The organism is Sneathiella sp. (assembly GCF_036844445.1).
Classification (GTDB): Bacteria; Pseudomonadota; Alphaproteobacteria; order Sneathiellales; family Sneathiellaceae; genus Sneathiella.
Genome location: NZ_DAIUFV010000006.1, coordinates 1 through 57,671, shown reverse-complemented (window position 1 = coordinate 57,671; position 57,671 = coordinate 1). Strand labels below are relative to the sequence as shown.

The 57,671-nt window shown below is 58.9% G+C and carries 47 protein-coding genes (1 of these 47 running past the window's edge); 19 read left to right on the top strand and 28 right to left on the bottom strand.

Features of this window, described 5'->3' with window-relative positions; translation table 11 throughout:
• From V7Z56_RS12520 to V7Z56_RS12505, 4 genes are all read right to left on the bottom strand, one after another.
• Nucleotides 1–1,750 carry the 5' portion of an N-acetylglutaminylglutamine amidotransferase gene (locus tag V7Z56_RS12520; protein WP_334129840.1) on the bottom strand. It extends 29 nt beyond the left edge of the window, so 1,750 of the gene's 1,779 nt are visible here — the first part of the coding sequence; the start codon lies at nt 1,748–1,750; the stop codon falls past the left edge of the window.
• Nucleotides 1,751–1,876: 126 nt separating this feature from the next.
• Nucleotides 1,877–2,365, bottom strand: a complete 489-nt coding sequence (locus V7Z56_RS12515; RefSeq protein WP_334129839.1) for a hypothetical protein — start codon at nt 2,363–2,365, stop codon at nt 1,877–1,879.
• A gap of 39 nt (nt 2,366–2,404) precedes the next feature.
• Nucleotides 2,405–2,689 (bottom strand): hypothetical protein, encoded by a 285-nt coding sequence (locus V7Z56_RS12510; protein WP_334129838.1) that lies wholly within the window; start codon nt 2,687–2,689, stop codon nt 2,405–2,407.
• 260 nt (nt 2,690–2,949) lie between these two features.
• Nucleotides 2,950–3,726: a Crp/Fnr family transcriptional regulator gene (locus V7Z56_RS12505; protein WP_334129837.1), complete on the bottom strand. Its 777-nt coding sequence runs from the start codon at nt 3,724–3,726 to the stop codon at nt 2,950–2,952.
• A gap of 467 nt (nt 3,727–4,193) precedes the next feature.
• On the opposite strand from V7Z56_RS12505, the gene V7Z56_RS15715 reads away from it, so the two are divergent.
• From V7Z56_RS15715 to V7Z56_RS12485, 4 genes are all read left to right on the top strand, one after another.
• A complete protein-coding gene (locus tag V7Z56_RS15715; protein WP_443023809.1) occupies nt 4,194–4,424 on the top strand; it encodes a dodecin in 231 nt (76 codons plus the stop codon).
• A 224-nt stretch (nt 4,425–4,648) separates the two neighbouring features.
• The gene (locus V7Z56_RS12495; protein ID WP_334129835.1) at nt 4,649–7,303 is read left to right on the top strand and encodes a non-ribosomal peptide synthetase; all 2,655 of its coding nucleotides are present in this window, start codon (nt 4,649–4,651) and stop codon (nt 7,301–7,303) included.
• A 151-nt stretch (nt 7,304–7,454) separates the two neighbouring features.
• Nucleotides 7,455–8,333, top strand: a complete 879-nt coding sequence (gene yghU / locus V7Z56_RS12490; protein ID WP_334129834.1) for a glutathione-dependent disulfide-bond oxidoreductase — start codon at nt 7,455–7,457, stop codon at nt 8,331–8,333.
• 66 nt (nt 8,334–8,399) lie between these two features.
• Nucleotides 8,400–8,879: an L-2-amino-thiazoline-4-carboxylic acid hydrolase gene (locus tag V7Z56_RS12485; protein ID WP_334129833.1), complete on the top strand. Its 480-nt coding sequence runs from the start codon at nt 8,400–8,402 to the stop codon at nt 8,877–8,879.
• A gap of 26 nt (nt 8,880–8,905) precedes the next feature.
• Here the strand turns inward: V7Z56_RS12485 and V7Z56_RS12480 are convergent, their stop codons facing one another.
• The 4 genes from V7Z56_RS12480 to V7Z56_RS12465 form a co-directional block, all read right to left on the bottom strand.
• A complete protein-coding gene (locus V7Z56_RS12480) occupies nt 8,906–9,277 on the bottom strand; it encodes a YdbL family protein (RefSeq protein WP_334129832.1) in 372 nt (123 codons plus the stop codon).
• 1 nt (nt 9,278) lies between these two features.
• On the bottom strand, nt 9,279–9,443 hold the full coding sequence (locus V7Z56_RS12475) for a YnbE family lipoprotein (RefSeq protein ID WP_334129831.1): 165 nt from the start codon (nt 9,441–9,443) through the stop codon (nt 9,279–9,281).
• A 55-nt stretch (nt 9,444–9,498) separates the two neighbouring features.
• Nucleotides 9,499–12,309, bottom strand: coding sequence for an intermembrane phospholipid transport protein YdbH family protein (locus tag V7Z56_RS12470; RefSeq protein WP_334129982.1), 2,811 nt, complete (start codon nt 12,307–12,309; stop codon nt 9,499–9,501).
• A gap of 124 nt (nt 12,310–12,433) precedes the next feature.
• On the bottom strand, nt 12,434–13,300 hold the full coding sequence (locus tag V7Z56_RS12465; RefSeq protein WP_334129830.1) for a TauD/TfdA dioxygenase family protein: 867 nt from the start codon (nt 13,298–13,300) through the stop codon (nt 12,434–12,436).
• A gap of 256 nt (nt 13,301–13,556) precedes the next feature.
• Between V7Z56_RS12465 and V7Z56_RS12460 the strand changes: the two genes are divergently transcribed.
• The 3 genes from V7Z56_RS12460 (at nt 13,557) to V7Z56_RS12450 (ending at nt 17,022) form a co-directional block, all read left to right on the top strand.
• Entirely contained in the window at nt 13,557–14,453 is an 897-nt protein-coding gene (locus V7Z56_RS12460; RefSeq protein ID WP_334129829.1) for an alpha/beta fold hydrolase, read from the top strand.
• Between the two features lie 160 nt (nt 14,454–14,613).
• On the top strand, nt 14,614–15,786 hold the full coding sequence (locus tag V7Z56_RS12455; protein ID WP_334129828.1) for an NAD(P)/FAD-dependent oxidoreductase: 1,173 nt from the start codon (nt 14,614–14,616) through the stop codon (nt 15,784–15,786).
• 111 nt (nt 15,787–15,897) lie between these two features.
• Nucleotides 15,898–17,022 (top strand): acyl-CoA dehydrogenase family protein, encoded by a 1,125-nt coding sequence (locus V7Z56_RS12450; RefSeq protein ID WP_334129827.1) that lies wholly within the window; start codon nt 15,898–15,900, stop codon nt 17,020–17,022.
• 5 nt (nt 17,023–17,027) lie between these two features.
• Here V7Z56_RS12450 and V7Z56_RS12445 read toward each other — a convergent pair whose 3' ends face one another.
• From V7Z56_RS12445 to V7Z56_RS12425, 5 genes are all read right to left on the bottom strand, one after another.
• On the bottom strand, nt 17,028–17,900 hold the full coding sequence (locus V7Z56_RS12445) for an urea carboxylase-associated family protein (RefSeq protein ID WP_334129826.1): 873 nt from the start codon (nt 17,898–17,900) through the stop codon (nt 17,028–17,030).
• Between the two features lie 63 nt (nt 17,901–17,963).
• The gene (locus tag V7Z56_RS12440; protein WP_334129825.1) at nt 17,964–19,904 is read right to left on the bottom strand and encodes a DUF2207 domain-containing protein; all 1,941 of its coding nucleotides are present in this window, start codon (nt 19,902–19,904) and stop codon (nt 17,964–17,966) included.
• 16 nt (nt 19,905–19,920) lie between these two features.
• A complete protein-coding gene (locus V7Z56_RS12435) occupies nt 19,921–20,490 on the bottom strand; it encodes a LemA family protein (RefSeq protein ID WP_334129824.1) in 570 nt (189 codons plus the stop codon).
• 140 nt (nt 20,491–20,630) lie between these two features.
• Nucleotides 20,631–21,527: an HpcH/HpaI aldolase/citrate lyase family protein gene (locus V7Z56_RS12430; protein WP_334129823.1), complete on the bottom strand. Its 897-nt coding sequence runs from the start codon at nt 21,525–21,527 to the stop codon at nt 20,631–20,633.
• On the bottom strand, nt 21,524–22,084 hold the full coding sequence (locus tag V7Z56_RS12425; RefSeq protein ID WP_334129822.1) for a MaoC family dehydratase: 561 nt from the start codon (nt 22,082–22,084) through the stop codon (nt 21,524–21,526). Before V7Z56_RS12425 ends, V7Z56_RS12430 begins: the two co-directional genes overlap by 4 nt.
• Nucleotides 22,085–22,210: 126 nt before the next feature.
• Between V7Z56_RS12425 and V7Z56_RS12420 the strand changes: the two genes are divergently transcribed.
• Entirely contained in the window at nt 22,211–24,667 is a 2,457-nt protein-coding gene (locus V7Z56_RS12420; RefSeq protein ID WP_334129821.1) for a patatin-like protein, read from the top strand.
• Nucleotides 24,664–25,587, top strand: coding sequence for a D-amino acid aminotransferase (locus V7Z56_RS12415; RefSeq protein WP_334129820.1), 924 nt, complete (start codon nt 24,664–24,666; stop codon nt 25,585–25,587). Before V7Z56_RS12420 ends, V7Z56_RS12415 begins: the two co-directional genes overlap by 4 nt.
• 83 nt (nt 25,588–25,670) lie before the next feature.
• Here V7Z56_RS12415 and V7Z56_RS12410 read toward each other — a convergent pair whose 3' ends face one another.
• The 8 genes from V7Z56_RS12410 to V7Z56_RS12375 all read right to left on the bottom strand — a co-directional run bounded on the left by V7Z56_RS12410 (nt 25,671) and on the right by V7Z56_RS12375 (nt 34,662).
• Complete coding sequence (locus tag V7Z56_RS12410) at nt 25,671–26,864, bottom strand: ABC transporter substrate-binding protein (RefSeq protein ID WP_334129819.1); 1,194 nt, start codon at nt 26,862–26,864, stop codon at nt 25,671–25,673.
• Between the two features lie 67 nt (nt 26,865–26,931).
• The gene (locus V7Z56_RS12405; RefSeq protein ID WP_334129818.1) at nt 26,932–28,764 is read right to left on the bottom strand and encodes an AMP-dependent synthetase/ligase; all 1,833 of its coding nucleotides are present in this window, start codon (nt 28,762–28,764) and stop codon (nt 26,932–26,934) included.
• A gap of 24 nt (nt 28,765–28,788) precedes the next feature.
• Nucleotides 28,789–29,562 carry an ABC transporter ATP-binding protein gene (locus V7Z56_RS12400; protein WP_334129817.1) on the bottom strand — a complete coding sequence of 258 codons (774 nt, stop codon included), beginning with the start codon at nt 29,560–29,562 and terminating at the stop codon, nt 28,789–28,791.
• Between the two features lie 2 nt (nt 29,563–29,564).
• Nucleotides 29,565–30,323, bottom strand: coding sequence for an ABC transporter ATP-binding protein (locus V7Z56_RS12395; RefSeq protein ID WP_334129816.1), 759 nt, complete (start codon nt 30,321–30,323; stop codon nt 29,565–29,567).
• Nucleotides 30,320–31,429, bottom strand: a complete 1,110-nt coding sequence (locus V7Z56_RS12390) for a branched-chain amino acid ABC transporter permease (protein WP_334129815.1) — start codon at nt 31,427–31,429, stop codon at nt 30,320–30,322. Before V7Z56_RS12390 ends, V7Z56_RS12395 begins: the two co-directional genes overlap by 4 nt.
• A gap of 3 nt (nt 31,430–31,432) precedes the next feature.
• On the bottom strand, nt 31,433–32,326 hold the full coding sequence (locus V7Z56_RS12385; RefSeq protein ID WP_443023808.1) for a branched-chain amino acid ABC transporter permease: 894 nt from the start codon (nt 32,324–32,326) through the stop codon (nt 31,433–31,435).
• Between the two features lie 488 nt (nt 32,327–32,814).
• Nucleotides 32,815–33,189 carry an SMR family transporter gene (locus tag V7Z56_RS12380; protein ID WP_334129813.1) on the bottom strand — a complete coding sequence of 125 codons (375 nt, stop codon included), beginning with the start codon at nt 33,187–33,189 and terminating at the stop codon, nt 32,815–32,817.
• A gap of 48 nt (nt 33,190–33,237) precedes the next feature.
• Nucleotides 33,238–34,662, bottom strand: coding sequence for a UbiA family prenyltransferase (locus V7Z56_RS12375; RefSeq protein ID WP_334129981.1), 1,425 nt, complete (start codon nt 34,660–34,662; stop codon nt 33,238–33,240).
• A gap of 234 nt (nt 34,663–34,896) precedes the next feature.
• On the opposite strand from V7Z56_RS12375, the gene V7Z56_RS12370 reads away from it, so the two are divergent.
• Nucleotides 34,897–36,498, top strand: a complete 1,602-nt coding sequence (locus V7Z56_RS12370) for a glycosyltransferase family 39 protein (protein ID WP_334129812.1) — start codon at nt 34,897–34,899, stop codon at nt 36,496–36,498.
• A 310-nt stretch (nt 36,499–36,808) separates the two neighbouring features.
• A complete protein-coding gene (locus V7Z56_RS12365) occupies nt 36,809–38,557 on the top strand; it encodes a hypothetical protein (RefSeq protein WP_334129811.1) in 1,749 nt (582 codons plus the stop codon).
• Between the two features lie 34 nt (nt 38,558–38,591).
• Here the strand turns inward: V7Z56_RS12365 and V7Z56_RS12360 are convergent, their stop codons facing one another.
• On the bottom strand, nt 38,592–39,788 hold the full coding sequence (locus V7Z56_RS12360) for a glycosyltransferase family 87 protein (RefSeq protein ID WP_334129810.1): 1,197 nt from the start codon (nt 39,786–39,788) through the stop codon (nt 38,592–38,594).
• A 377-nt stretch (nt 39,789–40,165) separates the two neighbouring features.
• Nucleotides 40,166–41,563 carry a glycosyltransferase 87 family protein gene (locus tag V7Z56_RS12355; RefSeq protein WP_334129809.1) on the bottom strand — a complete coding sequence of 466 codons (1,398 nt, stop codon included), beginning with the start codon at nt 41,561–41,563 and terminating at the stop codon, nt 40,166–40,168.
• Between the two features lie 236 nt (nt 41,564–41,799).
• Here V7Z56_RS12355 and V7Z56_RS12350 point away from each other — a divergent pair, with 236 nt between their 5' ends.
• The 3 genes from V7Z56_RS12350 to V7Z56_RS12340 all read left to right on the top strand — a co-directional run bounded on the left by V7Z56_RS12350 (nt 41,800) and on the right by V7Z56_RS12340 (nt 44,323).
• Nucleotides 41,800–43,545 (top strand): hypothetical protein, encoded by a 1,746-nt coding sequence (locus tag V7Z56_RS12350; protein ID WP_334129808.1) that lies wholly within the window; start codon nt 41,800–41,802, stop codon nt 43,543–43,545.
• A gap of 53 nt (nt 43,546–43,598) precedes the next feature.
• A complete protein-coding gene (locus tag V7Z56_RS12345; protein WP_334129807.1) occupies nt 43,599–43,904 on the top strand; it encodes a hypothetical protein in 306 nt (101 codons plus the stop codon).
• Between the two features lie 119 nt (nt 43,905–44,023).
• Nucleotides 44,024–44,323, top strand: a complete 300-nt coding sequence (locus V7Z56_RS12340) for a hypothetical protein (protein ID WP_334129806.1) — start codon at nt 44,024–44,026, stop codon at nt 44,321–44,323.
• A gap of 5 nt (nt 44,324–44,328) precedes the next feature.
• Here the strand turns inward: V7Z56_RS12340 and V7Z56_RS12335 are convergent, their stop codons facing one another.
• From V7Z56_RS12335 to V7Z56_RS12325, 3 genes are all read right to left on the bottom strand, one after another.
• Nucleotides 44,329–45,561 carry an META domain-containing protein gene (locus V7Z56_RS12335; protein WP_334129805.1) on the bottom strand — a complete coding sequence of 411 codons (1,233 nt, stop codon included), beginning with the start codon at nt 45,559–45,561 and terminating at the stop codon, nt 44,329–44,331.
• A gap of 67 nt (nt 45,562–45,628) precedes the next feature.
• Nucleotides 45,629–47,095 carry a phospholipase D-like domain-containing protein gene (locus tag V7Z56_RS12330; protein WP_334129804.1) on the bottom strand — a complete coding sequence of 489 codons (1,467 nt, stop codon included), beginning with the start codon at nt 47,093–47,095 and terminating at the stop codon, nt 45,629–45,631.
• A 184-nt stretch (nt 47,096–47,279) separates the two neighbouring features.
• Complete coding sequence (locus V7Z56_RS12325) at nt 47,280–47,684, bottom strand: carboxymuconolactone decarboxylase family protein (RefSeq protein ID WP_334129803.1); 405 nt, start codon at nt 47,682–47,684, stop codon at nt 47,280–47,282.
• Between the two features lie 420 nt (nt 47,685–48,104).
• Between V7Z56_RS12325 and V7Z56_RS12320 the strand changes: the two genes are divergently transcribed.
• From V7Z56_RS12320 to V7Z56_RS12305, 4 genes are all read left to right on the top strand, one after another.
• Nucleotides 48,105–49,289: a quaternary amine ABC transporter ATP-binding protein gene (locus tag V7Z56_RS12320; protein ID WP_334129802.1), complete on the top strand. Its 1,185-nt coding sequence runs from the start codon at nt 48,105–48,107 to the stop codon at nt 49,287–49,289.
• 3 nt (nt 49,290–49,292) lie between these two features.
• Nucleotides 49,293–50,222 carry an ABC transporter permease gene (locus V7Z56_RS12315; RefSeq protein ID WP_334129801.1) on the top strand — a complete coding sequence of 310 codons (930 nt, stop codon included), beginning with the start codon at nt 49,293–49,295 and terminating at the stop codon, nt 50,220–50,222.
• Nucleotides 50,223–50,306: 84 nt separating this feature from the next.
• Nucleotides 50,307–51,344: a glycine betaine/L-proline ABC transporter substrate-binding protein ProX gene (proX, locus tag V7Z56_RS12310; RefSeq protein WP_334129800.1), complete on the top strand. Its 1,038-nt coding sequence runs from the start codon at nt 50,307–50,309 to the stop codon at nt 51,342–51,344.
• A 150-nt stretch (nt 51,345–51,494) separates the two neighbouring features.
• Entirely contained in the window at nt 51,495–52,445 is a 951-nt protein-coding gene (locus V7Z56_RS12305) for an aldo/keto reductase (protein ID WP_443023807.1), read from the top strand.
• An 81-nt stretch (nt 52,446–52,526) separates the two neighbouring features.
• Here the strand turns inward: V7Z56_RS12305 and V7Z56_RS12300 are convergent, their stop codons facing one another.
• Both V7Z56_RS12300 and V7Z56_RS12295 read right to left on the bottom strand, forming a co-directional pair.
• Complete coding sequence (locus V7Z56_RS12300; RefSeq protein ID WP_334129798.1) at nt 52,527–53,099, bottom strand: NADPH-dependent FMN reductase; 573 nt, start codon at nt 53,097–53,099, stop codon at nt 52,527–52,529.
• An 81-nt stretch (nt 53,100–53,180) separates the two neighbouring features.
• Nucleotides 53,181–54,641, bottom strand: coding sequence for a catalase (locus V7Z56_RS12295; RefSeq protein ID WP_443023806.1), 1,461 nt, complete (start codon nt 54,639–54,641; stop codon nt 53,181–53,183).
• A 440-nt stretch (nt 54,642–55,081) separates the two neighbouring features.
• Here V7Z56_RS12295 and V7Z56_RS12290 point away from each other — a divergent pair, with 440 nt between their 5' ends.
• A complete protein-coding gene (locus V7Z56_RS12290) occupies nt 55,082–57,451 on the top strand; it encodes an ankyrin repeat domain-containing protein (RefSeq protein ID WP_334129796.1) in 2,370 nt (789 codons plus the stop codon).
• Nucleotides 57,452–57,671: the final 220 nt, after the last annotated feature.

The following is a 57,671-nucleotide window of genomic DNA, read 5'->3' as shown; positions in this document are numbered from 1 at the left end:
CCAGCGTGGCGAGCTGCCAGAGCTTGGAGCCTTGCAACGGGGTGATATGCGCGGTCGGGTCGGCGAGAAGCGTCTCGACATAGTCGCCGCGGAACAGGCCGCGCTCGCGCGCCGTTCGCGATTGCAGCGTGTCGCGGACGAGGGTGAGATAGTCGCCGTCCACATATTTCAGGGCCGGGACCGGGAAATAGCCCTTTGGCCGGTCGATGACCGCTTCGGGAATGATCTCGCGCGCGACGTCCTTCAGGATGCCCTTGCCACCGCCGGCAAGCTTGTGACGGGAAGGGATTTTCGCCGCAAGCTCGACAAGCTCATGATCGAGGAACGGCACCCGCGCTTCGAGCCCCCAGGCCATGGTCATATTATCGACCCGCTTCACCGGATCATCGACCAGCATGACGTTGGTATCGAGATCGAGCGCCTTCTCCACCGGAGAGGTGCTTTTATTCGCTGCGAAATAGGCTTTCACGAACTCGTGGCTGTAATTCTCGCCGATATAGTCGGGCGTGATCGCCTCGGCATAGCCCGCATGGTCGCGATCGAAAAAGACCTCTGCATAGCTCGCGAGGGGATCATTCGTTTTCTCAAGCGGCGGATACCAGTGATAGCCGGCGAATATCTCGTCCGCCCCCTGCCCGCTCTGGACCACGCGAACATGTTTGGAGACCTCTTCGGAGAGGAGATAGAACCCGACATTGTCATAGCTCACCATCGGCTCGGACATCGCCGCAATCGTTTTGGGGAGCGCCGCAAGCAGCCGATCAGCGCCGACCATCGTCTTATAGTGATCGGTGCCGAAATGCCGCGCAATCAGATCGGAATATTGGAACTCATCGCCCCGTTCGCCATGCGCGGGCTCAAACCCGACCGAAAAACTTTTAAGGCCGGTCTGCCCCGCCTCCGCCAGCAGGCCGACGATCAGGCTGGAATCCACGCCGCCGGAAAGCAGCACACCCACCGGCACATCGGCAATCATCCGCCGGTCAACGGCACGGCGGAGCGTCGCCAGAAGCTCGCTGCGCCACTCCTCGACGGGGAGCTCTTCCTCTTCGGGCGTGCGGGCGAAATCAAGCTGCCAGTAGCGCCGGTCGGTTTCGCTGCCGTCGCGCTCCACGACACGGATTGTGGCGGGCGGAAGTTTGCGCACCCCCTTCAGGATCGTGTGGGGCGGCGGCACCACGGCGTGGAAGGTCATGTAATAATGCAGCGCTGCCGGATCGATGGTGGTATCGACCTCCCCCGCCGCAAGAAGCGCGGGCAGGCTCGATGCGAAGCGAAGGCGCTGGTTCTGGGCGCCCCGCGCGAGATAGAGTGGCTTGATGCCGAGCCGGTCGCGGGCGAGGATGAGACGGCCGCTGTCGCGCTCCTGGATCGCGAAGGCGAACATGCCCTGGAAGCGCGTGACGCAGTCGAGACCCCAATGCGCATATGCTTTGAGAACGACTTCGGTATCGCCCTCGGAATGGAACTTGTATCCCTTCCGCTCCAACTCCCGGCGCAGATCGCGAAAATTGTAGATGCAGCCGTTAAAAGCGATGGAAAGGCCGAGCTCGACATCGACCATCGGCTGATGCGATCGCTCGGAAAGATCGATGATCTTGAGCCGGCGATGGCCAAGCGCCGTATGCCCGAAAAGATAGGCACCGGCCGCATCGGGCCCGCGCGGCGACATTGTCTGCATCATCCGGTTGATTGCTGCAAGGGAGACGGGAGTGTCATCAAAAGTGATCTCGCCGCAAATTCCACACATAACCTTGTCCTGTATTGCGGGCGCGCCGAACAGTGGCCGCCCTCGTTACCTCTCACATAAAAAGTGACCGGCGACAGCTCTCATGTTGCCCCGGCCACCTTTAAGTTCAGATCATCGCGTCGATGATTATTCCATCTTGTCGGAGCCGACGGCGTTATCCCAGGCTTCCTTTACCGAGGCCCAGGCATCGGCAATTCCGGCTTTCATTTCATCCCAGGTGCTGTCGCTTCCCTCCTGCATGGCGCCGAAATGTTCACCCAGCGTGTTGCGCTGCGTTCTCAGTTCGCGAAGGTCGGCGGACATCTCCTTGCGCTCGTCTTCCGACATATTCGCCCAGTTATTTCGGGCGTCGGACTCGAGCTGGAAAATCTCCTCATCAAGCTGAGCGAGCGTATCCCTGATGCTGTCAACTGCCTCGTCGCGCTGATCGACGGAATAGTCGGAAATCGCATCAAAGGCTTTTGAGATCTTTTCCTGCACCTGTTCAACGGAAACATCGCGCTCCATCGTTGTCGTACCCGTCGTGGTCTGCGCGGCAACGGTAACGGCAAGCGGCGGCGCAAGTGCGAGCGTTGCTGCAACCGTGCCGACAGTCATTGCTTTTATGATCTTCATCTCTTTCTCCTTCGCTTGAAGCGGATTTCCGGGGGCGGATTACTTGAAATGGGTCGTCGCCCGATCGACAGCATCGCCAAGATCTCTCCAGGCGTTTTCCATGCCGATTTTCATCTCTTCCCAGGCGCTGTCACTGGCGTGGTTGAAATCATCGAGACGACGTTCCGCCCGGCGTTGCTGTTCGCGCAACTGCTCGATTTCTTCGTGATACCTGGCGCGCGTCTCCGCACTGGCGACATCCGCCTTGGCACGCAGCCGATTGATCTGGGCATCCCATTTGTCGAGCTGCATCCGTAAGTTGCCTTCAAACTCTCGCTTGTCCATTTTAATGCTCCTTTCCATAACCGTAGCCATTGGAGCCGAGGGATGGTGGCGGACAACACCCGGGCATCATTGCCCGAAATCGCGCCCCGCCGGACTTCGTCAAAAGCGGCCTTTTATCCGGCAGCCCTGACGCCCTTGCTTCAGTCCATCCCATTGTGCAGAGATGCCGGAGCGCCGCATTAACATGGTTTAATGTCCCGGATGATTTTTTACTTTTCGCCGTAAGCTCTTGTTACGAAATATATAACAGGCGTAACTTATTATATCGCGCGGCGCGCGGCGAGCCGCTCCCCGGGGGAGGGCAGCGATTGATCGAGAAAGGCGCGGTCATATCCGCTGCGCTCGCTGAGCGTCTCCTGATCGATGATTTTCAGATGCCGCGTCTTCGGGTCGAGCTCGATCATCCGGTCGCTCCGCAGTTTGCGAAGCGTGCGATTGACATGCACGATGCTGAGGCCGAGCGTATCGGCAAGCACCTCCTGCGTCAGCGGAAGGACATAGTCGCTGCGCCCCGCCTTGTCGACGAGCTGCAGCCGGTGCAGCAGTTCCAACAGCAGATGGCCGAGACGCTCATACGCGTTGCGGCGGCCGAGGCGGACAATCTGCTCCATCAGGATGGCCTGCTCGCGCGCCCGTGACCAGGTGAGCGCGTGGGAGAGGTTGCTTGACTGCTCGCATATCTCGGCGATCCGATCGGCGGGGGTGCGATGCACCCGGATCGGCGTCAGCGCCTGAACCGAATCATCGGAGAGGTCAAAAAGGCTTTCCTGAAAGCCGAAAATGTCACCGGGAAGAAGAAAGGAAATAATCTGCCGCCCGCCGTTCGGCACGATTTTATAGCGGATCGCCCAGCCCGATTGCAGCAGGTAGGCGCTGGAGTTTTTCTCGGCCTCGTGAATGACATCCTCATTCTCATCGAAGGTCATGCAGTCCCGCGTCAGCGCTTCGAGGGTTTGCATCTCCGCCGCAGACAGCGCCACGTGCGATGAGAATTTCGTAATGAATATGTCGGCATTACTGGTGTGTTTTTCACCCATTGTCGGCATGCGCCCCGGCTGTTTTTTAAATTCAAAAGTTCTGATGAATAATATCGGTGACGGAATTGTCAAAATTGTGATCAGGCATAACCTATGTAAATGCAGCGCGCTAGGATGTTGCGCACCATTCCCCTGCCATGAAGAAGATCGGGATTGTTGCTGTGGGCCATACAGGGGATGCCATCGCCGGGAAAGCCGCCTTGAGCATAGTCGAAAGTCTTGCTCTCGCCCTTCTTGATCGCGCCGTGCTTGATGAAGGCGCCATGCTGGAACTGCTTGAAGATGCATCGGATTCTCACCGCTACGCAGTTGGCGTATCGCCCACAGTCGGGGAAGAGAACGAAACCGCGCGGCGAATCGACCGTTTGCTGCAGTCGATCCTCAGCCTCCATCGCCAGCGCAGCAATCGATCGCGTTCATATCTTAAACTTTCACAATTCCGGTCCGCCGGGGAAGGAGAACACCGCATGACTGATAATGTCTATTCTGTGACCGAACTTGTCGGCAGCTCGACGACTTCCATCGAGGACGCCATCGCGCAGGCCGTCGCCCGCGCCGCCAAAACCATCCGCAACCTGGACTGGTTTGAGACGCGGGAGATACGCGGCCACATCAAAGATGGAAAGATCGTGCACTACCAGGTAGTCCTTAAAATTGGCTTCCGTTACGACGATGCGGAGGCGTCATCGCGCCAGTAAGCGATGTTGTTTAACGCTTTCTCCCCTCGCCCGCGCGCCGCTGCGGTGGCCTGATCCGGCCGCAGGTATGCCCGCGCGGGCGGGCGCGAAGGCCAGGTTTTCCCGGCCGTTCTTCACCGGAATCTGCTCGATTTCCGCACCGGTTCCGCTGGCTGCCGGAACTTGCCCTTGCGCAAAGGAGCCGTTTTCCTTAATAAAGCCTTAATACTGGGAAATAAAAGCGCATGACGATGTATTATACATTCGACAGGGTGCTCGGCCACTGGGCCACACAGTCTCCCGATGCGCCGGCTCTGGCGGCGCCCCGCCAGCGTGATCTCAGCTATCGCGAACTCTATGATATCGTCAGCGAAAGCCGCGGATTTCTCGCCCGCAACGGGCTCGGACGCAACGACCGGATCGCGCTTGTCCATTCGGGCGGAGCGGAGATGGCGGCGGCCGCCCTCTCGATCGGCTCGAGCGCGACAATCGTGCCCTTCAACCCCGCGATGTCGGCAGGCGAATTTTATCTCCATTTCTATGACAAGAAGATCAGCGCCGTCGCACTTGAGCGGGATCTTGAAACGAGCGCGACGGAAGCGGCGGAGCGGCTCAACCTTCCGATCCTCGATATCCTGACCGATGATCCCTTGAGCGCGGGCCGGATACGCCTTGCCGGCGAGACAGGCCGCGCGCCCGTCCCGCCCGAGCCGCCGGACGGGGAAGACCAGTTTGTCGTCTTTATGACCTCCGGCACCACGAGCTACGGCAAGACGGTGCCGCTCTCCCACCGATCGATGCTGCCGCGGATCCGCAACATGGCCCGCATGATGGGCCTTCGCGCGAGTGACCGCGTCCTCAATATCATGCCGTTGTTTCACACCGGCGGGTTTTCCGCCGGGATGGTCACGACGCTTTATAGCGGCGGCGTTTTTTCCGCCGTCAAGGATAATGATGTCGACGCGCTGTTCCGCTCCCTTGCCGCGTTTCAGCCGACGGTGATTGCGGGCGGTTACACGGTCTTTCATTCGATCGAGCGCAAAGCCTCGGCCTACCCGCATGAGATCAATGCCGCAAAGGGGCGCCTTCGCATGCTGCGCACGGGCACCGGCCATCTCGATCAGAAGATTGCCCGCCGTCTTGAGCGGATTTTCGAGACGCCGATGCTTGAAGCCTATGGATCGGCGGAAACGAGTTTCATGGCCTGCACCGGTCTCCCGCCCGAGCCGCGAAAGGAAGGGAGCGTCGGCCGGCCGGACCGGGAGCGCGTCTTTATCATCGACAAAAATGGTGATCCGCTGCCGCCCTTCGAGAAAGGCGAGATCGCCGTCACGAAGGAAACGGCGTTTGACGGCTATGAAAATAATCCCGACGCCAACCGGGCGGCGTTTTCCGATAAATGGTATCACACGGGCGATGAGGGCTATTTCGATGAGGAGGGCTTTCTCTTCATCACCGGGCGAATAAAGGAAATGATCAATCGCGGCGGGATCAAGATCATCCCGACGGAGGTGGATCAGGCGATGCTCCGCCATGTTGCGGTCCGCGAGGCGGTCGCCTTCCCGATGCCGCACCCGACGCTTGGCGAGGACCTCGCCCTCGCCGTCGTGCCGGAGGATCAGCAGACAATCACTGAGCAGGCGCTCAAAACCTATCTGAAGGCGCATCTCACGCCAAACAAGATCCCCTCGCGCATCCTGATCGTGCAGAGGATCCCGAAAAGCGCAACAGGCAAGGCGCAGCGGCGCAAACTCGCCGAGTCGTTCAATCTTCTGGCCCCTGCAGGGGATACCCGCGAGGGGCCAGCGACGCCGGCCGCGCTTCCCGGCAACACGGCGTTGATCCGCAGAATCTGGCAGCAGACGCTTGGTCTCAACGAGATCGGGCTTGACGATAATTTCTTCGCCCTTGGCGGCGACTCGCTACAGGCTGTCGATCTGTTCATGCGCCTTGAGAGGGAGCTTGGCTGCCGATTGCCGCGCGATGTTCTCTTTCAGGCAGGGAGCGTGCGGGAAATGGCGGAACTGATCGGCGCGGGCGGGCGCGCGAGCTGCGTTGTCCCCACCCAGCCGAAAGGCAGCCGGCCGCCGCTCTTTTTCGTGCATCCGATCGGCGGCGAAGTGCTCGGATACCGGAAACTCGCCCGCTATCTGCATCCCGACCAGCCCTTCTACGGAATCCAGCAGTACCGGCAGGAGGATGGAAAGTCGCGCTTCTCATCGCTTGAGGAAATGGCGGAATATTACCTGCAGGAGATCCAGAGGACGCAGCCGGAAGGCCCCTATTATCTCGGCGGCCATTCCTTTGGCGGGCTCGTCGCCTATCGCATCGCCTGCAAACTGGCAAGCCAAGGCGAGCAAACGGCCTTTCTTGCGCTTCTCGACACCTACCTGCCGACGCCGCCGCGCTATGTCTCCCCCGCCCGGTGGCTGGCTGGGCATTATGAGAAATGGAAGGCGCTCCCGAAAGCGGAGAAGCGCGATTATCTCCTTGCGCGCGGCCGGAACATCGCCCGGGGCGGCCTTCGCAAGCTGCGGCTGAAGCTCCTCTCGCGAAGGGGCGGCGAGGCGCGTGGCCCTCGCGAGGATGCCAAGGCGCCGCTTCGCAATCAGGATATCAATGCGCTGAATGTCGGGGGGTTCCGGGCGGAAACCTATCAGGGCGATGCCGTTCTTTTTCGCACGGAACTGCCCGTCTCGTTCAATCCGGCTGTCCATGACGGCTGGCGCGATCTGATCTGCGGGAAGTTCGAGATCTGCGATCTTCCCGGCGGCCATGTGGAGATGATGGATGAGCCGGTCGTGCAGACGCTTGGCTCTCTGCTCTCGAAGCGCCTCGATGACGCGCAGCGCCGCTACGCGGCTCCCACAGATGTGCGCCGGGCAGGCGCCGGATCCTAGCGCCTCACTCATCCGTCCTGCAGACTGTGATTAATTTCGCAAAATGGTGCGCAGGCCATAGCTTTTTCAGGCGAACTTCTCCAGTATAGCGGCCGGGCGCTGGGATCACTTACCATTGGTCATTTAACGATGAACAAACGGAGTTTTAAAAATGAATAACCATTCCCCCTACACGCCTCCGAAAGTCTGGCAATGGGACAAGGAAAGCGGCGGACGTTTCGCCAACATCAACCGTCCGATCGCCGGTCCTACCCATGAAAAGGAACTGCCGGTCGGCAAGCATCCGTTGCAGCTTTACTCCCTCGCCACGCCGAACGGCGTCAAGGTGACGGTGATGCTGGAAGAGCTGCTGGCGAAAGGCATTACGGGCGCGGAATATGATGCATGGTTCATCAACATCGGCGAGGGCGATCAGTTCAGCAGCGGCTTCGTCGCCGTCAATCCGAACTCCAAAATTCCGGCCCTGATGGACCGAAGCGGCAGCACGCCGATCCGTGTTTTCGAGTCCGGCTCGATCCTCGTCTATCTCGCGGAGAAATTCGGCGCCTTCCTGCCGACGGACCCGGCGCAGCGGGCGGAGTGCCTCTCCTGGCTGTTCTGGCAGATGGGCTCGGCCCCTTATCTTGGCGGCGGCTTCGGGCATTTCTACGCCTATGCGCCGGAGAAATTTGAATATCCCATCAATCGCTTCGCGATGGAGGTAAAGCGTCAGCTTGACGTACTCGATCGCCAGCTTGCCGAGCATCGCTTCATCAGCGGCGAGGATTATACCATCGCCGACATGGCGATCTGGCCGTGGTACGGCGCGCTGGTGAAAAACCAGGTCTATGAGGCCGCCGAATTTCTCGACGCCGCCTCTTACAAGCACGTCAATCGCTGGGCCGACGAGATTGCCGCACGCCCCGCCGTCAAACGCGGGCGCATGGTCAACCGGGCGACGGGACCGCTCCATGAGCAGCTTCGCGAGCGCCACGACGCCAGCGATTTCAAAACCAGAACGCAGGATAAAATCGGCGCCGAGCAGGTATAATCAAAAAAGACGCGCCGATCGCTCCGTCCGGCCGAGTGCCGGGCGGAACAGCCGAGGGAGGTTATAATGAGCGAAGAGATGAACATCACGCCGTTTGAACTGATCAAGCTGACGGTGGAGGCGCAAATCCCGCTGGTGCGCGCCATGGAAGAGGAACTCGGGAAAGAGAAGGCGCATGCGATCATCCGCAAGGCGCTGGATACGCGCAACCGCCAGATCTCGGAGGAGCGGGCGAAAGAAACCCCGATGACCATCAGGATGCTGGAGGCCGAGTTTGCGTCTTTCGGCATCGGCGTCGATTTCGAGTTCGATGTGCTGAAACGCGATGAGCGGGAGTTTCATGTCGATGTCCACCGCTGCGCCTATACGCGGATGATGAATGATCTCGGTGCCCGCGACCTCGGCCCGCTGCTCATCTGCAATTGCGACTTCGCGCTCGCCGAAGGCCTTGGCCTTGAGCTCAGGCGGGAGAAAACCTGCATGAAGGGCGACGGGGTCTGCGATTTCCGCTTTCGCAAAATGGATGCGGCGGACGCAGAGGGCTAGCCCGCCGCCTCAACCCCATCCTTATCCTACTTCTGGACCCACTGCCCGTTTTCGCGCAGCAGCCAGGTGCCCTTCGGGGCCTTCTGGATGATCTGCGTCGCATAGACGCGGCCGACCTGATCAACGCTGACGCCCTGCGCCTCGGCCCGCTTGGTGTAGAGCGCGCGGCGCTGCTCGTTCAGCTGGTTGACAAAGGCGTTTGCGGACGGATCGCGCGCCCGCACATAGCCGTCGAACGCCTCGCCAACTGCGCCCGACGCACGCAGCGTATCCAGTTGATCGGCATGCGCGGGCGGCATGTGAAGGAGGGAGAGGCCGGCCCCTGCGGCAAGCACGGCAAGGGCGCTCGTGAGAAAATGCCGGCGGCTCACCTGCCGGATATCCGTTCCATGTGCCATATCAGAATAATCCCGGGTTGTTGTTGATATCGTCTTTCGCCTGTTCCTCGATCTTGAGACGGACTTCGGCGTCGAGTTTGATATTCAGATTGATGGTGATCGGCTCGGGCGGCGCTTCCACCTTGACCGTCGGGGTGCAGGCGGAAATGGACAAGGCCAGCGCCATTACCATTGGAATCACGAGAAAAGCTGGTCTTACCACGGGGTTACCTTCACCTAAATTACCGGTTGCCGACGGTAGCACGGAGCGCCTTTTCGGACAAGAGATAGCCGTTGAGCACTGCATTGAAGATCTTGTCAAGACTGGTCTCCAGATTGATGTTCAGGACAATAGGCCGATTGTTCTCCACATCCGGATTACTGCCCGCTGCATGAAGTTTAACGGTGTCGGCGCCGGATTCCGTCTTTAAAATTGCAATGGAAAGCTCGGAATATTGAAAATTCTCAAGAATATCGAGAACGAGCTGCGCCTGATCGCCGCCGACGCCAAGGGCGCTGCGCGCCGCATCCGATGTCATCTTGAGGACGCCCGGCCCGTCCGCGGAAAGCTCGCCATTCTCGACGAGTAGCCGCTCGCCGCCGAAAATGAGCGGGATCCGTCCGCTCACATGCCCTGTCGCGACAAGCTCGTCGACGCTGGTAAGCTCCATCACCTCCTCAAGGTCAAGCTGGCTCACAAGCACATCGACGCGGTTGATATCGGCGCCGGTGTCGATTTTTGCCCCTTCCACGAGCAGCGTTCCGCCGACCAGACCGACAGTCATGCGGTCGATATAAAGGACGGGATCCCCCGCATCGCTCAGGATGCGAAAGCGCAGGTACGGCGAGGTGATGGGAATGCCCGCCGCCGCCTCGCGGGCCCGCAGCTCCTGCGGCGCCGAAATGGTCAGCGGGAAGAGATCATCAATATGCAGATTGCCCTCAAGCCCCGAGACCTCGCCCCCCGGCAGCTCCACCGTCAGATTTTCAAGCGCGATATCGGCGCTCGCACGGAGATCCTTCGCTGACCATTCAACGCGCGATTTGGGGGCGATTTTCCCCTCAAGCGTCACGGCAAAGGGAAGCTCAACCAGACTTTCCAGCTGCACGCCTTCTTTTGCAAAGAGAAGCGGCACCGCGGTGACATCGGCGCTGCCCTTTCCCGTTGCAAGGGCGTGCCGGCCCCGGGCGCTCATATAGGATGGCCCGAGTATTGCGGAGGAGATATCCGCTTGAAAGCGCACCTCCTCGCCGGCGAGGGTTGCGCTCCCCGTCACATGCTGCGCCTCACGAAATATTGCGCCCGCTCCGGGTGATATATGCAGGTCGCTTAATTGAAGCTGCCCCTCCCCCTCGCGCGAGAGAGCGAAAGTCGCCGCGAGAGATGGAACGGAAAGCGTCTGTCCCCCGACATTGGCGCTTTGGACGAGCCCGCCGAGCGTGCCTTGAAGCCCTGTCTCCGTGCCCTCTTCGGATCCTTCAAGTTTAAGTGTGACGCCGCTCGCGCTGCTCTCCGCCTGTCGCCACGCGCCGTCCCGGAGTTCCGCAAAGATCGATGTGATATGGATGCTGCCATCGGCAAACCGGCCAGCGTCAAGGCGCGCCTCGACAGTTCCCGACATTTCTGCGCCCGGAATGGCGAGATGACGGGAGATGTCGGCAGGCCGGACGCCGCCCTTGCCGATTTTCGTCGCCGGCAGCGAGAGTGACAATTCGCCCTGCCCGTCGGTGATGCTGACATGCGCCGCTGCATCAATCGCAAGCTTTTCCGATGCATCCGTCACGCGCCCCGTAAGCTCAAGCTGGCGCGCCGCGTCGAGATTACCTGTGGCAGAGAAGAGAAGCGGCGCAAAATCCGGCGTCTTGCCGCGATCGGTGAGCGTTCCGTTGAGCCGCTCGATCTCCACCGCCGCGCCGAAATCACGGATCGTCGCGCTGCCGCTCAACGCTTCGATTGCATAGCGAAGATCCTGATAGGCAAGATCGAGATCGCTTGCGGGAAGCGTCACGGTCGCCGCTTGACGGTTCGCCTCGATGTCATAGTCGCCGTCCAGACGGAGGGGGAGTGCGGGCGTGGTAACCATCCCCTCAGGCAGCGTCATCGAGAGTTCCGTCAGTGCGGCATCGGCGTGATAGAGGATCCGCCCCAAGGTGAGCTCCGCGGCCGCGCGCACATTCAGGATGCCGTCAAAGGGCGGGAGACCCTCTGCCCGGCGTGAGAGAGCGGCCGGCTGAAACCCGTCCTTTCGGAAGGCAAGATCGGTGATTGAAAGCGCCGCGCGACCCGTAGCGGCCGCCATCTCATAGCCGGCATCGATGAGAAGCAGATCGCGCCCCTCGGGCGTGGTGAGCGCGAGGCGACCATCGAAATTCCCCTCCTTCAGCTCGCCGCCGCCTTCCAGATGAAAGGGCTGCCACTCCGGCGTCTCGCTGTCGTGGAGAAGCTCGCCGCTCCCGACCGTCACCGCTCCGTTCAGCGTCTCAAGATCGCCGTCCACCGTGACGCCGACATTGCGAAGCAGAATGTCGCCCTCGCCCGTGATAAGCCGGCCATTGATCGTTGCCTCCGCCTGCAGCTTCCGCTCGGGCGTCAGGGCCCCGGCAATGTCGGCCTCAACCACCCGCGCCGCCGTCGCAGCCTTTATCCGGCCCGTTTCGAGATAGATGGCAGGCAGGGAAGATGCCGTTCCGGTCGCGGCTTGCTGCTCGCCCTCACCGCTGGCAAGCGCGCGCAAACGGGCAAGCGCGCCCTCATCCGGGGCCGAGAGATCAAGGTCAAGTTCACGGATATCAACGGCGACGATCCGCCCTTGCAGAAGCTCAAGCGGCGCATAGCGGAGCGTCACGCCGCGAAGGATGATTTCATCGCCGAAGGAAAGTTCGCGGATGCTCGCCTGCCCGCTTGAAACATCCTCTATTTCAAGCGTGACATCACGAAAGCCCGCAAGAGCAAGACCCGCACGGCCCGCCGTATCAAGAAGCGGGACGCGGAAGGTCAGCACCGCAATGGCGAGGACCATCAGCCCCGCCACACTCCAGAGCAACCACCGCACCAAGCCTGCTTTCCTTGCACCCGCCATGGACTTTCCCCGCGTTACCTATCCAATTACATGGGGAGGAGCGAAAGGCAAGCGCCGCCTCGTCGCGGCGGGCTGGCCGCGGGTCACGCGCCGGCGGTCAGGAGGCCGCAGCCGCACTCGGGGCAAATTCACTTGCCGGGTCGCCGGCAATGCGGGAGTGGTACATCACCCGCGGCTCGTTCATATCCCACGGTCGCGCCTGATGGAGCAGACAGCGGTTGTCCCAGATGACGATATCGCCGGGCTCCCACTGGTGATAATAGACGCGCGGCGCGCGGACGGTGAAATCGATGAGATCGGAGAGCAGCGTCTCGGACTCTTCTTCCGTAAGGCCCGGAATACCATATGCGTGCCGGCCGATGGTGAGGCACATGCGCCCCGTTTCGGGATGCTGCTTGACGAGCGGGCGGAGCGGCGGCGCGTCATTGTGCAGCCCGTAGCCGTTATATTCGCTGCCCTCGTCTTTCTGGATAAAGCCCATCTTCTTCTGGCTGTGGTGCAGCGAATGATAGGCTTTGAGGTCCTTGATCTTCTCCTTCGTTGCCGCATCGAGCGCGTCATAGGCGGCCGTAAGATCGGCCCAGCCGGTTTCGCCGCCCTTTGAGGGGACAACATGGGCGCTGAAAACGGCGCCTTTTGCCTGCACCGGCATATAGGTGCTGTCCTGATGCCAGCCCATGTTGCCTTTCAGGATTTTTACCACGTCATTTTCGTCGGATTTGACCACATTCCCGCTTTTGTCGACATTGCTGATCGGCACGATGTCAAATTCCATCTCGCCGAAGCGTTTGGCGAAGGCGACCTGCTCGCGCGTTGTCAGATTCTGCTTTGGGAAAACCAGCAGCGAAAAGTCGAGCCAGGTCTTGTAGAGATCGGCAAAATCGGCCTCATCGAGCGTTCTGAGATCGAGGCGTGTGACATACGCGCCGAATGTCGCATCAATCGGTTTGATATCAAAATTCATACATATTCCTCCTGAATGGAGATGACGAGCTTTCTTGCTTGCTTCTGCTTTATGTCATCACGTCCCGCATATTAGGGATAAAGGATAATTGCAAGGCGGATGCGCGTCCAGCAATTCGCTCGGCAAATTGCGTAAAAATGCTATTTTTTGGAGCTAAAACACGTTAAAAAACAATATAGTCTGCATGATTGAAACATTCTGGTGTGCCAGCTCTCCCATAGGTAAAACAGCACCCGAAAGTATGATCGGAGAAGGGATGATCGAGAAAACGATACGCGCCGGCGTGCTGGATATCGCCTATCTCACGGGCGGCGATGAGGATGGCTGGCCGGTAATTCTGAACCACGGGTTTCCCTATGACGTTCACGCCTATGAGGAGACGGCCGCGCTCCTCATTGCCGAGGGCGCGCGCGTCATCATCCCCAACCTGCGCGGCTTTGGCCCCACCCGCTTTCAATCGCCTGAGACGCCGCGATCGGGAGAGCAGGCCGCGCTCGGCTTCGATCTCCTCAGCCTGATGGACGCGCTCGTGCTCGATAAAGCGGTGCTTGCCGGATATGACTGGGGCGGGAGGGCGGCCTGCGTCGTCGCCGCCCTCTGGCCGGAACGGGTGGTCGCCCTTGTCAGCGGCAATTCCTACAATATCCAGAATACCGCCGCCGCCATGACACCGGCGCCCGCGAGAATCGAGGCCTCCTTCTGGTATCAGTATTATTTTCACCTTGAGCGCGGCCGCCGGGGTCTCGAAGAAAACCGGCGCGATATCACAAGGCTTTTATGGGAAATGTGGTCGCCGCGCTGGCGCTTCACGGAGGAGACGTTCGAGAGAAGTGCGCGTGCCTTCGACAATCCGGATTTTGTCGCGGTGGTGATCCATTCTTATCGGCATCGCTACGGCCTTGTCCCGGGTGATCCCGCATTTGCCTCGATCGAGGAGCGGCTCGCCCGACAGCCGGATATCACCGTCCCCGTGGTCGCCATCGACGGCGGCGCAAGCGGTATCGGCGGCAAGACGGCGGGCCATGCGCGGAAGTTCAAAGGTCCCTATGACTATCGCCTGTTTAAGAATGCCGGCCACAACCTGTCGCAGGAGGAGCCGAAGCTCTGGGCCGAGGCCGTGCTCGATGCGCGCAAGATGGCTTTGATATCTTGATTAAGATTTTCGCCAATACTACCATCGCAGGCAGGCAGGGACGCAAATAAGCCGCATCATTGGGGACAAAAATTCTCCTTGCAAAATAACCGGATCGGCCCTCAACTGCGGGTGAGGTACCGGTTTCAGTCACTGTTTCAAATGGGAGAGCGATAGGGACATGTCTGGGGATACATCATATGATATTGCCGTGATCGGCGCAGGTATTGCGGGCGCGTCAATCGCCGCCGAACTGGCGCCCAAAGCGTCCGTCCTGCTGCTGGAGATGGAGAGCCAGCCCGGCTATCATACGACCGGGCGATCGGCCGCGGCCTTTATCGATACCTACGGCCCCGCCCCCGTTCGTGCGCTGACCCGCGCATCGGAGCCCTTCTATTGTAATCCGCCCACCGGGTTCACCGAGCATCAACTCCTCACCCCGCGCGGCATCCTGATGGTGGCGCGCGAAGATCAGCTCGCCCTGCTGGAGGCGGAGATTATCGAGCTCAGCGACGCGCCGGATCTCCGGCAGGTCAATGCCGCGGAGATTGAAGCCGCCATGCCATTGCTTCGTAAAGGCTATGCGAAGGCCGGGCTGGTCAATAACGACGTCAGCGATATCGATGTCCACGCGCTGCATCAGGGCTATCTCAAGATGCTGCGCGGAAGCGGCGGCGCCATAAAGCTCGGAACCGAAGTGACGGCGCTTGAGCGAAAAAATGGCCTCTGGCACATCGTGACGCGCGATGCCGTCTTTACCGCAAGCCGGATCGTGAATGCCGCGGGCGCCTGGGCCGACGACATCGGCGCGCTGGCCGGCGCATCGCCCATCGGGCTTGTCCCCAAACGGCGCACCGCGATGATGATCGCCGCGCCGGCTGGCATGAACCCCGATCCGTGGCCGATGGTCATCGATATTGCCGAGGAGTTTTACCTCAAACCCGATGCCGGGAGATTGCTGATTTCCCCCGCTGACGAGACCCCTGCCCCGGCCGGCGACGTGCAGCCGGAGGAACTCGATATCGCCATCTGTATCGATCGCATCGAAACCGCGTTCGATCTCTCGGTGCGGCGGATCGAGAATAAATGGGCAGGGCTTCGCAGCTTCGTCGCCGACAAAAGCCCGGTCTGCGGCTTCGATGACAAGGCGCCCGATTTCTTCTGGCTTGCCGGCCAGGGAGGCTACGGCATCCAGAGCGCTCCGGCGCTCGCCAAACTTGCCGCAAGTCTCGTCCTTGGGCGGGACGTGCCATCCTACATTCTGGACGAAGGTCTGAAGCTCTCCGATATCGCCCCCGGCCGCCCGGGGCTCACGCCCGTGAACCAATCTGAAAAATCAGAATTAACCGGTTAATAAAAAATACATAGAAATATCGGCGACGGATATCTTTTCCGGGTGCCCGCCGCTATTCTTCCCGCCAAAGAGGCGCGGCTCGGGTCGTGGCCAACCAGTAAGGAGACCTCTGTGAGCAGACAGTTTGCCGATGCATCCGCGGTCCTTCAGGCCGTCGCGGAATTTGCCGCCCGTCACATCGCCCCGCGCCGGCGGGAATTGATCAGCGCCGGCGTCCCGCCCGCAGATCTCTGGGAGGCGTTCAGCGCAAGCGGTCTTGCCGGCCTCTCGATCCCGGAAGAGTTCGGCGGTCACGGCGCGGGCTATCGCAGCCTGTCGCAGGCCATACAGGTGGTCAATCGCTTCGGCGGCGTGCCGGGCGTTGGCATGATCTTCATGGTGCATTGGCTCGGCGCCAAACTGCATATCGCAGGCGACACCTCGACGGCGCTGAAAGAGCGCCTCCTCCCCCGGCTCGCGCGCGGCGAGGCGACGCTCTCGGTTGCGATCTCCGAGCCCGGGGCCGGGGCGCATCCCAAGCATCTGAAAACCACTGCCCGGGGCGAGGGCGATGAATATGTGATCAACGGGGAGAAAGCGTTTCTTACCAACGGGCCGCTGGCCGGTTACTTCGTGGTGCTCGCCATAACGTCGGAGCGGGAGGGCCGGAAGGAGTTTAGCGCCCTGCTCGTGCCCGCCGATACGCCGGGCCTCACGAAGACAGACGGGGTGAAAATAGACTTTCTGCATCCCTGCCCGCATGGCGGCATCAGGATGGAGAATGTCCGCGTTCCCGCCGCCAATCTGATCGGCGCGGAAGGGGACGCCTTCCAGCGCACCTCGCTTCGGATGCGCGCGATTGAGGATGCGGCGGGCGCGGGCGGGCGCGTCGGATCGATGAGCTGCCTCTTGAGCGATATTGCGGCGGCGGCGCCCGATGAGCTGGATCAGGAGATCGGCGCTGTCGCGACGCAGCTTCAGGCGCTGGCGGTTGTCGCCGCGCATCTTGCCGCCATGGCCGATGCCGCGAAAGAGAATGTGGACCCGCTGCTCGAGCTGCATCTCGGCTTTCACCAGCAGGCCGCGGCGACGGCGAACACCCTCGCGGCGCTACTTGAAAAGACCCCGGCGCGCGCGCAGCCCGAGGTTGCGCTTCTCTGCCGCGATGTCGTGAAATCGCTCTCGATTGCGAAGAACGCGCTTGCCGCGCGGCATGTCAAAACCGGCCGGACGATTATCGCCGCGGCGAAAAGCTGACGGAGTTACCCGTCGGCCCCGGACGTATGCCGGCCCGAATAAGGCGCAAGGGTCGACGGCCGCCAGCCCGCCGGCGGCCCGCTTCGCGGACGCAGGATCTCAACCTTCAGCGGATAGCATTTCGCGGTGTCGCTCGAATGCTCGCTGCTGCAATCGCCGCCCGGGCAGGCGGAAAGCGCCCCCAGCAGATCGGTTTCGGCAAAGAACTCGATATAATCGCCCGGCCGGACGGGGCTGCCCTTCATGAAATACTGATGCGTATCGCGGGTGAAGCCGGTGCACATAAAGACATTCAGCACGTCATGGACGAAAGGCTCCGCCTCCGCATAGGACATCCCTGTCTCGCTCGCCAGCGCGCGGATCAGGTTGGAGTGGCAGCAATGATGATATTCCTCCCCGCCCAGAACGGCGTTGGTGTAGGGATCACAACGCGTGCCGATCACATCATGAATGCCGCCGCCATCGTCATCCCAGCCATACCAGTCGAGCGTATCGAAGGTGATGGTCGCGAGCGGGCGAAGGTAAGGCAGATTGCTCCAGAGCTGATCCCCCGTGCTGACGTGGGTCCCGTGAAGCGCCCGTGTCTTGCCGCTGAAGAAGCGCTCGTTCAGATTATCGGCGCTCCAGAGATTGAGATCCCCCACCTGCGGCCCTTCGATGCTGTGGATACGAAAGAAGTGACCGGCCGGCACGCGAAATGTTGCGGCCTCGCGCGGGGGAACAATGATTTCTTCCAGCCGCTCCAAATCGCCACGCGCCGCGGCATATCCCGCCATGTCCGGCGCAGGCAGCGTCCCGGTCGGATAGACCGTTACCGGCTTCACGGCGCGGCGCCGGGTGCCATCGGCGGGCATCTGGTTCTGCGGCTGTCGTTTCATTTCTCGTTCCTCCTCGACTAGTCTTTCATTCTCCTTTGGCATCATAGCGCCGCGGCGGACGGCTTACCATCCACCACCGCCGCCGCCCCCGCCCCCGCCGCCGGACGACCCACCGCCAGACGATCCACTACTGCTTCCGGGCGCCCTTGATGCGGCGGAGATCGCGCTGGTAAAGCCCTGACCGAAAGCCGTGGAAAAGCCTTCGAGATTTCCCGGATTGAACCGGGTGCCGTGATACCAGGCGGGCCGATAGCCGTTTTTCTTCGCGGCCTCGGCGTCGATATCCGCAAAGACCTTTGAGAACTGCTCCGCCCACTCATTCTCGACATCGAGCGCGATGGCGAAGGGAAGATACGCCTCGAACAGCTCCGGCGTGCGTTCCGGCGGACTGAAGAAGTTCATGCGGTCGGCTTCGGTCACGCTGAGGAAATCAGCGAAGCCCGCGAATCTATCCATCACCTGCCGCCCGAATGACGTTGGCGCTTTCAGAAGATGATAGAAACCGAGATTGATGATCTCGATTATCAGAAAGATGACCGCGCCGGAGAGTGAAATCGCATCGACAAGAATACTGAGGCCAACAATCTCGCCGCCGAGGAACGGGAGGAACATGACCGTTGTCAGGATCGCCCCAATACCGCGCGCAATACTCCGCCCGGCGAGAAAACCCATCCAGGCGCGAAGCCCGAGGCGGAAAATAAAATAGACGCCAATCGTCCAGATGGTGAGCCAGAGCGAGATGAAAAGCGCGAAGACGGGATCAGGCGCAAACAGGATCATCAGCGCGAAAATGACGAGTGATATTGCAACGCCATAGTAGAAATGCTTGCGGTTCGTCCTGAAATGCACGCCTTCATATTCCGTTCGCAGCCAATTGCGAAGCCCATTACGCGCTTTCGCGATTTTACTGTGGTTGGCTTTTTGAAGCGCGATTTCATCCACGCCGCCCGCGAACAGATGGCGCGCGATTGCTTTCTCGCCGAGCGAGAGCGCAGCGCCTTCATCTTTCTTTCGCAATGTATAAGTGCCGGCTGCCTCCTCCTCGATGGTGAGATAGCCTTTCACCGCCATACTGAGAATAGCGGCGGAGAAGGTCTTGTCATCAAACCCCAGTTTCCGGATATAACGCATCGCTGCAGGGGAGTAGCCAGCCGGCGGCGAATAGAGCGGGATAATGGTCCCGGGCGCGGGATCCCGCCCGACGCGCCACCAGATCGGCAGGTAATAGGCGAGAAGCAGCAAAATACCGATTCCGCCGATCAGAAGGATGCGGTTGTCGCTAAGCAGATAGCCGAGCCTCGTTGCTCCCGTTGGGCGGGCGATGAAACCTTCCGGCCACGCGACGGCGACCGTCAGCCCCTCCGTTGGCGCGAGCGGGCGCGTCGTCAGAAAGGCGATGCCGCCCGCGAATTCCTCGGCCCGGTACGCGGTGCCCTGCTCGCCCTGATAGCCGGTGTAGGCGCTATATTGCAGGAGAGAGCCGCCGGGCGGCAGATGAATGCGCGCGATCGCCTCCTCAATGGGAAAGACCCAGCCGTTACCGGTGACGTTCCAGTAAATCTCGTCAAAGCCGTCGAAATGGCCGATCTGGCGCGTGGTGCGATAGGTGATGGCATACTCATGCGCGCCCGGTCGAAGCAGCACGTCCCTGCTTCCGATATAAAGGCGGACGCCATTGCCATACCGCTCCGTATGATAGGGCTCCGGACGCCCGGCGCGCGTAACGCTCTCGACGTCAAACGCGACGCGATAGCGATGCCCCGCCGCGTCGGTGTAGTCGGTCGGGAAATCGCGATAAATGCCGCGGCGGATCTCTCGCCCCTCACTCGTGACCGCAATCTGCTCGCGGATTTTGAGGCTTCCGTCCGCCTCAATCCAGATGTCGCTTGTGAAGCTTCGGATTACCTCGGCGGCACTGAGAGGCGCGGGAAAAAGCGGCAGGAGAAAGAGCGCGATGAGCAGGATCGCGGTAAAGAGGCGGATGCGTCTCACGCTCTGCGCCATTTTCCCGCTTCGCCGATCAGTCAAAGGAGACATTCACCGGCCGGCGCACGGCATCCGCCTCGTCATCGGCAAGCTCAAAAAACTCCACCTTCGTGAAGCTGAACGCACCCGCGACGAGATTGCTTGGGAATTGGTCGATCTTGATATTATTGTCGCGCACCACGCCGTTATAATAGCGCCGCGCCGACTGGATATTATGTTCGACGGTGGAGAGCTGGCTCTGCAAATTCAGGAAATTTTCGTTGGCTTTGAGCTCGGGGTAATTCTCCGCAAGCGCAAAAAGGGATTTCAGCGCCCCGGTCAGCAAATTCTCCGATTTCGCCTGCTCTCCCGGCGAGCCCTGATTATTCATGGCTTCGCTCCGGGCGCGGGTCACGGCCTCGAACGTGCCTGCTTCATGGCGCGCATATCCCTTCACCGTTTCAACCAGATTGGGAATCAGATCATAGCGCAGCTTCATCTGCACTTCGATCCCGCTCCACGCTTCCCGGATCCGCTCGCGCAAGGACACGAAACCGTTGTAGGTGACGATAACGTAAAGCGCGACGACCACGATCAAGGCCAGCAGAATCAAAAGCGACGTCATATGAGGCTCCTCGGGCGATGTTGTGCAACGGGCGATACCGTCTCAACTTTAAGGTTTAATCGCCAAGGCGCAAATAAAGAAATGCGCCGCCCCTCCCGCGACAGGAGGAACGGCGCATCGGGTAGCGGCTTCTTATCTCGTCAGTTGGCGCTGCCGAACTGCTCCGCCAGCGCGATCACGTTGCGCGCCTGCTTCAGATGCGGCATATCGAGCATCTTGCCATCCAGCCCGACGGTGCCAAGACCCGGATTCTGCTCGAAAATATCGATGACCCGGCGAGCATAGGCGATTTCCTCCGCGCTCGGGCTAAACGCCCGGTTGATGATCTCAACCTGCCCCGGATGAATGGCGAGCTTGCCGATAAAGCCCATCCGCCGATCGCGCAAGCATTCGCGCTCCAGCCCCTCGGAATCGCGGAAATCAATGAATACGCAGCCGACCGGCTGGGCATCGATCGCCCGCGCCGTCGCGAGCGTCAGCGTGCGGGCGAGCAGATAGGGCTCGTCATAGTCGCGCGTCGCGGGATGGCGGTTATCGGAGGCGCCAAGCGCCGCCGCAAGATCCTCGCCGCCCCAGGTGAGGCCGACAAGCCGCTTCGTCGCATTCTGAAGGTAGCTGTCGAAGGTGAGCAGCGAGGCCGCGGTTTCGGTGGCGACGCAGACGATCTTCGTCGCACCGTCCGCGATCCCTTCGCGCGCTTCCAGCGCCGAGAGATAATCGCCGAGCCGGTTGACATCCGCCGCCGAGTAGGTCTTCGGCAGGATGATCCCATCGGGCCGCCCGCGCATGACGGCGGCGAGATCGGGCAGCGCAAGCGGGCTGTCGAGCGGGTTGATCCGCACCCAGAGCTGCTGGCGCGAGCGGTCGGGATTGGCGGCAAGGAAATCCGCGACCAGCGCGCGGGCCATGTCCTGCCTCTCATCGGCAACCGCATCCTCAAGATCGAACAGCAGGGCATCGGCATCACCGCCCCGCCCCTTCGTCATTTTTCGTTCGTCGTCACCGGGCACGAACAACCACGAGCGCAGCACCGTCATGGCTTTTTCATCATCAGGGCTGTGCGCGCGCAGTAGGCAACCTCCTGATCGCGCTGGTTATAGGCGGTATGTTCAAAGACGATGAGGCCGGCGGTCGGGCGGGACGCACTTTCGCGCATTTCCTTGACGCGGGTCACGACGCGGAGCGTATCGCCGTGGAAGACCGGGTTCTTGAAGCGGATATCGGTCATGCCGAGATTGCCGAGCGTCGTGCCGAGCGTGGTATCGGCAACGGTGACACCGACCAGCAGGCCGAGCGTGTACAGGCTGTTGACGATCCGCTGGCCATACTCCGTCTGCTTGGAAAATTCTTCGTCAAGATGCAGCGGCTGCGGATTATGCGTCATGGCGCAGAACATGATGTTGTCCATTTCCGTCACCGTGCGCGTCAGGGGATGCTTTATTTCCATCCCGACGCTGAATTCCTCGTAATATAGACCCGCCATTTCTATGATCACCCTTTCTTTTTTCTTCTCATTTATGCCGGCCGCGCGCCGTCGTTTCCCTATGTTCAGGGCGCCGGTTTTCCGGCCCTCTTTCCTTGTATGACTGTTCATACTAAACTTCCAGACTTGCGGCAATCGAACAAGGAAAAAGCGGTCCGATTGTCCAAGACCTCGAAAAGAGCCCTGTCTGAAACCTGAAATTTCGGCTAGCATGAGCACGCCGAACGGGGGGATTTCATGGAAGAAAAAGAGTTGCGTCTCGCGCTGGTTTGTTACGGCGGGGCGTCGCTAGCCATCTATATGCATGGCATCACGAAAGAAATTCTGAAGCTTTTGCGGGCGTCGGCCGCCTACCACGCCATCCCGTCCGTGCGCGCGCGGGCCACGGCGCGCTATGAGGAAACGGCGCCGCCGCGTCCCGATCATCTGGACAGCGAGGAGATCTATTTCGATCTTTTCCGCCTGATCGGCGAGCGCCTGGATTTGCGCGTCATCGTCGATATCGTGGCGGGCGCCTCCGCCGGCGGCATCAACGGCGTCACGCTGTCACGCGCCGTCGCCCATGATCTCGATCTCGAGCCGGTGACGCATGCGTGGCTCGAAGAAGCGGATGTCGAATTTTTCATGACCGACGAGGTGCGCGCCCGCGCCTGGTCCAAGGCCATCCTGCTGCCCTTTATCAATGCGATCTCCCGGCTCAAGCTGGAAGAATATTCAGCCGATGCGGAACTGCGGCGCAAGGTTTCGATGTTTCTGCGCTCCCGATGGTTTCAGCCGCCATTTGACGGCCCAACCGTCTCGGACATGTTCTTTCGCGCCATCGACAATATGGATGAGGCCGCCCCGCCCGCGAGCAGCCTTATTCCGAACGGGCAGCAGCTCCGCCTCTTTGTAACGCTGACGGATTTTTACGGTCACCAGCAGGCCCTGCGGCTGCATGATCCGGCCATCGTCAATGAACGGGAGCATCGGCTGCTTCTGAAATTCAACTATGTCCGGACCGTGACCGGGGCAAAAAGCGATTTTGATAATGAAAGCCTCCCGGGCCTCATTTTCGCGGCGCGCGCAACCTCATCCTATCCCGGCGCGTTCCCGCCGGCGACGATCGCCGAGCTGGAAACGCTGCTGAATGAGAAGGGACATGACTGGGCCGGCAAGAGCGACTTCCTTCGCAAGAATTTCGCCAACTATTTCCAGCAGGGCGCGCATCCGGAAACCGCGCATTTCATTGACGGCGGCGTTCTCGACAACAAGCCCTTTTCCGCCGCGATCGGGGCGATCCGCCAGCAGGTCGCCTATCGCCATGTCGACCGGCGACTGATTTATATTGATCCCAACCCGGAGGAGGAGGCCGAGCCCGTCCGAAAGGACATGCCGCGCTTTCTCAACACCCTCTTCGGCTCCTTGTCAACGCTGCCGCGCAACCAGCCGATCCGGGATGATCTCGCGTTCGTTGCGACCTACAATGACCGCGTACGGCGGGTCAAGCTAATGATCGAGTCCGCCCGCGGCCAGATTGACGCGGCCGTCGATGCAATCGCCGCCGAAGCCGCCGACAGCGGCCCTGATGCTGTCCGCGAAGCGCGAAAACGGGCGCATCGCTCCGTCATGCAGGAGGTCGGGCTTTTCTATGAAGGCTATCTCGACCTCAAGATCGAGGCGACGCTCGACTATGTGTTCGAGCTGATTTGCGTGCCGCTCGAGATCAGCGCCGACACCCGCAAGGCGCATGAGCTGAAAGAGAAATTCCAGCGCTGGGCCCTCGCCCGGGAGATCGCCCATCGCAAGCACCCCGGCCCGGCGCCGGAGGGGAGCTACCCGGCCTGGCTGCGCTTTCTCGATCAGTTTGACTTCGGCTTTCGCGACCGGCGGATCCGCTTCCTGATCCGCAACCTCAATCAGATCTACCCGAAGCTCGAAACCACGTTCAAGGGCGTCACGCCGCTTGACCTCAACAAGGTCAAACGCGGCCTTTACGAAATTCTCGATACGTTAAGCCCGTTTCATGACGGAAGCTTCATCAGCGACGAGCTTACCGGCATTATCCGCGGGCATGGCGCGGCGCTTTTCTCGGGGCCCGAGAAAGACTGCTTCGCCGCCATCGACGATATCGTGACGCGCCTCAACGGCCAGATGAGCCTGGAATACAGCTGTATCGCCATCGAGGATCTGCTCTGCCGCAATGAAGGGGCGACCGCCAATCTCGGCATCCGGCGCGAACTTCTGCTCGCCTATATCGGCTATGCCTTCTGGGATGTGCTCACCTTCTCGATTACCAACTGGCGTAATGTCGGGGAGTTTGACGAGATCCGCGTCGACCGGATCAGTCCGCTGGATGCGACCGGCCTTCGCGAAGGGGGCAAGCACGCCTCCCTGAAGGGGCTTGCCTTTGAAGGATTCGCCGGTTTCTTCAGCCGCAAGATACGCGAGAACGACTATCTTTGGGGCCGCCTGCATGGCGCGGAGCGGATGATCGATATCCTTCGCTCAGCCCTGCCGCCGGACTTCAACGCAGCGAAGAGACGCGAGATCGAGACGCTGAAAACCCGGATATTCAAGGCGATCATCGATGCCGAGCGGACAAGACTTGGCGCAATACCGGAAGAATTCGAACTTCTGGATGCCGAACTTGCAAGGCGTCTCGCCCGCTATCCGGCGAATGGCGCACCCGAGCAGAGGGAGGAGGTCATATGACAAACCACGCCCAGACGACGCATGATGCCGAGGACGATCCGCGCAACCGCGATATCCTGATTTATGTAAACGGCGACCTTGTCCCGCGCGCTGAGGCAAAGGTCTCGGTCTATGATTCCGGCTTCATGCTCGGCGATGGCATGTGGGAGGGGATGCGGCTCTATAACGGCAAATGGGCCTTTTTCGAGGAGCATATGGACCGCCTGTTCGAGAGCTGCAAGGCGGTCTCTCTCGATATCGGCATGAGCCGCGCCGAGATACGGGAGGCGCTTCGACAAACGGCGGCGGCGAATGATATGACCAGCGATGTGCATTGCCGCCTGATGATCACCCGCGGGATCAAGGTGAAGCCGTTCCAGCACCCGAGCCTGTCGCGCTCCGGCCCGACGGTGGTGATTATCATGGAGCATTCGAAACCCGCCTCGCATCTGCAAAGCGCCGGCATTTCGCTCGCGACCGTGCCGCAGGTGCGCGGCCTGCCGATGTCGCAGGATGCGAAATACAATTCCCACTCCAAGCTCAACTGTATCATTGCCTGCCTGCAGGCCGAGCAGGCGGGCGCCGATGAGGCACTGATGCTGGATCCGCACGGCTTCGTCAACACGACAAACGCCTGCAATTTCTTTATCGTCCGCAAGGGCGAGGTCTGGACCTCGACCGGCGATTATTGCATGAACGGCGTGACGCGCCAGAAGGTGATCGATCTCTGCCGCCTGAATGATATCCCGGTCTTTGAGCGGAACTTTTCGCTGGTTCAGGCCTACGGCGCCGATGAAGCGTTTCTGACCGGCACTTTCGGCGCGCAAACCCCTGTTGCCTCGATCGATGGCAAACCGATCGGCACGGCGCGCGGCATGGGCCCGGTCACCCGGCGCATCAATGCGCTCTATCAGGAGCTGATAAAGGAGCATACGCGCTAGCCGCACGGCATCCCGCCCATACCCTCCGCAAATCACAAAAAAACCCGGCGCGGACGCCGGGTTTTCCATGGGTGAATACCGGATCAGTAGCTGACCGGGCCAACCTTCTGCCATTTCTCGCCGACCACCTTATAGAGCGTCGCGCTGTTGTGCGGGTCGGGGCCGAGATGATCCTCAGCGGAGAAGCTGTAGACGGGGCCACCGAAGATCCCGGTGATATCCGTCATGCTTTCCAGCGCCTCGGCGACCTTCACGGCCGTCACGTCCTTGCCGGCTTTCTCGACCGCTTCGAGGAAGATATGCATCAGCTCATAGCCCGCGATCGACTGCAGAACCGGATCGGTGTCAAAGCGCTTGCGATAGGCCTCGATCCACGCCTTCACTTCCGGTGATGCGTCGTCATAGTAGGGGATCGGGGTCTGACCGGTGCCATAAAGACCTTCGGTCGAGCCCTTGGCGAGGGTGATATTTTCCGGAACATACCCGGCGGAGCTGACGACGAAAATCGGATCATAGCCGATTTTGCGCGCGGTCGCGACGCTGCCGATGGTTTCCGCGATAATGGTGCCGAGGCAGACGAGCTCGACGCCCTCAGACTTCAGCTGGGCTACCTGCGAGGAGAAGTCCTTCGCGCCGCGCTTGAAGTTGACTTTCACCACGGGCGGGAGGCCAAGCGCTGCCGCCTGTTCTTCACAGCCGAGCAGAACGTTCTTGCCGAAATCGTCGTCCTGATAGATCACGCCGACTTTCTTCACGCCGTTGTTTTCAACAAAATACTTCACCGCCGCCTGCATCTGGTCGCTATAGGGGGTGAAGAGCGAGAATTTCAGCTTGTGATAGGGCTCATACATTTCATTGGCGGCGGTCACCGGGAAGATATTCATAACCCCCATTTCCAGCGCCTTCGGCATCGTCACCATGTTGCCGGGCGTGCCGAGCGGGCCGATCAGCGCAAAGACCTTATCGCGCTGCAGCAGCTTGTCGCCGGCCTGCGCGGCCTTGTTCTGCTGATAGGCGGTGTCTTCAACGATCAGTTCGATCTGGCGGCCATTGACGCCGCCCTTGGCGTTGACTTCTTCCATCGCCATGCGCATCCCGTTGGTAACCGGCACACCCCAGAGGGCAACCGGACCCGACAGCGGCTGATGCGTGCCGAGTACGATCTTGTCGTCATACACCCCCTGATCAGCGAGGGCGGCAGTTGTCGTTCCGGCATAAGCCGTCGCCAGTGCCGCCGCCGCCACGAGCGATAACTGTAAGAAATTTCTACGTTTCATCCTTATTCTCCCGGTTAAATTCCCTGTTGGTTGAATGATACCTTACTTCAGAGTTTTCTGAAATGCCTCATGCATACATTGAATCAATCAGCTCTTTATACTTCTGATTGACGAATGCCCGCTTCAGTTTCATGGTCGGCGTCAGCTCCTCATCCTCGGCCGTCAGCACGTCCTCGATCAGGCGGAAGTCCTTGATGGTCTCCACCTGCGCGAAGTCCTTGTTCACATTCTCGACCTCGGCGCGGATCAGCTCAAGCACCTCCGGCGCCCGGCAGAGGCTCTGGAAATTGGTGAACGGCACGTTCCGGTCCTGTGCGTATTTCTCGACATTCTCATAGTCGATCATGATCAGCGCGGTGAGATATTTGCGCTTGTCGCCGATGACGACGGCATCGGAAATATAGGGGCTGAATTTCAGCTGGTTCTCGATTTCCGAGGGCGTGATGTTCTTGCCGCCCGCCGTGATGATGATGTCCTTCATCCGGTCGGTAATCTTGACGAAGCCGTTGTTGTCGATATAGCCGACATCGCCGGTATGCAGCCAGCCGTCATTCACCGTCTCCGCCGTTTTCTCCGGCTGGTTGAGATAGCCCATGAAGACATGCGGCCCCTTCAGCAGGATTTCGCCAGCGTCCGAGATCCGCACCTCCGTCTCCGGCACCGGCACGCCGACGGTGCCGAGCTTGAACTGGTCGGGACGGTTGCTGGTGGCAAGGCCGGCATTCTCCGTCTGGCCGTAGACCTCATACATATTGAGGCCGAGCGCGAGATACCATTTGATGAGGCCGGGCGCGATCGGCGCGGCGCCGGAGCCGAGATAATGCGCCCGGTCGAGCCCGAGCAGCCGCTTCACGTTGGTGAGAACGAGCTTGTCGCCAAGCCAGAAGGCGAATTTCTCCCACGCCGAGGGGGTTGTCCCGTTCAGCCGGTGTTCGGCTATCCGGTAGCCCGCCTTGATCGCCTGGTTATAGGCCCATTTCTGGAGCGCCGTTGCTTCCTTCAGCTGCAGCGTGATGGCGGAATAGAACTTCTCCCAGATACGCGGCACGGCGAAGAACACCGTCGGCGAGACTTCGCGGATATTCTCCGGCACGGTGTCCGGCCCTTCGACGAAATTGATCACCGAGCCTGAGAAAAGCGGCAGGAAAACGCTGAAGGAGCGTTCCGCCACATGGCAGAGCGGCAGGAAGGAGAGCTGCTCGTCATTGGGGCCGATATCGATAAAGCCGGTCAGGTTGGAGATCTGGAACATCACGTTGCGATGCGAGATCATCGCCCCCTTGGGCGGCCCCGTCGTGCCAGATGTATAGATCAGGATGGCGAGATCTTCGGGGCGCGAGAGCGCGACCTGCTCCTCCCAGAAATTCGGATGTTCCTGATGATACGCTTCGCCGAGCGCATAAAGCTCGTCGATGCTGATGACCATATCATCATGAAAATCGCGAAGCCCCTCCATGTCGAGCACGATGATCTTCAGAAGATCGGGCAGGCGCTCGCGCACTTCGAGGATCTTGTCGAGTTGCTCCTCATTTTCGGCAACGAAGATGCGCGTGCGCGAATCCTTGCAGAGATATTCGACCTGACGCGGGCTGTCGGTCGTATAGACGCCGTTGCTGACCCCGCCGACGCCCATCGTGCCCATGTCGAGATAGAGCCATTCGGGGTTGTTGTCGCTGAGGATCGAGACGGTTTCGCCCCGCTTCAGCCCGAGCGCGACGAGGCCAAGCCCTGCGGCCCGTGCCCGCTCGCCATATTCGCGCCAGGTGATGCTCTGCCAGATGCCGAGCTTCTTCTCGCGCATGGCAATTTTCTTGTCATGCTGTTTGACCCGCGTCCAGAAGAGCTGGCAGCAGGTTGATGCGCCATCGATAATGGTCGGGGGATAAGTCATTGCGTTCATGTCATTCTCCAGCCTCAGGCATTCCTAACGCCAGGTTTTCCGCTTTTTCCAGCGCCGCTTGCCGCGCACGCCGTGATCCTGGATACCCAGATAAAACTCGCGGATATCCTCCTTCTGCAGGAGATTCTCCGTCGTGTCCTCCATAACAATACGGCCAACTTCAAGGACATAGCCGAAGTCGGCGGTATGCAGGGCGATGTTGGCATTCTGCTCGACCAGCAGCATGGTCATCCCCTGCTCCACATTGAGCCGCTTGATGATGGCGAAAATCTCCTTCACGAGGCGCGGGCTGAGGCCGAGGCTCGGCTCATCCAGCAGCATCAGCTTCGGCCGCGCCATCAGCGCCCGGCTGATGGACAGCATCTGCTGTTCGCCGCCCGAGAGCTGTCCGGCCGGCTGCGTCCCCCGCTCCTTCAGGATCGGGAAATAGCTGTGCACCAGCTCGACATCCCGCGCGATGGCGTCGCGGTCGCTGCGCGTATAGGCGCCCATCATCAGGTTGTCATAGACCGAGAGGAACGGGAACACCTCCCGCCCCTCGGGCACATGGCTGATCCCCTGGCGCATCACCCAGTCGGGATCGCGCTTCTGGATTTCCTGCCCATCAAACTCGACCACCCCTTTTATCGGGTCCATGATGCCGCTGATGGTTTTCAGGATCGTCGTCTTGCCCGCGCCGTTGGCGCCGAGCACGGTGACAATCTGTCCCGGCCGCACATCGAGCGAGATCCCGCGGATCGCCATGATCGGCCCGTAGTAGGTTTCGATATTGCGGACTTTAAGAATTGCCTCGCTCATCTCTACTCTCCCAGATAGGCCTTGATGACTTCAGGATTTGTCTGCACTTCCTGCGGCGATCCATAGGCGAGCATCCGGCCATAGTTGAGCACCAGCACCCGGTCGGAGACTTCCGAGACGAGGCCCATGTCATGCTCGACCATCAGCACGGTGATGCCGAGATCCTTCTTGATGTCATCGATCCAGAAGGACATGTCCTGCGTCTCTTCCACGTTGAGGCCGGACGAGGGTTCATCGAGCAGGATCAGCTTCGGTTCCGTACAGAGCGCGCGGCCAAGCTCGACGACTTTACGCACGCCGTAGGGCAGGTTCGCGATCAGGCTCTCGCGATAATGCTGCAGATCAAGGAAATCGATGATCTCCTCAACCTTCTCGCGGTGCGCGATCTCGGCGCGCCGTACCGACGGAAGGAACAGCAGTTCCGACACCAGCCCCGTGCCGGCATGGCAATGCCGGCCGACCAGCAAATTCTGCAGCACCGTCGCATGCTCGAAGAGCTCGATATTCTGGAAGGTGCGGGCGATCCCGAGCTTTGCGATGGCATGGGGCGGCACGCGGGTGATATCCTGCCCATCGAAGGTCATCGTCCCTTCGCTGCTGTCATAGATCCGGCTGATGAGATTGAAAATCGTCGTCTTGCCGGCGCCGTTCGGCCCGATGATGGTGAAACACTCACCTTTTTTGATTTCGAAATTGACGCCATCGACTGCCTTAACGCCGCCGAAGTTGATCGCCAGATTTTCCGCTTTGAATAAACTCATTTCAACCGTTCCGACTTCATGTAGGCCTTTTGACGTTTGAAGGTCGATTTCTTGTAGATCGGGAACATCTGGAAATAATGCTTCACTTTCAGCCAGCGGCCATAGATGCCATAGGGCTCGAAAATGATCACCAGAACCAGCAGCAGGCCGAAGATAAACGGCTCGATCCCCGGCATCTGTGCAATCTCGGTCGGGACGTAATCCCGGGCGATCGCCAGCGCCTGCGGCAGGGCCAGCACGAACATCGCCCCGTAGACCGCGCCGTGGAGCGACCCGATCCCGCCGACAACGATGAGGACGAGGAATTCGATCGATTGCAGGACAGTGAAGCTCTCTGGCGACAGGAAGCCGAGCTTGTGCGCAAACAGCGCCCCGGCGAGACCGGTGACCCCTGCGCTGAGGCCGAAGGCGATCGTCTTAACCTGCGCGAGATTGACGCCCATGCTTTGCGCGGAGATTTCCGAATCGCGGATCGCAATCATCGCCCGCCCTGTCGGCGAGCGAAGAAGGTTGAGCGAGAACAGGATCACCAGGATGAGCAGCCCGAGGCAGAGGAAGTAGAACGGCACGCCGCTCCCGAAGTTGATGTCGCCGATATAGATCGATGCAACCAGCAGCCCCGTATAGCCGTTGGTCACGCTTTCCCAGCGCGAGAACACCTCTTCGATCACGATGGCGAAGGCGAAGGTGGCGATCGCGAGATAGATGCCGGTCAGCTTGAGAACCGGAATACCGACCACCACGCCGGCAATGCCTGCGAAAATTGCCGCGACCGGCATCGCCACGACGAAGGAGAAGACAATCGGCTCGTCCATGAAAGGAAGATGAATGCCGGCGCCCGTAAGCACCGCCTCCGTATAAGCGCCAATGCCGAAGAATGCGGCGTGACCGAGGCTGACAAGCCCGGTATACCCCGTCAGCAGCATCAGCCCGATGCCGGCGATGGCGAAAATATAGACCTGCGTCATCTGGCCGATGTAATAACCATCGAGCGCATATGGAGCGGCGAGAACCGCGAGCAGAAGAATACCGTACGACCAGTAATAGCCCGAATGCTTGGCGATGCGGATATCCTGATCGTAATCCGTCTTGAACAGAAACCGCATGATTTATACCCTTTTCCCGGTTCTCTCACCGAACAGCCCTTGCGGGCGCACCACCAGCACGATCAGCAGCACGACATAGGCTGCCACATTCTTGAAGCCCGGCGGCAGGTAGAACCCGGCCAGAGTTTCGATCACGCCGATGATCAGCCCGCCGACAACCGCGCCCGGGATGGAGCCGAAGCCCCCGAGAACCGCGGCAGGAAACGCCTTGAGGCCGATGAACCCCATATTGGCGTCAATCAGCGTCGTCGGCGCGAGAAGGATGCCCGCCGCCGCCGCAACGGCCGCGCTGATCCCCCAGATCATGGAAAAGACGGACTTGACCGGAATTCCCATATAGTAGGCGGCAAGCTGGTTCTGCGACGAGGCCTGCATGGCGACGCCGAGACGGGTATGGGTAAAGAACGCGTAGAGCAGCGCGCAGAGCGCGAAAGTGGCGACGATCACCGAAATGTCGGTTTCGGAAATCACCAGCGATCCCATGCTTTCCGGCACGAGCTGAATGCCGTCGCTGGAAAATGGCGTTGAAATCGCATAGGTTTCCGCGCCCCAGCCTGGCACCATTGTCGCCCCGCTTCTGGCCATGTAGCCAAAGCCGATCGTCACCATGATGATCGAGAACTGCGGCTGGCCAAGAACGGGCCGCAGAAACAGCCGGTCAACCAGGTTGCCCACGAAGAACATACAGACAATCGCGGCCGCCGCGCCGATCCAGTAGTTCCACCCGAGGATAAAAATGAAGGTATAGGCGAGAAAGGCGCCGAGCATCATCAATTCGCCTTGCGCAAAATTGACAACCTCTGTCGCCTTGTAGATCAGGACGAATCCCAACGCGACAAGAGCGTAGATACACCCGATGGATACGCCACCGACTACTAACTGCAAAAACTCAAACAGGATAGCCTCCCACTATTGTCCGGTTTTTCTTAGTTATTTTCCGCCGCACTTCGTTTCGGACTAATACAGCGATACCGCAAAGTATAGGCCGCCACCTGAAGTAGCGTCAATAAATCATTTATGTACGGCCAGTAATTTTTGTTCGCAACCGCAATATAAGTCTTATATTAAGTATTCAATACTTATTTTCAAATATGATATTTTTATTACTTTGTAATAGTAAATATTTATGCTTGATTTATACTTGCATATATTATAATAAATTGTATCAATTAGAAAGAGAATAGGAGCTGGAAAGAAGGGAGGCGGGGAGAGGAAAAACGCGCTCCTGTTGCATTGCAGCAAGATAATGCAACAGCCTGTGTGACGCGACGTCATCCCCCATGTGGATAAGCGGTCCGGGCACGTCCCGTTGACGCACCCGCACACAGCCGCTACCGGGGGAAATAAATCAGCGCCGGGCGCAGGTCCCACGCCAGGTGACAGCGTCAGGCGGAGCGCCCGACGAGCACGCAACCACCGACGATCAGCAGTGTTCCGACCACTCGCATCATCGTCACATTCTCGTTCAGCAGCAGCACGCCAAACAGCATGGTGACGACGAAGCCGAGCCCGACGAAAGGATAGGCGACGCTGAGATCGACCTTGGAGAGGACCCAAAGCCAGAGCGCAACACTGAGCGCATAAATGATCAGCCCGAGCCAGATAAAGGGGGAGATCGCCGCAGCAAGCACGCTCTCGACCAGGCCCGACTGCATCGCCGCCTGCATCTTCTCATCGGCGACGCCGAGCTTCAGCACCAGCTGCGCGCAGGCCGAGGCAAAAACGGTGAGCAGAATAAGACCCAGAACCAGAATGGACATTTCGGAATGTCTCCCCGTCAAAGCGTCGGCGCCGCGCGCCATGAAAAATCAGAATTCAAGATACTTCGCCACGAAAAGGACGACAACAAAGGTCACCCCAACGAGCTGGCTCGCCCGATCCTTGATGGCGAAAACCACCGGATCGTCCGGAATCTCCCCGCGGCGCGCGCAGGTCCAGATATGGTTGCCCCAGAACAGCACGATCAGGCAGAGCAGCCAAAGGATCTCGGGCCGCTCATAGGAGATCAGCACGAAGGGGCTGTTGATATAAAGCGAGAGAATGACCACCGCGGCCGTAAAATTGCTGACGCCGAGGATAAACATCGTTTCCTTGTCGCCCGCCGCATACCCGCGGCCGCGCACCTGCCCCGTCGCTTCGGGCAGCGCCGCTACCTCGATATAGCGCTTCATGAAGGCGAGGCTGACGAAAATAAAGACGGAGAAGGCGAGCAGCCAGGAGGAGAGCTCGAGTCCCGACGCCGCACCTCCCGCCACGACGCGGAGCGTATAAAGAATGGCCAGCGTCACGACATCAACCGTCGTCAGCCGCTTGAGATAGAAGGAATAGGCGTTGGTCAGGATAAAATAGAAGAGGAGTACCGCGAAGAAGCTCGGCGGCAGCAGGACCAGCGCCATCCCGAAGGCGAACAGCGGAAAGCCGACCGCTCCCGCGATGCCCAGCGAGAGGGGTAGCGCACCCGAGGCAATCGGTCGATAGCGCTTGCTGCGGTGGCGGCGATCCTCCTGCAGATCAAGGAGATCGTTCAGGAAGTAGACACCGGACGCGCAAAAGCTGAAGCAGATGAACGCAAACAGTGTCGCGATAAAATGCTCCATGTCCTGATATTCATGGGCGGTGATGAGCGGCACGAACACGAGGACATTCTTCGCATACTGATGCGGCCGCATTTCCTTGACGAAGGCTTTCCAGACGGAGGCGCCGGATGTCGCCTTCCAGGCCAGCTTGCCCTCGCGCTCCGCCTCGGCGATATTGGCTGCCGGCGCGTTCACCATGATGTTGACCTTTGCGGCGCGCCAGATGGGAGTATCCGCCGCACTGTCGCCGGCATAGGCAAACTCGACATCGCCGATCTCCTCGCGGATGGCGGCGAGCTTGTTGTCGCCCTTCAGGTTATGGTTATTCTCCGTCGCCATGACGCGATCGAAGATACCGAGATGCTCGGCCACCTGTTCGGCATATTTGCGATGCGTTGCCGTCGCAAGAATGAGCTCCTTGCCTTCGCCTTTCAGCTTTTTGAGATACGCGACAAGCCCTTCTTCATAGGGAAGATATTTCGCATCGATATTGATACGCTCGGCCACCTTCTGCTTGGCATAGGCGCGACTTACCAGCAACCAGCGGATCAGATTGATGATCTTGAAGGGATTGCCTTTCAGATAGCGCAGCAGCGACTCGACGAAGAGATCGCTTCGCACCAGCGTCCCATCGAGATCGACCACGACATGCTTCACAGATTTCAACAATGGATTCCGTTCCCCCTTCCTTGCACACGACAGGCAACATTGTGCAATTCCACAGTGCAGATGTTTTCGGCCACTATAGAAAATCCGCTTTTAACGGGAAATCCTTAATTTTAACTTTCTTTTTCCCATTCATAGTTAAGATTGTTAAAAGTTCAGGCGCGGGCTTGGAGCGCAATGGTATATGTAGATGTCGCAACCGCGACGCGTTGGAGTGGGTAAAAGGTGACAGGCATTGGACATAAATCCCGCAAATCGAGGCATTTTACCCTCCTTTTGCTGCTCGTCAGCATGGCCCTCGTTTTCAGGATTGCGCATCAGGAGACGCTCTCCTACTGGTTGGATGAAGGTTATACGGCGTGGTTCGCCGATCTTTCGCTGCGCGATATCTGGTTCTGGCTGCCGAGTATAGAGGCGCATCCGCCTCTCTATTACTCTCTGGTCAAGCTTTGGGGTCTTGTCGCCGGCGACGCCTCAAACCTCTGGCACCGCTCGCTTTCAATTGTCATCAGCCTGCTGCTTGTCGTCAGCGGCTATTTCACGACACGAAAGGCGGCCCGGCTTCTTGGCCAGAACGGCGAGCGCGCAGCGCTTTTTAACAGCTTTTTGCTCTGCTTTACGCCGGTCATCGTCTGGTATTCGCTGGAAGCACGGCCCTACATCCTGATGTACCTCGCCTACTCGCTCGCGCTTCTCGGCATAATGTATATTTATGCCGACAGCAGCGGCCGGAAGCTGAAGGGATGGGTTCTCTTTTCCATCGGCGCGGCCCTCACCAACTGGTCGCATCATCTGGGCGGTCTGTTCAGCGCGATGCTCTATTGTGCGCTCGCACTCCACTGGATGATCGACCGCCGGTTTGACGCCGGTTTTCTGCTTCGGCTCATCGGCTCCGCGCTCCTCGTTTTTCTCGTCTCGATCCCTCTCGCCTTGCAGATCTACCGTCAGCTTTCGCGTTGGAGTACGTCGAGCTGGGTGGCCGAGCCGAGCCTGATGAATGTCGCCTTCGCTCTCCGCCGGGTGATGGGGTTCGGCTTCTCGGATCGGTACGTCGACCTTGCTTTCGGCAACCTTGCGATTATCCACGCCGTCCGCGTCGGCGTCGGACTTTTCACCGGGCTGCTCTCCATCGCGCTCGCGCTCTATGGCTTTTACCGGATGATGCAGGCGCGGCGCTATTCGTTCGTCGCTTTCTTTCTGCTGGCCTGCTTCGGCATGCCCATACTCACCATCGCGATCTCGATCATCGGCCCAAACATATTTATCGAGCGCATCCTAGTGCCGGGGCTCATCCCCTTCTGCATGCTGCTCGCTTTGGCCCTTGGATACCTCGATAACCGCGCGCTTCGCATTGCAATCAAAGGCTTTTATATTCTCTTCCTCTCGGCCGGCGTTTATGCGACATTCAAGGCAGGAGAGAAAGAGCCGTGGGATAAAATTGTCTCTCACCTTTCCGCCGAGGTCGGGGAGAACGATGTTGTCCTGCTGTTGCCGAACGATCTTTATCTGCCGGCCCGCCTCTATGTGACGGATCCGCATCTCGCGGCGCGCATCAAAAGTGTGCCGGCGCCCTACCCCGCTGTCGGCTACTCCGATTTTTATCCCGATGGCTTTCCCGCCGTCCCCGGCATCCGCCCGGAAGACGCCGAGGCAGTGCGTGCCCTCATCGACGGTAAGGCGCGCGTGTTTCTCGTCACGCGTCTTGAACGGCTTTTCGATCCACTTCATGTCACCCGCACCCTGCTGGAGGCCGACTACATCGAAATCTCCGGGCAGGAGTGGGGCGACATCCAACTCGACGTTTTTGAGAGGCGGCCAGATGCCTAGGTCGCGGCGCGTGTCACGCCTTGCGAGCCAGTCAGAAACCGCTCGCACCTGGCAGCCGTCCTGTCGTCGTAACATACAGGAAACAGACGGCTATGCCGCCATTGCGCGAAATGACGCGAAATTTCTTTAAGGCCCTTTCAATTATTTTCCGATAATATATTGGAAGATCGACAGTTTAAAGTCAGCTTACACATCTGCTGGCTGAAATAGGACAGAGCCGATTGCAAGACGAGGTCATGGCTGGCAGCCCGCCAGCTCAGGCGCTTGTCACGTAGAATTGAGTTTTGAGGGTAGGGTGAGGTAGCTTCTGATGGTGCGAACTTTGAGCATTGGCGCGTGCGCCGTTTTCACATTTCTGGCCCTGTTGCTGATTTTAAGCAGAATTCCACTCCTCAATACGCTCGACCCCTATATTCAGCTTCTGGCTGCTCTTGTCATTTGCCTTTCTGTCATTAGATGGGCAGCAAACATCAGGAACGTTGCCAGCGCTTTGTCGGCTATCCTGGCGTTTGCGCTGGTTATTGTCGCGTGGGCTTACGCGACGAGTTGGCTTTATTCGCCAGGTGATGATGATTATGGCTATCATATATGGGCAGTTTGGGAACTGGCGAACGGCTGGAAGCCATTCGAGACCGCAAACGATAACATTTGGCTGGATTCCTATCCGAGCGGTATTTACGTCCTAGAGAGCTATATTGTCGCGACGACAAAACTGCTGTTGTCCGGACAGTCGCTTACCATCGGCTTGATCGTCGTAGTCGCCCTTCAGTCTTTCGCGTTTTTTGATCAGCATATCGCACCGCATCTGAACCGCTTCAGAACCATCGCAGGCCTGATATTCTCGGCATTGATCGTCGCCAATCCGGTGGTTTTGCTGCAAGTAATGACCCATTATGTAGATGCCCCGCTGTATCTCATGGGCGCGGGGTTAATACTATTTTTACTCGCCGATACATTCCAGCCAAACAAGCTTGATAAACTCGGTGCGATCTGTTGCATCCTCCTCATGGTCAATACAAAGTCTGCAGCACTCTACTTTACACCGCTAATTGTCATTGCCGCCTTCATCTCGTCACTTGTTCTTGACCCTGAAAAACAAGGGTTCATCACGCGCGCCTTCAACTGGGTCACCAGGAAAGGCGCCGGCTACGCACTTGTCTTCTTCTTCGGCGTTCTGGTGATTGGATACAAGCCTTTCGTCACAAACTATCTGGATCACGGGAAGTTTCTCTACCCCGCCGTCGATCAGATCATGAAAGGGAACGTGCCTGAAAATATACTGACGCTGCCGGCGCCGGCGAAATTTATATACGGGATCGGCGCTGTCACTGGCGAAAGCTACTGGCCGACGCCGTTCCATGCACCGATCACGCTCAAAGTTCCCGGCACGTTTAACATCGATGAATTCAAGCATTTGCGTTACGACACACGCCGTGGCGGCTTTGGCCCGCTCTTCAGCCTTGCGCTAATTGCCTCCATTCTGACGTGGGCGGCGGCCATCGTCTCTCGTCCCCGCACATCCGATCCCGCTGGTCGCAAGGCCGGCGTGATCGGGACATTTTCGCTTGCCATTCTTGTCGGATGCGCTTTTTTTCCCGAGTCATGGTGGGCGCGTTACGTGCCCTTCGTATGGATGAGTGCCGTGCTTTTCTCCGCCTCGTCGCTGGTCGTTGCCGGCAAGGGAGCAGCGATTATTTTTTCTCGCGCATGCCTGATCGCATCTGTTGTGGCCTTTTTCCTTTGCACACTGGCGGCCGTCGGCGGCGCTGTTCGGCAAAATTACAAGACCTACTACAAAGTCCTTGCGCTCTCCCATCTCGCAAAATACCCACTCGTCGAGGTCTACCCGGAGAAAGATCTGCGGATCTCAACGGACTTTCAATCCACAACGATTACAAGCGCCGGAGAGGTATGGGGCAGGCTGATTGAAGAACAGGGAGCAACCGTAGAAATAATAAAGAAATACGGGAATGATGTCCCGGGTTATGAGACGCGGTGCAAACCGTTTGGCTGGCTCGATGCGGACGTTCTCTGGTGCGTTCCCTCAACTGAAAACTGAGAGCACGCATAGCTTGGATACTCTTTCTCTCGCTTCATATAGCCGAATCGAGGACCTTTTCTCGGGGCATACGGTACAACATGATTAACGAGAGCAGCAGCATAAGACCGCCAAAATAAATATAGGATTGAACGATATTCCAGGGTGCTAGGCGCAACGTGTATTTTTCAACAATGAAGTAAAAATAGTTTGAAACCAGTAGATAGCTGCCACTTACGAGCGCTACTGCAATAGCGGTTTGCCAGCTCGGCGACGTCCGAAATGCACTGATCGCGATCATCAACGCCACGATAATTACCGGCCACAAAGCACCGTAATGATGCTCCCAGGCAATCGGCGAAGCGATGGTTGAGACCACCAGCATCACAGAAAAATCAAGAACTTCGGAACATTTGCCGCGGCGAGTTTTGTTCTCCCCGCTGTCACGTCGAGAAACATAGATAAAAAAGAGAGCGATAACGATCAGCACCGCAGTTGAAACCAGTGTGCCGATATAGACGATCCCGTTATATGGCGCAAAATCGGCGGTTGAGAAGACCATAGGGTCCGCGCCGCTTAGCAAGCGATTGAGCAGCCCGTTCATGCTCTGGTTCGGCCAGTAGACCTCGCCATGGCGACCGATAAAGGAGATTACGGAGACGTAATCCAGATGCGCCTGCCATCCGAAAACATAGAGCGAGGCGACACCCGCCGGCACGAAAACCGCGATCATGCCGCGCGTAAATCGATGCTGCCGACGCAGCAGCGACCAGACAAGGAACAGAAGGAACTGGGGCTTTATGAGAGCGGCAAACGCGATCAGTACGCCTGCTATCGTTTTCCTATCGACGACCAATGCCCACATGGCGAAGCATACGATCATATTCAGAAACACCTGAACCTGGCCAAGATATATTCCAAAGACGATCGGATAGTAGGTCAATGTTCCGACTAGACTGAGACCGAACGCGAAAACATTCCAGCCTTTGTTTGAAAAGCCCGTCCCATAGAAAAGCGCGGACGCTGCCAGGATGATGCGATAGATGACATAACCGGAGATCAAAACTGCCGCAATCGCAAGATAGCCCATATAGTAAAAGAAGACTTCCTCTTCTACATTGGCGGCAACAAACGGCATGATCGGCAAAAGACTGATGGGCGGATATTGAAACTTGATCGTATCGCCGAAAAAGACAGTCTGATAAAGATCAGAATCGGGTTCGAATAGCCTCACCCATGCCGCGTAGTACATTGGCCCCCATGAATCATTCCACGACCCGTCATTCCCCGCAATTATTCCGAACAGCTTGATTTCATATCCATATGACCGGAAGTAAAAAAGGAGGTCTTTGCATAGGCTTATCAATACAAGCCCCGCGAGAAGCAGGAGAAAGGTCAGGCCAGCTCTCTCCATAGTCGATAGTTTGTTGTATGGGGGCATACTCTTTTTGTCCCGAAGACGAATACGTAGCAATAGACGCTTACCGCGGCGGTGACAGCCGGGTTGCACAGCACAATTCTACGATCAAATTGGTTAATTAAAAACAAACAATTGGGTGCGTCATCATGCGGCCACGACGATAGGGCTGTTCAAACCGCGTGTTGCCTGCTGCCATCCCCTATAAACATCTATCTGTTATAACCGGAAAAATTTTCATGCGCACCCGCCTCCCGGCCGGGCTGCTGCGCCAAACATGTGGAAAGCCAGGGAATGGCTGCAAGCATTATGAAGCCCCCGAACAGGTTATACGATTGCAGGAGATTTACCGGGGGATTGGCGAATTCTTCCGAATCCGCAAAATCGAGATAATTTGCGACGAAGTAATAGCTTACCGCCAGCAGGAGAAGCAGCAATTGGGAACGGCGACCATTCGTCTCGACGGCGTAATTAACCGCAAGAAGAAAGAGCACGAAGTAGGGAAGCAATAGAACGCCATAGTGATGGTACCATGCCACTGGCGACGCGATGGTGCAGATCAAAAGCATAAAGGATACATCCAACACGGAGGCGGTATGCCGAAATTCGGTAGATTCCTGGGTTCCACCCCCCGCCTTGAAGAAAAGACCAAACAAAATAAGCACGACGGTTGAAACTAACGTCCCATAGTGAACGATAATGTTGTAGGGAGCAAACGTCTTCAGCGTCCAGGTCAAGGAAGTTACATCCACGAGCAAACGGTTGAGTAGGCCGTTTATACTCTGATTAATCCAGTAAACCTCTCCATGCTTACCGATATGCGATAACACGCGAAGGTAATCGACATGCTCTTTGAAACCGAAAATACCAAGCGAAATAAGTCCTGCCGGAACGAAGACAAGCATCAAACCGTAGGCAAATTGCTTCTCTTTACGAAGCAACGCCCAGATTAAAAACAGTGCGAATTGAGGCTTGATGAGTGCTGCCAATGCAATCATCGCGCCGGCGGCAAATTTCCATCTTTTAACCCAGCATAGAAAGCCAAAAGCAATGAAAAGATCGATTATTATCTGGATCTGTCCGATATACTGCCCGCCAATGATTGGATAAAATGAATAGACGGCAAGGAGCGAGATAATCAGGATTGCGGCTTTTTCCCGAAACGAAAGCGGTGCAGCCCCGAAAGTCTTTTCGATTACCTCAATGCAGAGATAATAAAGGCAAACAAAAATTCCAATGATCGACAGGAAGCAAGCTAAGTTGGCTACGTGACCGAGCATTACCCCATCCATCCCCAGTTTCGTTCCCACCATGAAAGGGAGAATAGTAATTGGCGGATATTGGAATTTAATGTTCCTGTCGAAAAAAACGGTCTGGAAAATATCAACATGCTGATGACGCGCAACCATTGCTTCGTACATGGGCCACCAGGAGTCGTGATGAACCAGATTCAGTTGCAGGACCGACCATGTAATTTCTGCTACGTAGCGCTCGCCAATCATAAAGTCCAAGACGATTTTCGCGATCCCTAGGGCGACAACACCACCGACGTACAAAACAAACAGTCTTATCAAATGCCCTTTTTTGTCCGCTTGCGCAGTCAAATTCATAATCTATACCAAATCTTTTGTTGCTCCCTCGCCCCGCGGAATCGTTCACTCCAGCATGAGCTGATCAAAAAAAACCATAACACATTGTTGATATATATGCAAAATAACCACCGGCGTCGTTGAATCCGCTGCTTTCCCGAACCGCGACGACAGCGCCTCGGTCTGGTCGCTATGCTTAACCATATTTTATCCCATGACTGCAATGGTGTTTCGGAATTGTTCACGATTGGCCCCGCATGACAAAAAATCTCGATACCGCGATCGCCGCCATATATGTCTTTCTCGCCTTCCTGCTGGCGGCGAGCCGTTTTGCGAGCGAGGCATTTCACCCGCCACTTGTCTTCATCGGCATCGCGCTGATCGCAACGCTCGCCGTTGCGGGCTTGGTCAAGGGGCGGGGCGGAATGATCACCGGGCTTGTCGCGATCCTGCTGTTTGCGGCGCTGCTGCTCGCCGCAAGCGTTGCGACGCGCCCCTTCTATGATCCGGGCTTTGACGGATATGCCTATCACTTGAGCGCGATATGGGATATTGGCGCGGGCTGGAATCCGTTTCGCGCCCCCCATCCGAATATCTGGGTCGATTCCTATCCCAACGGATATTGGGTGCTGCAATCCTACATCGTCAGCCTGACCGGGATCCTGCTCGCGGGTCAGACGCTGACGATCGGTCTTGCCGCCGTTCTTTTCCTGCACTCCTTCCGCTTCTATCAAGCCTGTGGCCCGGACGTCGTACCGCGCTTTCCCGCTCTCCCGGCGCTGCTGTTCGCTGGCGTCCTCGCCGGCAACCCGGTGGTGATCGGGCAGCTCCTCACCCATTATGTCGATGCGCCGCTCTATCTCATCGGCATGTCGATGGCACTCTTTTTACTGCAGGGCGCCCTGTCGGGCCAGACTATTGCGACACTCGGCGCCGCCGCCTGCATCATCCTGACAGTGAATACGAAAACCGCGGCGCTATACTATGTGCCGCTGATCGTTGGCGCTGTGTATCTTGCGGATCTTGTCCGCCGATGGGGCGACGCGGATCGGCTCCGCCGCGCCCTTGCCAACCTGAAACGATACGGCCTTCTATACGGCGCGGCGTTTATCGTCGCGGTGGTTGCTGTCGGCTACAAACCCTATGTCACGAATGTGACCGACCACGGGCAACTCCTCTATCCCTCGGTCGGCAACATCATGAAGGGGAACGAGCCGGCGAATGTTGTGCCGCTCTCCCCTCCGGCGAAGTTTTTCTACGGCGTCTTCGGCCGGACGGCGCATAGCGAATGGCCTATCGATGCGCCGGTCGAGCTGAAAATCCCCGGCACTTTCGAGCTCGACGAGTTCAAGCTGCTGCGCTTCGATACCCGCCGTGGCGGCTTCGGCCCGTTCTTCAGCCTCGCCTTCCTCGCCGCCATCGCTGCCTTTGGTGCGGCGCGTCTGATTGCGGGGCGGGGCGCGGCGCCTCAAGCGGCTTTACGCATGGCCGACAGCCTTGCAATTTTCAGCGCCGGCCTGCTTCTCATATCCATGTTTTTTCCGGAAAGCTGGTGGGCCCGATATGTGCCCTTCGCGTGGGCAATTCCGGTTCTGCTGACCGTGGCGGCACTTTTTCCGGCTGTCTCAGGTGCGCCGCGGCTCGTGGTGCGCGCTCTTGTCCTTGTCACGCTGCTTGCCCTTTGCGGCAATCTCCTCGCCGCGACGGCCGGCGCGTTTCGCGAGGGCCGCCTCCTCTATAATCGCATGCAGCAGATTGAAAAGCTGGACGCCTACCCTAGTATCAAGCTGTTGATGTTTTATGATCCTCCGGCCATTCAGGATCAGCATTCATTTACGACCCAGAGCGGCCTTTCGGTCTGGACCCGGTTGCTGGCCGATCGCGGCATCGCGACGGAAATAACCCGCGAACTCACGCAGTTCGACTGTGATATAGCGGATTATCTGAATGGCGGCGTCTACTGGTGCATCGTGATTGACGATATGCAGCCATCGGCGCCTTGAGGCCGTCCGCCTCGACTTCCTCTCGGGGGTGTATCTGGACGAAAGGAAGCGACATGAGTATAGAGATGGATACCTTCGAGAAAGCCAAGCTCAACCCAAGCTCGGTTTTCGATACGCCCGAGGAGGTGACCGCGAGCAGCGATTTCACGCTGGAACAGAAAGTCGAAATTCTTCGCAACTGGGCCTATGACGCGAATGAACTCCTGGTTGCCGAGGAAGAGAATATGGGCGATGGCGAGCCGGCCATGCTGGGGCGCATTCTGAAAGAACTGAACCGGCTCGGCGGCGGCCATGATTCCAGCCACTCCCCCGCCCACAAGCAGGGCGGCATCGCCCGCGAGGATGTCGGCAAAAAGTAAATCCACGAAGCGGGCAGTCCGCTGAGACGCGGACGGCCCCTTTCCCGCTTCCTCTCCGGCGCGAAAAGTGTCATGGTGGATCCGGTCAGTTATTTGACGCCGTTTGGAGAGGGTGTGAGATGGGTGACGATGGCATCAGTTTCGAGAGCGCGAAGCTTAATCCGAGTGCAGCCTTTGGGACCCCGGAGAAAGTCGCAGACTATCCGGCCTTTACCCTTGATCAGAAAATAGAGATCCTGCGCCGCTGGGCGTATGATGCGAATGAACTGTCGGTCGCCGAGGAAGAAGGCATGGGGGCGGGAGAGCCCTCGCTCACCGATCGCGTCTACAAGGAACTCAACCGGCTGACCGGCGGCTTTCGCAGCGATATCTCGCCGCCGACAAAGCACGGCGGCGTGCCCCGCTCGCGCCTGTCATAACGCGCCTAACGCCGCGCCGTCAGGATGGCCCGGTCGTCCACCATCAGAAGCAGCGCACCGGTTTCATCGATGCGAAAGCGGTTTACCGATGACAGCGCCTGCAGGAACGCATGCTCCTGCTTCATCAGCGGCTCGGCGCAGGCCATCATCGTGCCGACCAGCGGACCGATGGTGATTTTCCCCTCCCCGTCGATGGTGAAATTTCCGCCATAGCCATTGCAGCCGGATGTGCCGGCGATATTGCCCTCGCCCGTCACGGAAATGGTGATGTGGCTGTTGTCGACGAGACGCTGCCCGTTGACATCCTCAACTTGCCATTCCGCGTCGGTCAACAGATCCATCGTCTCCCCGCCGCAGCCCCGCAACCGCTCGGTCGCTGTCGTGAGCTCCACTTTCTGCGGATACGGGCGACCGCTCATATCATCCTCACACATACCGTCCTGAACGGTGAGGGTGAGCGCAAAGCGGGGAAATTCATAGCGATAGGCGCCGCTCTCAATCGTCGGTGCCGGCAGCGGCAGATCGAGCGTCTCGGAGCCGTAGTTGAGCGTGAAGGATGCCCGCCCGTCCTTGATGGCAACCAGCCAGCCGGGTTCATTTCCCCGCGCCGTCCAGCCGGCGGTCTCCGCGGCCCTGATGTCGCACTCGACATACTCCCGATCATCGATCTTGACGCGCGCCTTCGTGCCCTTGTTCCAGATCATGACGCGGCCATCGGCGCTCTCAAAGCGCGCACCGGAGGCGGAGATCGTTTGCGGCAGTTCGATAATATTCTCGCCCGTATCAAGCCACGCCATGCCGTCTTCGAACTCAAGGCGGAACGTCCGGTCAATGCAGGTCATGACATGCGCAAAATCCGAAGCGACATAGCCTTTGAGGAGGATGTCGCCGAGATCATAGGGCGCATGACCCGGCGGAATATCGTGGCGCTCGCTCATCCAGCGCCTCTTGCCGTTCATCAGGATCGATACCTGCAGGCTCGCGCGCACATCGGCGGGAAGCGTAAGCCGGAAGGGAAGCGGCACCTGTTCCCCGTTCGTTATATGGCGCTCCGCGGCGAGCGGCGTCTTTTCAAACCCCGTCGCCTCGACCACCAGCTCCGCGCCCGGCGGCAGCGCGATGCGTTCGCGGTAGCTGGCGCTTCCCGTGACGTCGCGCGTCTCCGCTGCACCGGCAGGCACCGTCACAACGACCAGCACCAGCGGCAAGAGATATCGCAATAATGTTGTCCGGATCATTCCCCCATCCTTTCATGGAGACGCACTCTCTCTCGCGCCAAGCAGGCCGCGCGGCGGCGCGCACGACTCATTTTCGCCGCTTCCGCCGCAGGTGACGCCAGCCCTTGAACAGGCTGCGCTTGCTTAGCGGTTCAAATATGGCGTCACTGCCTTCGGGATCAAGTATCTGATTGTCGGCGAGCCATTCCGCAACACCGTTGATGTCGGGTATCTTGAAGGGGACAAGGGTTCGCCCCGTCGTCTCACGGCAGAGGCCTTCAATGGTTCTGATGAGCGAGCCGCTCTCCTCAAGGCGCGCGGCCACCCTCTCCTCATCCGCCGCCAGATGCTCCGCGATCAGGCCGTTGCGAAGCGCCGCGATGCGGCTTTCGATCCCCGCATTTCCAGGCGCATCGGCCGCAACAACGACATCGCATTCGCTATCAAGGCGCAGCGAGCGGTTGTTGAAATTCGACGATCCGACGCGAAGATAATGATCGTCGACAACCATCACCTTGGCATGGACGTAAATCGCCGCGCCGTTCGCGGTGACCGGGCAATAGACCCGGAGCCGGTCATGTTCATCAATGCGCCGCAGCGCCTCGATCAGGCGCGCACGGGCCGAATCCATGGCGAGCGGTTCCAGCCAGCCCTCCGTTGAGACCGGATTGACGATGACAATTTCGGGCCCGTCCGCCTCAACCAGCCGCCGGGCGATCGCATGGGCGATGCGGCGGGAGGCGAAATACTGGCTTTCCGCATAGATCCAGCGCTTCGCCCGGGAGATAAGATCGATATACATCTCCTCGATCTCATAGACCGGCGCAATATCGGCCATTTCCGGGCGGGTTCGCGCGATGGCGAGACAGACATTCTCGAACGCCGGGACAAGATCATCAGGCCAGCAGTCATGCTCGCGCCCGGCTGGCGTCAGCTTTTCGCCCGTCGCGATCGTCCAGCGCTTGCGGGCAAGATCGCCCATCGCCCGCGCCGCCGCGCCGTCGAAGGCGCTGGTCGCATCATGCCAGGGCTCATACGGCTTTCCGTTCGGGTTGCGGCGGCCCGGATCGTCATCGAGATGCTCGCGGCGGTCCCATCGCCCTGCCGTCATGTCGATGCCGCCGCAAAAGGCGATGCAATCGTCGATCACGACGATTTTCTGGTGATGCGACGCGGCAAGCGGATGGGCGCCATCCAGCTTGAGGGTAATGCGCTTGTGCCATTTCCAGCGGAGGATGGTGAAAAGAGTGGTGCCGCGGAACAGCGCCTTGATGGCGCCCGTATCCCAGCGCAGCAATCGGATCTCAAGGTTTGGCGAGCGGTCGGCGAGCCAGAGAATGAAATCGCCGAGTTTCTCCGGCCCCTCGCCTGCGTCATCACCGAAACGGATGCGGGAATCGAAATCCCATCCGATCAGATAGATGCTGTGCCGCGCCTTCAGCATGGCCTTGCGCGCCACGACGAAATAATCAGCCGCATCGACAATGAACGCAAAGCGCTCCGCCGTCTCCGCCCGCCAGTGGTTTACCTTGCGCTCCAAAAGTGCCGATGTCATGAACGGCTCCGCTTCATTTTGCTGTCAATGCAGCAGCTTTCCTGCCGACTGATCCGACGGTGCCAGGACGGGGAACGGGCATCTCCGCCTTATGACGGCCGCCGCCCGCAGCGTGAGGCGATTTTCGCACAGATGCCGGATGCGGGCAAACGCTCTGTGTGGTGCCAAGGCGCCGGGCGCGCCCTCAGGCTCCGTCCGCCTCCGGCTCGACCGTGAGATCGATGCCTCTGTCGCGGAACACCTCCTGCAGTACGGCGGCGGCGTTCAGGGCTTTCGGCATTCCGGCATAAATCATGGTGATATAGACAACCTCGACCAGCTCTTCGGGCTTGACGCCGACATTGAGCGCGCCCGCGAAATGAATTTTAAGCTGCGGCGCGAGCATGCCTTGCGCGGCAAGCGCGGTCACCGTCATGAGCTGGCGCATGCAGGGCGTGATGACGTTCCGCGAGAGTACTTCACCATAGGCAAAATCGACAACGCCGGAGGTCAGCGCCGGGAATTCCTTGAGGCGTCTCAGGATGCCCGTTCCGTCAGAATCTGTGAGGGCACCAAGCGTTTTCAGGCCTTTTTTCCGGCGTTCTTCCATTTTATTTTTCTCCCTTATTCGCAACAGAAACAATCGACATGCCGGTGCGCGGGCGACCAGAAATTCGCCGCAGCGCGAGACGGCTGAAAGCCCCGCTCGCTGGTCCTTTCACGCATAAGAAGGCCTCAGCGATCACCGCCTGTCAACCGGGAATTCGCGCCGGTTTCCGCGACATTCTGGTGCGGAAACTTGCACAAATTTCAACCGGAATTTACTAAAAAATGGCGCAAAAGGTTGACCTTGCGAAAAATGTGGCGATATAATGGCGTAGAACGAACAGGGAATACATCCCTCACCTGACGCAACGTGTCAGGTCATTTTCGCCCGACGCGCTGCGTCGCAAAACAGCCGAGGAGAACACGCTATAATGAAAGTCGTGCCATTTTGGCATGGTTTTTATTTGTTCTATACACGGGATTTATGAAGCCAAAAATACACGGAAAAGATTTATATAAAGTATTTGGGGACGATGTCACAACTGCCCTTGATCTTCTGAAAGCAAGGCAGAGCAAAGATGAAATATTTGCCGCCACCGGACAGACGGTCGGCGTTCGCAACGTCTCCTTCCAGGTTGCCGAAGGTGAGATATTTGTCGTTATGGGGCTTTCGGGCTCCGGCAAGTCCACTCTGGTCCGCATGATCAACGGTCTGATCACCCCAAGCGCCGGGGAAATTCTCATAGATGACATCAATGTCGCCAGCTGCTCGGCCGAAGAGCTTCGCAGCGTCAGGCGTGACAAGGTCGCTATGGTGTTTCAGCATTTCGCCCTGTTCCCCCATAAAACGGTGGCCGAGAATGTTGCGTTCGGACTGAAAATCAAAGGGATGAAACCACCGGAACGGCGCGCGCGCGCCCAGGCCGCCCTTGAGCAGGTCGGACTCGGCGCGCGCGGTGACAGCTACCCGGACGAACTGTCCGGCGGCATGCAGCAACGGGTCGGTCTTGCGCGCGGCCTTGCATCGGAGCCGGAAATTCTGCTGATGGATGAGCCTTTCAGCGCCCTAGACCCGCTGATCCGCAGCGACATGCAGCAGGAACTGCTCGAACTTCAGCGCACCCTCAAGAAGACCATCGTCTTCATCACCCACGACCTCAACGAGGCAATGGCGCTCGGCAACACCATCGCCATCATGCATGACGGCGAAATCGCCCAGATCGGCACGGCCGAGGAAATCGTCGGCTCCCCCGCCGATGATTACGTTGCCGCCTTCACGCGCGATATCGACCGCTCCCAGGTCTTTGCCGCCGCCTCCATCGCCCGCCCGGCCGACCCCGTTGACCTTGCCACCGACGATGTCACCTGCGCCATGACGCGCATGGAGGAAATGGACGTCAACGCCGTCCATGTCGTCGATGACGGAAAACTGACCGGCATCATCAGCTACCAGGCGGCGAACGCCGCCCACCGCGACGGGCTAGAACTGAAAGATGCGCTCGAGGAAGAGTTCCCGGCCGCGACGCCGGAGTGCATGTTGAACGATCTTTATCCGCTTGCCGAAAGCGGCCTTCCCATTGCGCTGATGGACGAGAAGGGCAAGCTCACCGGCATTGTCCGCCCGCAGGACGTCTTTCACCAGCTGACCGCAACAGAGGAGAAGGAATAAGCCATGAGCCCCTCTGATTTTGTCTCACTGCCCTTCGATGACTGGGTCAATATGTTTGTCCGCGATTGGCTGGTGCCGAATTTCCGGACTGTATTCCGCTCCATGCAATGGCCGGTCACGCAGGTCCTGCACGCCCTGACCGCCTTCCTGAACGCAACGCCGATGCTGGTATTCACAGCGGTCCTCTCGCTCATTTCATGGCGGACCGCAGGGCGGGGCGTCGCTATCTTCACGCTGATCGCGCTCTGTTTCATTGACGTGATCGGACTTTGGCCGCAAACCATGACAACGCTTGCCATGGTAGTGACAGCGGTCTTTTTCTGCGTCGTGATCGGGATCCCGCTTGGCGTCCTGACCGCGCGGAGCGATATTTTCCGCGCCGTGATGCGTCCCGTCCTCGACGTCATGCAGACAATTCCGTCATTCGTCTATCTGGTGCCGATCGTGATGCTTTTCGGCGTCGGCGTCGTGCCGGGGATCTTCGCGACCATCATCTTCGCGCTCCCGCCGATCATCCGATTGACCGATCTCGGCATCCGCAATGTCCGCGAAGACCTCACCGAGGCGGCCACCGCATTCGGGGCGACACCCTGGCAGATGCTGATCGAGGTGCAGTTTCCGCTGGCGCTTCGCACGATCATGGCCGGCCTTAACCAGACGCTGATGCTCGCGCTTTCCATGGTGGTTATCGCCGCGATGATTGGCGCCGGCGGCCTTGGGCTTGTCGTATTCACCGGCCTTGGGCGGCTCGACGTCGGCAACGCGACCGCGGGCGGCGTCGGCATCGTTCTGCTGGCCATCATTCTCGACCGCATAAGCCAGTCGCTTGGCGAGGCCCGCGCGGTGCGAAGCCCGTCGCTTCTCGCAACGCTGCGGTCACTGTTCTCGCTGCGGCCATCGAGGCCGGCGGCGAAAGTTGAAAAGGCGGGCTGATCCCGCCGCACCGCGTCCTGCGCGGTTCCCATGTCCCCGTTACAACAAGAAACGGGACGCAAGAAGAAGACAAGGAGACTATCTATGAAGACTTCATCCATTTCGCGCCTTCTGGCTGTTGCGCTATCGGCAAGCGTTTCGCTCGCCGCACCGGCAGCATTCGCCAATGACGCGCCGGGAGACGGTGTCACCGTCAAAATGGCGCAGGCGACCTGGGATACCGGCTGGTTCCCCGCCGCGATCTATAAGGCGATGCTGGAAAAGCTCGGCTATAACGTGGAGGGGCCGACCACGCTCGACAACCCGCCCTTCTATCAGGCGGTCGCGCAGGGTGATCTCGATTTCTGGGTCAACGGCTGGTTCCCGACGCATAATTCCTATGAAAGCACCTATTCGCAGGGAGCCGAGCTGGTTGGTTACGTTGCTAAGGGCGGCGCCCTTGAAGGCTATCTCGTCGACAAGGCATCCGTTGAGAAATTCAATATCAAGTCACTTGAGGACTTCAAGCGCGACGAGGTGAAGGAAGCCTTTGATCGCGACGGCGATGGCAAGGCTGACCTCGTCGCCTGCCCGCCGGGCTGGGGCTGCGAGATCAATATCGCGCATCATCTCGACGTCTATGGCCTGAACGATCATATCAACCCGATCAAGGCGAGCTACACGGCCTCGATGGCTGATGCAGTGGCGGCCTACGGCGAGGGCAAATCGATCCTTTTCTACACCTGGACGCCGAACTGGACGGTAAATGCGCTTAAGCCCGGCAAAGATGTGATGTGGATCGAGGTGCCGGAAGTCAACCTGCCGGAAGTCTCGAAAGATCTTGAGGAATTCGCCGTGCTGGAAGGCGTTGAGGGCTGCGTCAACGACCCCTGCATGCTCGGCTTCCCGGCCAATGACATCCGCCCTGTCGTGAACAGCGCGTTCCTGGAGAAAAATCCGGCGATCCGCAAACTGCTTGAGGTTGCCTCCATTCCGATTGCCGATATTTTTGCCCAGAACGCAAAGATGAATGACGGCGAAGGCGATCCGGAAGACGTCACCCGTCATGCTGCCGAGTGGATCGAGGCCAATGCCGATCTCGTGAACGGCTGGCGGGGTGAGGCGCGCGCGGCGGCCAACTGATCCAACCGGTCAGAATGCATGCGGCGGTGCGGCAACGCGCCGCCGTTTTTGTTGCCCGCCCGATACCCGGATAGAGACGATAACGGCTTGTCGCCGCCCGCTCCCCGCGTTAGCGTTGCGTGAAATAACAAAAGGCATCGAGATCATATGATGAACAAAAGGCCATTGGGGAATACGGGCATCAATGTCTCGCCGCTCATTCTCGGCGGCAATGTTTTCGGCTGGACCGCGGATCGGACACGCTCGTTCGAGCTGCTCGACCGGTTCCTTGACGCGGGCTTTGAAGCTATTGACACTGCCGATATCTATTCGACCTGGGCGCCCGGCAACCGGGGCGGCGAGTCCGAGCGCATTATCGGCGAGTGGATGGCGTCACGGCGCAGTCGCGAGCGGGTCATTGTCATTACGAAGGTTGGCATGGAACTGGCCCCCGATGAGAAAGGGCTATCGGCAGCGTGGATCACGAAGGCCGTGGAGGGGTCCCTGCGCCGCCTTCAAACCGACCGGATCGATGTCTATTTCTCGCACATCTTCGATGATAACGTGCCAGTCGAGGAGACGCTCGGGGCCTATGAACGCCTGATTGCCGCAGGGAAAGTGCACGCGATAGGCGCGTCCAACCACTCGCCTGACCAACTGAAACATGCCCTTGACGTTGCCCGGCGGACAGGCCTCCCTCGCTATAGCGTTCTGCAACCCCTCTACAATCTTTATGACCGGGCCGCATTTGAAGAGGGCTTGCGCGATCTTGCGCGTAGCGAAGGGCTCGGGGTCATTCCCTATTTCGGTATTGCACGGGGATTTCTGAGCGGTAAATACCGAACGGCGGGTGATTTATCCAAGAGCCCGCGCGGCGGCGGCATTGCCACTTACATGAATGCCCGCGGCATGGCCATTCTCAAAGCCCTCGATGAGGTGGCGGCGGCGCACGGCGCAAGACCGGCCGAGGTTGCACTGGCCTGGCTGATGGCGCGCGAAGGCGTCACTGCCCCGATCGCAAGCGCAACCCGTCTCGATCAGCTCGAAAGCCTGATGTCCGCGACCCGCCTTTCACTCTCCGAGGCAGAGATCAACGATCTAGATCAGGCAAGCAGCTATTAGTGAAAGTCGTCGTGAAAGGGACTACAGGAGACAGGAGGGCGGATAGAGAAGACGGCGCCGCCTTCTCTATCCGGGCTGTCGTCAGACATCGTTCGGAAGGACAGTCAACACCCTGGCAACGAAGTCGTGATATTCCTGCATATAGGTGCGGAGGAAATCCCGGGTCGATTCCACCGTGACGTCATCGTCATCGTTGATCATGCCGGGCTTGAACTGGATATAGGCTTCCGGCGCATTCATCTGCGGCGCGTTACAGAAGCTGAGAACGCTGCGGAGATTCTGCTGCGCAACCGCGGTCCCGATGGCGCCGGGCGATGCACCGATCACTGCGGTCGGCTTGCGGGAGAAGGCGTTCGTCCCGTAGGGACGGCTCGCCCAGTCGATAGCATTTTTAAGCCCGCCCGGGATCGAACGGTTATATTCCGGCGTCACAAACAGGATCCCGTCCGAGGATTTGATCGCCTCCTTGAAGTCGCGCGCCACCTGTGGGAAGTCATCATCGTAGTCGTAACTATAGAGCGGCAGATCCTTGAAGGAAATTTCCTTGAACTCCAGCGTGGACGGCGCAAGCTTGATCAGCGCCTGCGCGAGCTTTCGATTGATCGACCCCTTCGCGAGGCTGCCGATCAGATAGCCGATTTTATACGTCCTCATTGTATGCCCTTCCGTTATACATCAAAAGAATAGCGCTCTGCCGGGGCCGCAAGACGCCGGCAGAGCTGTTGATAAGGCAGGTCAGCCCTCGCCCATGCCTTCGGCGGGTTTATCACCCGCGCCTGCGCGAACCTTCTGTTCGATCCGCTTGCCGATTTCGGCGTCGATCGATTTCCAGTAGTCGAACGCCCGCTCGAGGACCGGCGAGCGGACACCGCCAAGCAGACTGCCCGCGACCTGATCAACGAGCGACTGACGCTCGGCATCATTGAAGACCTCGCGGACAAGGATGCCGGGCTGCGTGAAGTCGTCATCCTCGGGGCGCAAGCTGTAGGCGCTCCGCACCATCTCGCCGTCGGCCTCCCAGCCGTCCGCAACCGGCCCGGTTTCATCGGCCCAGGCGCGCCCGCCGCTGTTGGTCGCATAGACCGGCGCGCTGCCGCTATGGTCATAGGTCATCTGGCCGTCGAACATATAGGTGTTGACCGGCACCTTCGGCTTGTTGACGGGCAGCTGATGGAAATTGGTGCCGATCCGGTTACGCTGCGCATCATTATAGGCAAAGGCGCGGCCGAGCAGCATCTTGTCGGGCGAGAGGCCGATGCCGGGCACCGTGTTGCCGGGCGAGAAGGCCGCCTGTTCAATTTCGGCAAAGAAATTTTCCGGATTACGATTGAGGGTCATTGTGCCGACCCGGATCAGCGGATAATCCTTATGCGACCAAGTTTTCGTGAGATCAAAGGGATTGATACGGTAGGTTTTCGCCTCCGCATAAGGCATGATCTGGACCGACATATCCCAGACCGGAAAATCGCCCTTGCTGATCGCCTCAAAGAGATCGCGGCGATGATAATCGGCGTCCGATCCAGCCATTGCCGAAGCTTCCTCATTGGTGAAAAACTGCATGCCCTGCCGGGTGTGGAAATGATATTTCACCCAGAATTTGTCGCCCGTCTTATTGACCCACATATAGGTGTGCGAGCCGTAGCCATTCATATGCCGCCAGGTGCGCGGCAGGCCTCGGACGCCCATCAGATAGGTGACCTGATGCGCGGTTTCAGGGTTGTTGGTCCAGAAATCCCACTGCATGTGATTGTCGCGAAGGCCGGAATCGGGGAGCCGCTTCTGGCTCCGGATGAAGTGCGGAAACTTCATCGGATCGCGCACAAAGAAAATCGGCGTGTTATTGCCGACGAGATCGTAATTCCCCTCATCGGTATAGAATTTGAGCGAGAAGCCGCGCACGTCGCGCCAGGTGTCGGGGCTGCCTGCCTCACCGGCAACGGTCGAGAAGCGCGCCAGCATATCCGTCCTGACCCCCTTCTGAAAGAGCGCGGCCATGGTATAGGCCGAGACATCTTCCGTCGTTTCGAAAACGCCGAATGCGCCGGAGCCCTTGGCGTGCGGCTGACGTTCCGGCACTTTCTCGCGATTGAAATGCGCCATCTGCTCAAGAAAATGAACGTCATGAAGCAAAATCGGGCCGTCCGGGCCGATCGTCAGGGAATTTCGGTCGCTTGGTGCAGGCGCGCCCGTGCTCATTGTTGAGCCCTTCGATTTATTTGGCAAAACCCTCTCCTTATATCAGACTAATTGATTGAGTGACCGCAACAATACGCGAATGCAAGCGTATTACTTAAACATAGCGTAGCCCTTCCCCAAATCAATCGTCTGCCAGGCGTCGGCGGCACGAAAGAGGCGGAAGAACTCCAGCGGCGAGAAGGCCCAAATAGAGTATCGCATGCGCCATCGCCCATTCTTCGCTCGAACGCTGTCGAAGTCAGGAAGCCGCTTGAGATACGCCTGCAAGTAGCGTTCGTTGCATAGGACTCGCGGCGTACTCCTCGGCCATCGAACTTAGAACGAGTCTCTCGTCGCCGAGCGCCCTGTGCAGAGAAAACTCTACAAATTAATAAAAAATTCATCCTAATATCCGACAATACCGGCTTCACTTTGAATAATAAAATCCGGAGTCCGTATCAATGCAGATCAGCCTTCTGCACCGTGTCAACATCCTTCGCGCCGCCGTTATCGCCAGCCTGTTATCGCTTGGCGGATGTTTCACTCCAATTGTGACGAGCAGCGGTTCATTTGGTGACTTCAGCCGCCTTGATCCGCAAAGCCAACGCCAGCAGGTCAAGACCAGCGAAAATCCGGATAAATTGTTCGAAGCGCTGGTTTACGGCCTGGTCTCGGACCGGACCGATCTTGTAGCGGAAGCGCTGAACAGCGGAGCGGATCCGAACCGCGGTTTGAGTTGGGAGTTGATCCGGCAAACCGAATTGATTGAATATGAAAAAGAGACCCGGGCACCGGTTACGGACAAGGTCTGGGAAGATGGGGGGCCGCTGACCGCATATTCCTTTCTGCTCGGCGGATGGTGTAACGAGACCGAAAAGACCACGGGACGTTGCGTCCTGAAAGGGCCCTGGTCAGTCTATGACGTGCCCTCAACGCTGTTTCCGGTGTTCGCCCTCGTCCGCAGCCCCGAAGCCGTTGATCTCATGCTCCGCCATGGGGCGAAGACGGATCAGGAGCTTCTGGATGGCACCTTTCACGCGGCGGCCCGCTTCGGCGAAGTGGCGCTCATGCAGCGGCTTGTGGAAATGGGTGCCCGGCCGGATGCCATGGGCGTTGACGGGATGTTTCCCTTGCACCGCGCCGCGCAATTCGGACATGCGGAAGCAATTGCCTGGCTGCTGGATCAGGGGATAGACCCGAATACCGGCAGCGCCGCAGTTGAGCCCGTTGCCGCCCCGGCAGGCGGTCGCCTGTATCGCGGTCCTGGTATCGGTCAGGCAGGCGTGACGCCGCTGCATATCGTCGCGGCCAACGGGGTACGGGACATGAAATACGACCAAAAAGACCTGCAACCGCTGATCGGTGGTGTGGTACCGGGTGCCCCGGGGGCGCAGGCCGGTCTTCAGGCGGGCGATATGATCCGGGCCATTAACGGCCAGCCCATCAATTCTTTCAAGGATTTTGTCGACATTGTCCGCGCCTCTCCCGGGGTTCCGCTGTCTGTTCGGATCGAGCGGCAGGGGCAGCTCTATGACACCCGTCTCACACCGTCCGGCCCCGTGGGCGGCGCAGGCCGTGGCGCCTCCGGCGCAGTCGGGGCTTCCTCAGGAGCTATCGCCATCGGTCAGCAGACAATTGGCAAGGCATGGGTGACCGGCGAGCTATGGCGTCCGGACTGGCGCACTTATTATACCTACAACGAAGGATACCGGGAATCGCTGGAGCTTCTGATCGCGGCCGGGGCCTATATGGATGCCCGGGCAAACTGGCGCGTGATGCCGAGCTGGTGGAACGCCACCGGCAATCTCGCTGCTTTTGACCAGACGCCCCTGCATGTCGCTTATGATAAGGCTTCTTTCGATATTGTCGAAGGTCTGATTGACAATGGCGCGGATGAAGACGCGCGCCTCGCGACAGGAGAAACGCCAAAACAAACCTCAGGCAAAGAAAACCTGGCGGTTCAGACGGAGGTCTGGCGTTATGAGCAAGAGCAGCGCATGGCCCAGGTCCGGCAACGGCAGCAGGATAATGCATCAGATAACAGTTTCGCCAAGATGATTGCCCTCGGCGGGGCGGCCGCTATAACGGCCTATGGCGCCGGTCAGGGCATGGGCGCCGAATCCCTCACCATGGGTGCCGGCATGGCGGCAGATATTCTAAGTGATGGCAAGGCAGGCGGCATTGATACCGCGCGCGACGCCTTGCAAAATCACGCCGCAACGCAGCGCCAGATGGCATCGCCCTTAACGCCCGTCATGCCGCCCGCGTCATCGCCTGTTTCCTCGGCGTCCCCGCCCGCATCATCCGGGCCCGCCGCGACCGCCACCACGCCCCTTTCCCTGCCCGGGCAGGTGGCAGGAGCCTGTGAAAACACATTATCCATCGGTTCAGTGCAGCATTCCTTCCTGCAGCTTTCCCTGCCAAGCGGCAGCCGGATTGCCGTGCAGGCCTCCGTCCATCCCGCACAAGGCGGGCGGGCCGTGCGGCTTGAAAGTGTGGGGAGCGTCGGCAATGCCAGCCGGGTTGTCGCGCAAATCCTCATTCCAGGCAACGCTTCCGCGCCGGCAAACCTGACTGTCATGGACGACAATACAGTCCCCGGCCTTGAAAATGGCGCCGTTGGGACATTGGATGTGTATCGCGGCCGGGAATATGCCAACTTCCGCAGCAATTTCGATTATGGCCGGAACCGCACCATGGGGTCCGTCCAACTGCTGGAGACGGGCACACAATTGCGCGGCACTTTCAGCTTCGAGGCGGTTGAGGATGGGTATCCCCGGCGCGGCAATCAGTATCGGGCGGATATTGCGGGCAGCTTCTGCGTCTCCTGATGCGGATGATGATCGAGACGGACGATAAGCCCTGCGCCCTCTCGATCCCACCCATCCCGCAGCCTATACGGGCGCTCCACCAAATCCTCCTGACCCGCTGGCACGGGCTTCTGCGGACCAGATTGGCCGGTTGATGAGTTATCCCTATATGCTTCCAGGCCACAGAAAACGGCTTAGCGTTTTATTGCTAAGCCGTTGATATTATTGGTTGCGGGGAGAG

Excerpts from the sequence above, each read along its gene's own strand:
- V7Z56_RS12400 (WP_334129817.1), bottom strand. The coding sequence starts at position 29,562 with ATGAGCGAGGCAATTCTTAAAGTCCGCAATATCGAAACCTACTACGGG.
- V7Z56_RS12335 (WP_334129805.1), bottom strand. The coding sequence starts at position 45,561 with ATGATCCGGACAACATTATTGCGATATCTCTTGCCGCTGGTGCTGGTC.
- V7Z56_RS12480 (WP_334129832.1), bottom strand. The coding sequence starts at position 9,277 with ATGGCACATGGAACGGATATCCGGCAGGTGAGCCGCCGGCATTTTCTC.
- V7Z56_RS12475 (WP_334129831.1), bottom strand. The coding sequence starts at position 9,443 with ATGGCGCTGGCCTTGTCCATTTCCGCCTGCACCCCGACGGTCAAGGTG.
- V7Z56_RS12290 (WP_334129796.1), top strand. The coding sequence starts at position 55,082 with ATGCAGATCAGCCTTCTGCACCGTGTCAACATCCTTCGCGCCGCCGTT.
- V7Z56_RS12365 (WP_334129811.1), top strand. The coding sequence starts at position 36,809 with ATGGTGCGAACTTTGAGCATTGGCGCGTGCGCCGTTTTCACATTTCTG.
- V7Z56_RS15715 (WP_443023809.1), top strand. The coding sequence starts at position 4,194 with ATGACTGATAATGTCTATTCTGTGACCGAACTTGTCGGCAGCTCGACG.
- V7Z56_RS12460 (WP_334129829.1), top strand. The coding sequence starts at position 13,557 with ATGATCGAGAAAACGATACGCGCCGGCGTGCTGGATATCGCCTATCTC.
- V7Z56_RS12405 (WP_334129818.1), bottom strand. The coding sequence starts at position 28,764 with ATGAACGCAATGACTTATCCCCCGACCATTATCGATGGCGCATCAACC.
- V7Z56_RS12350 (WP_334129808.1), top strand. The coding sequence starts at position 41,800 with ATGACAAAAAATCTCGATACCGCGATCGCCGCCATATATGTCTTTCTC.
- V7Z56_RS12425 (WP_334129822.1), bottom strand. The coding sequence starts at position 22,084 with ATGAACAGTCATACAAGGAAAGAGGGCCGGAAAACCGGCGCCCTGAAC.
- V7Z56_RS12390 (WP_334129815.1), bottom strand. The coding sequence starts at position 31,429 with ATGCGGTTTCTGTTCAAGACGGATTACGATCAGGATATCCGCATCGCC.
- V7Z56_RS12325 (WP_334129803.1), bottom strand. The coding sequence starts at position 47,684 with ATGGAAGAACGCCGGAAAAAAGGCCTGAAAACGCTTGGTGCCCTCACA.
- V7Z56_RS12410 (WP_334129819.1), bottom strand. The coding sequence starts at position 26,864 with ATGAAACGTAGAAATTTCTTACAGTTATCGCTCGTGGCGGCGGCGGCA.
- V7Z56_RS12305 (WP_443023807.1), top strand. The coding sequence starts at position 51,495 with ATGAACAAAAGGCCATTGGGGAATACGGGCATCAATGTCTCGCCGCTC.
- V7Z56_RS12380 (WP_334129813.1), bottom strand. The coding sequence starts at position 33,189 with ATGTCCATTCTGGTTCTGGGTCTTATTCTGCTCACCGTTTTTGCCTCG.
- V7Z56_RS12510 (WP_334129838.1), bottom strand. The coding sequence starts at position 2,689 with ATGGACAAGCGAGAGTTTGAAGGCAACTTACGGATGCAGCTCGACAAA.
- V7Z56_RS12360 (WP_334129810.1), bottom strand. The coding sequence starts at position 39,788 with ATGTACTACGCGGCATGGGTGAGGCTATTCGAACCCGATTCTGATCTT.
- V7Z56_RS12330 (WP_334129804.1), bottom strand. The coding sequence starts at position 47,095 with ATGACATCGGCACTTTTGGAGCGCAAGGTAAACCACTGGCGGGCGGAG.
- V7Z56_RS12495 (WP_334129835.1), top strand. The coding sequence starts at position 4,649 with ATGACGATGTATTATACATTCGACAGGGTGCTCGGCCACTGGGCCACA.
- V7Z56_RS12315 (WP_334129801.1), top strand. The coding sequence starts at position 49,293 with ATGAGCCCCTCTGATTTTGTCTCACTGCCCTTCGATGACTGGGTCAAT.
- V7Z56_RS12455 (WP_334129828.1), top strand. The coding sequence starts at position 14,614 with ATGTCTGGGGATACATCATATGATATTGCCGTGATCGGCGCAGGTATT.
- V7Z56_RS12465 (WP_334129830.1), bottom strand. The coding sequence starts at position 13,300 with ATGAATTTTGATATCAAACCGATTGATGCGACATTCGGCGCGTATGTC.
- V7Z56_RS12395 (WP_334129816.1), bottom strand. The coding sequence starts at position 30,323 with ATGAGTTTATTCAAAGCGGAAAATCTGGCGATCAACTTCGGCGGCGTT.
- V7Z56_RS12415 (WP_334129820.1), top strand. The coding sequence starts at position 24,664 with ATGACAAACCACGCCCAGACGACGCATGATGCCGAGGACGATCCGCGC.
- V7Z56_RS12295 (WP_443023806.1), bottom strand. The coding sequence starts at position 54,641 with ATGAGCACGGGCGCGCCTGCACCAAGCGACCGAAATTCCCTGACGATC.
- V7Z56_RS12440 (WP_334129825.1), bottom strand. The coding sequence starts at position 19,904 with ATGGCGCAGAGCGTGAGACGCATCCGCCTCTTTACCGCGATCCTGCTC.
- V7Z56_RS12345 (WP_334129807.1), top strand. The coding sequence starts at position 43,599 with ATGAGTATAGAGATGGATACCTTCGAGAAAGCCAAGCTCAACCCAAGC.
- V7Z56_RS12430 (WP_334129823.1), bottom strand. The coding sequence starts at position 21,527 with ATGACGGTGCTGCGCTCGTGGTTGTTCGTGCCCGGTGACGACGAACGA.
- proX (WP_334129800.1), top strand. The coding sequence starts at position 50,307 with ATGAAGACTTCATCCATTTCGCGCCTTCTGGCTGTTGCGCTATCGGCA.
- V7Z56_RS12505 (WP_334129837.1), bottom strand. The coding sequence starts at position 3,726 with ATGGGTGAAAAACACACCAGTAATGCCGACATATTCATTACGAAATTC.
- V7Z56_RS12485 (WP_334129833.1), top strand. The coding sequence starts at position 8,400 with ATGAGCGAAGAGATGAACATCACGCCGTTTGAACTGATCAAGCTGACG.
- V7Z56_RS12445 (WP_334129826.1), bottom strand. The coding sequence starts at position 17,900 with ATGAAACGACAGCCGCAGAACCAGATGCCCGCCGATGGCACCCGGCGC.
- V7Z56_RS12420 (WP_334129821.1), top strand. The coding sequence starts at position 22,211 with ATGGAAGAAAAAGAGTTGCGTCTCGCGCTGGTTTGTTACGGCGGGGCG.
- V7Z56_RS12435 (WP_334129824.1), bottom strand. The coding sequence starts at position 20,490 with ATGACGTCGCTTTTGATTCTGCTGGCCTTGATCGTGGTCGTCGCGCTT.
- yghU (WP_334129834.1), top strand. The coding sequence starts at position 7,455 with ATGAATAACCATTCCCCCTACACGCCTCCGAAAGTCTGGCAATGGGAC.
- V7Z56_RS12300 (WP_334129798.1), bottom strand. The coding sequence starts at position 53,099 with ATGAGGACGTATAAAATCGGCTATCTGATCGGCAGCCTCGCGAAGGGG.
- V7Z56_RS12515 (WP_334129839.1), bottom strand. The coding sequence starts at position 2,365 with ATGAAGATCATAAAAGCAATGACTGTCGGCACGGTTGCAGCAACGCTC.
- V7Z56_RS12355 (WP_334129809.1), bottom strand. The coding sequence starts at position 41,563 with ATGAATTTGACTGCGCAAGCGGACAAAAAAGGGCATTTGATAAGACTG.
- V7Z56_RS12340 (WP_334129806.1), top strand. The coding sequence starts at position 44,024 with ATGGGTGACGATGGCATCAGTTTCGAGAGCGCGAAGCTTAATCCGAGT.
- V7Z56_RS12320 (WP_334129802.1), top strand. The coding sequence starts at position 48,105 with ATGAAGCCAAAAATACACGGAAAAGATTTATATAAAGTATTTGGGGAC.